At 72.4% G+C, this 56,694-nt stretch carries 54 protein-coding genes (2 of these 54 running past the window's edge); 36 read left to right on the plus strand and 18 right to left on the minus strand.

The annotated features are described in order from the left end of the window. Positions 1 to 638, plus strand: partial view of a thioesterase II family protein gene (locus ID554_RS27830; protein ID WP_117227793.1) — the 3' portion only. It extends 118 nt beyond the left edge of the window; 638 of the gene's 756 nt are visible here — the last part of the coding sequence; its start codon lies off the left edge, out of view; it ends in the stop codon at positions 636 to 638. On the opposite strand, the gene ID554_RS27835 is transcribed toward ID554_RS27830, so the two are convergent. The 5 genes from ID554_RS27835 to ID554_RS27855 are packed head-to-tail and all read right to left on the minus strand — an operon-like array spanning position 613 to position 6,892. Then, a complete protein-coding gene (locus ID554_RS27835) occupies positions 613 to 2,208 on the minus strand; it encodes an AMP-binding protein (RefSeq protein WP_117227792.1) in 1,596 nt (531 codons plus the stop codon). The genes ID554_RS27830 and ID554_RS27835 overlap by 26 nt on opposite strands. Next, positions 2,205 to 3,230, minus strand: coding sequence for a methyltransferase (locus tag ID554_RS27840; protein ID WP_117227791.1), 1,026 nt, complete (start codon positions 3,228 to 3,230; stop codon positions 2,205 to 2,207). The genes ID554_RS27835 and ID554_RS27840 overlap by 4 nt, the downstream gene beginning before the upstream one ends. A 46-nt stretch (positions 3,231 to 3,276) precedes the next feature. Continuing rightward, positions 3,277 to 4,359, minus strand: a complete 1,083-nt coding sequence (locus ID554_RS27845; RefSeq protein ID WP_117227790.1) for an acyl-CoA dehydrogenase family protein — start codon at positions 4,357 to 4,359, stop codon at positions 3,277 to 3,279. Between the two features lie 16 nt (positions 4,360 to 4,375). After that, on the minus strand, positions 4,376 to 5,512 hold the full coding sequence (locus ID554_RS27850; RefSeq protein WP_117227789.1) for an acyl-CoA dehydrogenase family protein: 1,137 nt from the start codon (positions 5,510 to 5,512) through the stop codon (positions 4,376 to 4,378). A 3-nt stretch (positions 5,513 to 5,515) separates the two neighbouring features. Beyond that, complete coding sequence (locus ID554_RS27855) at positions 5,516 to 6,892, minus strand: NtaA/DmoA family FMN-dependent monooxygenase (protein ID WP_117227788.1); 1,377 nt, start codon at positions 6,890 to 6,892, stop codon at positions 5,516 to 5,518. Positions 6,893 to 7,008: 116 nt separating this feature from the next. On the opposite strand from ID554_RS27855, the gene ID554_RS27860 reads away from it, so the two are divergent. Together ID554_RS27860 and ID554_RS27865 are read left to right on the plus strand one after the other, a co-directional pair. Beyond that, a complete protein-coding gene (locus ID554_RS27860; RefSeq protein ID WP_223884301.1) occupies positions 7,009 to 7,497 on the plus strand; it encodes a VOC family protein in 489 nt (162 codons plus the stop codon). Positions 7,498 to 7,580: 83 nt separating this feature from the next. Beyond that, the gene (locus ID554_RS27865; protein ID WP_117227884.1) at positions 7,581 to 9,029 is read left to right on the plus strand and encodes an NAD(P)/FAD-dependent oxidoreductase; all 1,449 of its coding nucleotides are present in this window, start codon (positions 7,581 to 7,583) and stop codon (positions 9,027 to 9,029) included. A gap of 88 nt (positions 9,030 to 9,117) precedes the next feature. Here the strand turns inward: ID554_RS27865 and ID554_RS27870 are convergent, their stop codons facing one another. Both ID554_RS27870 and ID554_RS27875 read right to left on the minus strand, forming a co-directional pair. Beyond that, positions 9,118 to 10,122: an MBL fold metallo-hydrolase gene (locus tag ID554_RS27870; protein ID WP_117227786.1), complete on the minus strand. Its 1,005-nt coding sequence runs from the start codon at positions 10,120 to 10,122 to the stop codon at positions 9,118 to 9,120. 57 nt (positions 10,123 to 10,179) lie between these two features. Beyond that, the gene (locus ID554_RS27875) at positions 10,180 to 11,007 is read right to left on the minus strand and encodes an SAM-dependent methyltransferase (protein WP_117227785.1); all 828 of its coding nucleotides are present in this window, start codon (positions 11,005 to 11,007) and stop codon (positions 10,180 to 10,182) included. A gap of 162 nt (positions 11,008 to 11,169) precedes the next feature. On the opposite strand from ID554_RS27875, the gene ID554_RS27880 reads away from it, so the two are divergent. Then, complete coding sequence (locus ID554_RS27880; protein WP_117227883.1) at positions 11,170 to 12,174, plus strand: acyl-CoA dehydrogenase family protein; 1,005 nt, start codon at positions 11,170 to 11,172, stop codon at positions 12,172 to 12,174. A 52-nt stretch (positions 12,175 to 12,226) separates the two neighbouring features. Here ID554_RS27880 and ID554_RS27885 read toward each other — a convergent pair whose 3' ends face one another. The 4 genes from ID554_RS27885 to ID554_RS27900 are packed head-to-tail and all read right to left on the minus strand — an operon-like array spanning position 12,227 to position 19,465. Further along, positions 12,227 to 16,183: a non-ribosomal peptide synthetase gene (locus ID554_RS27885; protein WP_117227784.1), complete on the minus strand. Its 3,957-nt coding sequence runs from the start codon at positions 16,181 to 16,183 to the stop codon at positions 12,227 to 12,229. A 27-nt stretch (positions 16,184 to 16,210) separates the two neighbouring features. Next, complete coding sequence (locus ID554_RS27890; protein ID WP_117227783.1) at positions 16,211 to 16,441, minus strand: acyl carrier protein; 231 nt, start codon at positions 16,439 to 16,441, stop codon at positions 16,211 to 16,213. Between the two features lie 43 nt (positions 16,442 to 16,484). After that, positions 16,485 to 17,873 carry an NAD(P)/FAD-dependent oxidoreductase gene (locus ID554_RS27895; RefSeq protein ID WP_117227782.1) on the minus strand — a complete coding sequence of 463 codons (1,389 nt, stop codon included), beginning with the start codon at positions 17,871 to 17,873 and terminating at the stop codon, positions 16,485 to 16,487. Beyond that, positions 17,870 to 19,465, minus strand: a complete 1,596-nt coding sequence (locus ID554_RS27900) for a (2,3-dihydroxybenzoyl)adenylate synthase (RefSeq protein WP_117227781.1) — start codon at positions 19,463 to 19,465, stop codon at positions 17,870 to 17,872. Before ID554_RS27900 ends, ID554_RS27895 begins: the two co-directional genes overlap by 4 nt. Positions 19,466 to 19,635: 170 nt before the next feature. Here ID554_RS27900 and ID554_RS27905 point away from each other — a divergent pair, with 170 nt between their 5' ends. The 17 genes from ID554_RS27905 to ID554_RS27990 all read left to right on the plus strand — a co-directional run bounded on the left by ID554_RS27905 (position 19,636) and on the right by ID554_RS27990 (position 35,444). Then, positions 19,636 to 19,830, plus strand: a complete 195-nt coding sequence (locus tag ID554_RS27905) for a ferredoxin (RefSeq protein ID WP_117227780.1) — start codon at positions 19,636 to 19,638, stop codon at positions 19,828 to 19,830. A gap of 5 nt (positions 19,831 to 19,835) precedes the next feature. Further along, positions 19,836 to 20,987 carry a steroid 3-ketoacyl-CoA thiolase gene (locus ID554_RS27910; RefSeq protein ID WP_117227882.1) on the plus strand — a complete coding sequence of 384 codons (1,152 nt, stop codon included), beginning with the start codon at positions 19,836 to 19,838 and terminating at the stop codon, positions 20,985 to 20,987. Positions 20,988 to 20,992: 5 nt separating this feature from the next. After that, on the plus strand, positions 20,993 to 22,228 hold the full coding sequence (locus tag ID554_RS27915) for a CaiB/BaiF CoA transferase family protein (protein ID WP_117227881.1): 1,236 nt from the start codon (positions 20,993 to 20,995) through the stop codon (positions 22,226 to 22,228). Positions 22,229 to 22,335: 107 nt separating this feature from the next. Continuing rightward, the gene (gene fabG, locus ID554_RS27920; protein WP_117227779.1) at positions 22,336 to 23,076 is read left to right on the plus strand and encodes a 3-oxoacyl-[acyl-carrier-protein] reductase; all 741 of its coding nucleotides are present in this window, start codon (positions 22,336 to 22,338) and stop codon (positions 23,074 to 23,076) included. Further along, positions 23,073 to 24,134, plus strand: coding sequence for a 3-hydroxyacyl-ACP dehydratase FabZ family protein (locus tag ID554_RS32125; protein WP_223884302.1), 1,062 nt, complete (start codon positions 23,073 to 23,075; stop codon positions 24,132 to 24,134). Before fabG ends, ID554_RS32125 begins: the two co-directional genes overlap by 4 nt. A gap of 6 nt (positions 24,135 to 24,140) precedes the next feature. Then, positions 24,141 to 24,395, plus strand: a complete 255-nt coding sequence (locus ID554_RS27935; protein ID WP_117227778.1) for an acyl carrier protein — start codon at positions 24,141 to 24,143, stop codon at positions 24,393 to 24,395. Positions 24,396 to 24,397: 2 nt separating this feature from the next. Then, complete coding sequence (locus ID554_RS27940; RefSeq protein ID WP_117227777.1) at positions 24,398 to 25,603, plus strand: beta-ketoacyl-[acyl-carrier-protein] synthase family protein; 1,206 nt, start codon at positions 24,398 to 24,400, stop codon at positions 25,601 to 25,603. Next, entirely contained in the window at positions 25,600 to 26,748 is a 1,149-nt protein-coding gene (locus ID554_RS27945; RefSeq protein ID WP_117227776.1) for a beta-ketoacyl synthase N-terminal-like domain-containing protein, read from the plus strand. The genes ID554_RS27940 and ID554_RS27945 overlap by 4 nt, the downstream gene beginning before the upstream one ends. After that, positions 26,726 to 27,841 (plus strand): beta-ketoacyl synthase N-terminal-like domain-containing protein, encoded by a 1,116-nt coding sequence (locus ID554_RS27950; protein ID WP_117227775.1) that lies wholly within the window; start codon positions 26,726 to 26,728, stop codon positions 27,839 to 27,841. The genes ID554_RS27945 and ID554_RS27950 overlap by 23 nt, the downstream gene beginning before the upstream one ends. Next, positions 27,838 to 28,779 carry a beta-ketoacyl synthase N-terminal-like domain-containing protein gene (locus ID554_RS27955; protein WP_117227774.1) on the plus strand — a complete coding sequence of 314 codons (942 nt, stop codon included), beginning with the start codon at positions 27,838 to 27,840 and terminating at the stop codon, positions 28,777 to 28,779. The genes ID554_RS27950 and ID554_RS27955 overlap by 4 nt, the downstream gene beginning before the upstream one ends. Then, positions 28,776 to 29,561 (plus strand): alpha/beta fold hydrolase, encoded by a 786-nt coding sequence (locus tag ID554_RS27960; RefSeq protein WP_117227773.1) that lies wholly within the window; start codon positions 28,776 to 28,778, stop codon positions 29,559 to 29,561. Before ID554_RS27955 ends, ID554_RS27960 begins: the two co-directional genes overlap by 4 nt. Before the next feature lie 17 nt (positions 29,562 to 29,578). After that, positions 29,579 to 30,517: a thioesterase family protein gene (locus ID554_RS27965; RefSeq protein WP_117227772.1), complete on the plus strand. Its 939-nt coding sequence runs from the start codon at positions 29,579 to 29,581 to the stop codon at positions 30,515 to 30,517. Further along, positions 30,514 to 31,215, plus strand: coding sequence for a 2-hydroxychromene-2-carboxylate isomerase (locus tag ID554_RS27970; RefSeq protein ID WP_117227771.1), 702 nt, complete (start codon positions 30,514 to 30,516; stop codon positions 31,213 to 31,215). The genes ID554_RS27965 and ID554_RS27970 overlap by 4 nt, the downstream gene beginning before the upstream one ends. Continuing rightward, positions 31,212 to 31,946 (plus strand): class II aldolase/adducin family protein, encoded by a 735-nt coding sequence (locus ID554_RS27975; protein WP_117227770.1) that lies wholly within the window; start codon positions 31,212 to 31,214, stop codon positions 31,944 to 31,946. The genes ID554_RS27970 and ID554_RS27975 overlap by 4 nt, the downstream gene beginning before the upstream one ends. Before the next feature lie 15 nt (positions 31,947 to 31,961). Beyond that, entirely contained in the window at positions 31,962 to 33,515 is a 1,554-nt protein-coding gene (locus tag ID554_RS27980; protein WP_117227769.1) for an AMP-binding protein, read from the plus strand. Beyond that, positions 33,512 to 34,804, plus strand: a complete 1,293-nt coding sequence (locus tag ID554_RS27985; protein ID WP_117227768.1) for a cytochrome P450 — start codon at positions 33,512 to 33,514, stop codon at positions 34,802 to 34,804. Before ID554_RS27980 ends, ID554_RS27985 begins: the two co-directional genes overlap by 4 nt. A gap of 133 nt (positions 34,805 to 34,937) precedes the next feature. After that, on the plus strand, positions 34,938 to 35,444 hold the full coding sequence (locus ID554_RS27990; RefSeq protein WP_117227767.1) for a hypothetical protein: 507 nt from the start codon (positions 34,938 to 34,940) through the stop codon (positions 35,442 to 35,444). Positions 35,445 to 35,540: 96 nt separating this feature from the next. On the opposite strand, the gene ID554_RS27995 is transcribed toward ID554_RS27990, so the two are convergent. The 3 genes from ID554_RS27995 to ID554_RS28005 all read right to left on the minus strand — a co-directional run bounded on the left by ID554_RS27995 (position 35,541) and on the right by ID554_RS28005 (position 37,010). Then, a complete protein-coding gene (locus tag ID554_RS27995) occupies positions 35,541 to 36,167 on the minus strand; it encodes an STAS domain-containing protein (RefSeq protein WP_117227766.1) in 627 nt (208 codons plus the stop codon). 86 nt (positions 36,168 to 36,253) lie between these two features. Continuing rightward, a complete protein-coding gene (locus ID554_RS28000; protein ID WP_117227765.1) occupies positions 36,254 to 36,523 on the minus strand; it encodes a GlsB/YeaQ/YmgE family stress response membrane protein in 270 nt (89 codons plus the stop codon). 43 nt (positions 36,524 to 36,566) lie between these two features. Next, entirely contained in the window at positions 36,567 to 37,010 is a 444-nt protein-coding gene (locus tag ID554_RS28005) for an STAS domain-containing protein (protein ID WP_117227764.1), read from the minus strand. A 153-nt stretch (positions 37,011 to 37,163) separates the two neighbouring features. Between ID554_RS28005 and ID554_RS28010 the strand changes: the two genes are divergently transcribed. The 6 genes from ID554_RS28010 (at position 37,164) to ID554_RS28035 (ending at position 43,397) form a co-directional block, all read left to right on the plus strand. Next, positions 37,164 to 37,847 carry a response regulator transcription factor gene (locus ID554_RS28010; protein ID WP_117227763.1) on the plus strand — a complete coding sequence of 228 codons (684 nt, stop codon included), beginning with the start codon at positions 37,164 to 37,166 and terminating at the stop codon, positions 37,845 to 37,847. Next, a complete protein-coding gene (locus ID554_RS28015; RefSeq protein WP_117227762.1) occupies positions 37,844 to 39,202 on the plus strand; it encodes a sensor histidine kinase in 1,359 nt (452 codons plus the stop codon). Before ID554_RS28010 ends, ID554_RS28015 begins: the two co-directional genes overlap by 4 nt. Continuing rightward, on the plus strand, positions 39,199 to 39,774 hold the full coding sequence (locus tag ID554_RS28020) for a GerMN domain-containing protein (RefSeq protein ID WP_117227761.1): 576 nt from the start codon (positions 39,199 to 39,201) through the stop codon (positions 39,772 to 39,774). Before ID554_RS28015 ends, ID554_RS28020 begins: the two co-directional genes overlap by 4 nt. 124 nt (positions 39,775 to 39,898) lie before the next feature. Continuing rightward, a complete protein-coding gene (locus ID554_RS28025) occupies positions 39,899 to 40,165 on the plus strand; it encodes a GlsB/YeaQ/YmgE family stress response membrane protein (protein ID WP_117227760.1) in 267 nt (88 codons plus the stop codon). A 145-nt stretch (positions 40,166 to 40,310) separates the two neighbouring features. After that, positions 40,311 to 42,227: a molecular chaperone HtpG gene (gene htpG, locus ID554_RS28030; RefSeq protein ID WP_117227759.1), complete on the plus strand. Its 1,917-nt coding sequence runs from the start codon at positions 40,311 to 40,313 to the stop codon at positions 42,225 to 42,227. 237 nt (positions 42,228 to 42,464) lie between these two features. Continuing rightward, positions 42,465 to 43,397, plus strand: coding sequence for a diacylglycerol/lipid kinase family protein (locus ID554_RS28035; RefSeq protein ID WP_117227758.1), 933 nt, complete (start codon positions 42,465 to 42,467; stop codon positions 43,395 to 43,397). A gap of 73 nt (positions 43,398 to 43,470) precedes the next feature. Here the strand turns inward: ID554_RS28035 and ID554_RS28040 are convergent, their stop codons facing one another. Then, positions 43,471 to 43,758, minus strand: coding sequence for a hypothetical protein (locus tag ID554_RS28040; RefSeq protein WP_223884303.1), 288 nt, complete (start codon positions 43,756 to 43,758; stop codon positions 43,471 to 43,473). Between the two features lie 298 nt (positions 43,759 to 44,056). Between ID554_RS28040 and ID554_RS28045 the strand changes: the two genes are divergently transcribed. The 7 genes from ID554_RS28045 to ID554_RS28075 all read left to right on the plus strand — a co-directional run bounded on the left by ID554_RS28045 (position 44,057) and on the right by ID554_RS28075 (position 51,526). Then, the gene (locus ID554_RS28045; protein WP_158573718.1) at positions 44,057 to 44,719 is read left to right on the plus strand and encodes a DUF3224 domain-containing protein; all 663 of its coding nucleotides are present in this window, start codon (positions 44,057 to 44,059) and stop codon (positions 44,717 to 44,719) included. 309 nt (positions 44,720 to 45,028) lie between these two features. After that, positions 45,029 to 47,791 carry a M14 family metallopeptidase gene (locus ID554_RS28050; RefSeq protein WP_191088643.1) on the plus strand — a complete coding sequence of 921 codons (2,763 nt, stop codon included), beginning with the start codon at positions 45,029 to 45,031 and terminating at the stop codon, positions 47,789 to 47,791. A 24-nt stretch (positions 47,792 to 47,815) separates the two neighbouring features. After that, positions 47,816 to 48,448 carry a hypothetical protein gene (locus tag ID554_RS28055; RefSeq protein WP_191088644.1) on the plus strand — a complete coding sequence of 211 codons (633 nt, stop codon included), beginning with the start codon at positions 47,816 to 47,818 and terminating at the stop codon, positions 48,446 to 48,448. Between the two features lie 117 nt (positions 48,449 to 48,565). After that, positions 48,566 to 49,417: a pyridoxal kinase PdxY gene (pdxY, locus tag ID554_RS28060; RefSeq protein ID WP_117230601.1), complete on the plus strand. Its 852-nt coding sequence runs from the start codon at positions 48,566 to 48,568 to the stop codon at positions 49,415 to 49,417. A 22-nt stretch (positions 49,418 to 49,439) separates the two neighbouring features. Next, the gene (locus tag ID554_RS28065; protein ID WP_117230602.1) at positions 49,440 to 49,904 is read left to right on the plus strand and encodes a helix-turn-helix transcriptional regulator; all 465 of its coding nucleotides are present in this window, start codon (positions 49,440 to 49,442) and stop codon (positions 49,902 to 49,904) included. Positions 49,905 to 49,943: 39 nt separating this feature from the next. Then, positions 49,944 to 50,375, plus strand: coding sequence for a VOC family protein (locus tag ID554_RS28070; RefSeq protein ID WP_117230603.1), 432 nt, complete (start codon positions 49,944 to 49,946; stop codon positions 50,373 to 50,375). Positions 50,376 to 50,416: 41 nt separating this feature from the next. After that, entirely contained in the window at positions 50,417 to 51,526 is a 1,110-nt protein-coding gene (locus ID554_RS28075) for a DegT/DnrJ/EryC1/StrS family aminotransferase (RefSeq protein ID WP_117230604.1), read from the plus strand. Positions 51,527 to 51,554: 28 nt separating this feature from the next. Here ID554_RS28075 and ID554_RS28080 read toward each other — a convergent pair whose 3' ends face one another. The 3 genes from ID554_RS28080 to ID554_RS28090 form a co-directional block, all read right to left on the minus strand. Beyond that, positions 51,555 to 52,271 carry a class I SAM-dependent DNA methyltransferase gene (locus ID554_RS28080; RefSeq protein ID WP_117230605.1) on the minus strand — a complete coding sequence of 239 codons (717 nt, stop codon included), beginning with the start codon at positions 52,269 to 52,271 and terminating at the stop codon, positions 51,555 to 51,557. Positions 52,272 to 52,495: 224 nt separating this feature from the next. Then, a complete protein-coding gene (locus ID554_RS28085; protein ID WP_117230606.1) occupies positions 52,496 to 52,861 on the minus strand; it encodes a VOC family protein in 366 nt (121 codons plus the stop codon). Positions 52,862 to 53,156: 295 nt separating this feature from the next. Continuing rightward, positions 53,157 to 53,822 (minus strand): hypothetical protein, encoded by a 666-nt coding sequence (locus ID554_RS28090; protein WP_191088645.1) that lies wholly within the window; start codon positions 53,820 to 53,822, stop codon positions 53,157 to 53,159. Positions 53,823 to 54,090: 268 nt separating this feature from the next. Here ID554_RS28090 and ID554_RS28095 point away from each other — a divergent pair, with 268 nt between their 5' ends. Further along, positions 54,091 to 55,299, plus strand: a complete 1,209-nt coding sequence (locus ID554_RS28095) for a class I SAM-dependent methyltransferase (RefSeq protein ID WP_117230608.1) — start codon at positions 54,091 to 54,093, stop codon at positions 55,297 to 55,299. After that, positions 55,292 to 56,694, plus strand: the 5' portion of a protein-coding gene (locus ID554_RS28100; RefSeq protein ID WP_158573824.1) for an NDP-hexose 2,3-dehydratase family protein. The gene runs 22 nt beyond the window's last position; 1,403 of the gene's 1,425 nt are visible here — the first part of the coding sequence; its start codon is at positions 55,292 to 55,294; its stop codon lies beyond the right edge, outside the window. The genes ID554_RS28095 and ID554_RS28100 overlap by 8 nt, the downstream gene beginning before the upstream one ends.

Consider the following 56,694-nt stretch of genomic DNA (forward strand, 5'->3'; position numbering starts at 1 on the left):
GCTGGGCCCGGGAGCTGCCGGACGACGTCGAGGTGCTGGCGGTGCAGTACCCGGGACGGCTGGACCGGATCGCCGAGCCCGCGCTGACCGCCATGCCGGTGCTGGCGGACATGGTCACCGACGTGCTCGCGCCCCGGCGTGACCTGCCGGTGGCCCTGTTCGGGCACAGCATGGGCGCCGCGGTGGCGTACGAGGTGGCACGCCGGCTGGAGCGGCGGCACGCCGCGCCGTTGGCGCACCTGTTCGTCTCGGGACGTCCCGCGCCGTGTCACCACCGGCCGGGCAGCAAACACCTCGGCCCCGACGACGACCTCTGGGACGAGTTGCGCCGGTTGGGCGGCACCGACCCGGCGGCGCTGGAGAACCCGCAGCTCCGGTCGGCGTTGCTGCCGACGCTGCGGGCGGACTACCGGCTGATCGAGAGCTACCGCCCGGTCGACGCCGAGCCGCTGGCCACGCCGATCTCGGCGTTGGTCGGCGACGTGGACACCGAGGCGGCGGTGGACGAGGTGGCGGCCTGGGCCGGCTACACCCGGGCCGCCTTCGACCTGACCGTCTTCGACGGCGACCACTTCTATCTGGTGCCGCACCGGACGAAGGTGCTGGCCGGCGTCATCCGGAGCCTCGGCCTGACGTGACCGGGCCCGCCGTCCCGCGCGGCGGGTGCGCGGATCCGTCCAGGTGACGCCGCCACAACTGACGCCGTCTCGGCTTGCCGCTGGTGGTACGCGGGATCGTGCCCGACGGCACCGGCACCACGTGCACGTCGGCCTCCGGCACCAGCGGCGCGACCAGGCCGGGGATCCGGGGCAGCCATTCCGGCCGGGGATGTTCCAGGTGGACCACCACGGTCGGGGCACCCGCCACCAGGCCGAGCACGGTGGCCAGCCGTCCGGGCGGCGCGTTCAGGGCCGTGCCGAGCACCGCGTCCACGTCCTCGGCGAAGACCGTCCGGCCGTGGACCTTGAGGCTGTCGCCGAGGCGGCCCAGCACGAACAGCTGCCCGTCCGCGAGGAAACCGGCGTCGCCGGTGCGGACCGTGCCGTCGAAGAGCGGGCCGCCCGCGTAGCCGTCGGCGACCGAGGCGCCGCCGACCACGATCTCGCCGACCACCCCGTCGCCGACCGGCCGGGCGTCGTCGTCCACCACCGTGATCCGGGCCCCGGCGACCGGTCCGCCGCAGCCCACCACGGGTACGCCGTCCGGGCCGGACACCTGCCGCCAGCCGGTACGCAGCGGCAGCCCGGTCACCGCCAGCGTCGCCTCGGCCAGCCCGTACGCGGGCAGCAACGCCTCCCGACGCAGTCCATGCGGGGCGAGCAGCGCGGCGAAGGCGTCCAGGGTGGCCGGTGGGATCCGTTCGGCACCGACGATGACCGCCCGCCACTGCCGGAAGTCCAGCCCATCCAACTGCTCGGGGCGGACCCGACGCAGCACGTGGGCCAGCCCGAAGCCGGGCATCGCGGTCAGCCGGGCCCCCGCGCGGCCGAAGCACTCCAGGTAGCGGCTGGGCCGGCGGACGAACTCCGCCGGGGTGAGCAGCCACAGGTCGGCGCCGGTGACGACCGGTGCCAGCAGGCACCCGACCAGGCCCATGTCGTGGTGCACCGGCAGCCACGAGGCGGTCGCGTCGTCGGGTGTCATCTCCAACCAGTCCCGCACGGCCGCGATGTTGGCCTCCAGGGCGGTCCGCGGCACCCGCACCCCGCGTACCGCGCCGGTGGTGCCGGAGGTGAACTGCAGCAGCGCCACCGTGGCCGGCGCGACCATCACCGGGGTCGCCGCCTCGGCGGGCAGGTCCGCGACGTCGACGGTGGACACCCCGGCGTCCGCCGCCGTCCGGGCCACCGAGGGCGCAGACGCGCCGTCGACCACCAGCAGCCGGGGCCGCATCGCCGCCAGGGCCGAGGCCAGGTGCTCGGCGTACCGGTCGGAGTCGCCGAAGGCCACGGCCGGGGCGAGCGGGGACACCGTCGCCCCGGCCAGCAGCGCGCCGAACAGGGTGCCGACGAATCCGGGCCCGGAGGGCAGCACCACCCCGACCAGGTCGCCGGGGCGTACGCCGCGCTCGGTCAGCCCGGCGGCGTGTCCGTGGGCCAGCCGGGCCAGTCGCGCGTACGACCACCGGTCCCAGTCGCCGTCCGGGCGGGAGAACCGGATGCCCCGGTCGGCGCGCGGCTGCGCCAGCCAGGACAGCAGACCGGTCATACCGGTCGGGCCTCGATCACCGGGAACATCGGGGTCTGCGTCGCCTCGACCAGTTCCAGCCCGGCCCCGGCCAGGATCGCGCGTTGCTCGTCCAGGCTGCGCGCGCCGCCCGCGCTCAAGGTCAGCATCAGCATGTCCATCCGGCGGGCCAGCGGGGTGCTCTCCGCCTCGGACTGCCGTCCGGCCTCGAGGATGAACACCCGGCCCTGCGGGGACATCGCGGCCCGGATGCGGCGCAGCACCCCGGTCGCCTCCTCGTCGCTCCAGCTGTAGAGGATCCGCTTGAGCACGTACGCGTCGCCACCGGACGGGATGTCGTCGGTGAGGAAGCTGCCCGGCACCACCCGTACCCGGTCGGTGACACCGGCCGAGGTGAACGTCTCCGGCGCGTTCGCCACCACGCCGGGCTTGTCGAACAGCACGCCGCGCATCCGGGGGAAGCGGCCCAACAGGTCGGCGAGGAAACGGCCGTTGCCGCCGCCGACGTCGACCACCGTGCCGAACCGGGACCAGTCCGAGGCGCGCAGGATGGCCATCAGCTCCATCCCGGTGACCCCGCTCATCACCTTGTCGAACGCCTCGCCGTCGGTGGGGTGCTGCCCGAAGTGGTCCCACATGCCGATGCCGTGCACCGCGTCGTAGGCGCCTTCGCCGGTACGCAGGGTGTGGTCCAGGCCCTCCATCGCCCGGGTGCACACCACAGGGGAGAGGAAGATGTCCCGGGCCGAGAAGGGGTGGTCGGCGCGCAGCAGGTCGGCCATCGGGGTCAGCCCGAACTCGCCCGGCGCGACCTCGGCGAACAGGTCCCGGGTGGCCAGGTACCGCAGCGCCTTGGTCAGCGAGGGCTCGTGGGCGTCGCAGGCGCGGGCCAGGTCGGCGGCGGCCATCGGCCCGTCGGCGAGCTGGTCGGCCACCCGCAGCAGGCAGACCGCCCGGATCGTGTACGGCAGCAGGTAGTCGCCCACCTCCATCAGCCGCAGGATGGCCGGTACGTCGATCCGGGGACGTCGTCTCGTCAGCATCGCTGCTCCTTGTCAGTCTCGGTCGGTGCGCCGTCGGCCGGTGGGGTCACGCGGCCGGCCGTGCCGGTTGCGCCCGCGGTTGCAGCAGGTGACCGGCGAGGGTGGCGAGGTGGTGGTCGGTGGGCGTGTCGAAGCTGTCCAGCCAGAGCGCGCGGCGGTACCACCAGTGCAGCGGGTACTCCCAGGTCGCGCCGAGCCCGCCGGTCACCTGGAGGGCGTCCTCGCAGGCGCGTACGGCAGCCCGGCGGGCGGCGACGACGGCTTCGGCGTACGCCTGGGTGATCTCGTCCGGCGCCGCGTCGTCCGGTCCGGCGCCGACCAGCCAGCAGGCCCGCAGGGCGAGCGAGGTGGCCAGTTCCAGGGCCACGTAGCCGTCGGCCAGCCGGTGCGCCACCGCCTGGTACGCCCCGATCGGCCGACCGAACTGCACCCGGTCCAGCGCGTGCCGACGGGCCAGGTCGAGGGCCCGGCGGGCGACCCCGACGGCCTCGCAGGCCAGCAACGTGCCGCCGTGCCGGCGCGCGTCGGCCAGCACCCGCTCGGCGTGCTCCGGCCCGATCAGCAGCTCAGCCGGGGTGTCGGCGAGGCGCAGAAGGGCGGCGCCGCGTAGCCGGTCCAGGGCGGGCTGCGGCGCGACGGTGAGCCCGTCGGCTGCGGGGCTCACCAGGAACAGGGCCAGGCCGGTGCCGGTGTCGGCGGCGACCACCAGCGCGGTGGCCGCCGGTGCGTCGGTGACCAGGCCGCGCCGGCCGGTCAACCGCCAGGTGTCGTGGTGCCGTTCGGCGCGGCAGCCGTCCCCGGTGTCCGGGTCGTTGTGCCAGGCCAGGGTGAGCGGGCCGGGGGGCAGCTCACGCCCGGCCGCCGCAAGCGCCGGATGGGCCAGGCCGACCGTGCTCCACCAGGCGGTGGCGGCCAGCGCATAGCCGGCCTCCTGGGCCAGCAGGCCCTTCTCCACCACCGGAAGCTCCGGGTCGCACCAGCCCTGCCGGCGCAGGTGCGGCCACCCGTCCGGGTCGGCGTCGCCCGCCTCGGCGAGCGCGGCGACCCGGTCGGTCGGGTACCGGTCGGCGAGCAGCCGGGCGGCGGCCTCGGCCAGGTCGCGCTGGTCGTCGGTGAGGGCGAAGTCCATGGTCATCCTCTCCGGGTCACCGGGTGCGGGGCAGGCCGAGCACGCGCTCGGCGATGATGCCGCGCAGGATCTCGGAGGTGCCGCCCTCGATCGAGTTGGCGCGGCTGCGCAGCCGCAGGCGCTGCCAGTGGCCGGCGACGTGGCTGTCCGGGCCGTCGAGCACGGCCGCCGGACCGAGCAGGCGCAGCGCGAACGCGGCCAGCCGCTGGTTGGTGACCGACCAATGCAGCTTGAGCACCGAGCTCTCCGGGCCGGGCTTGCCGGTCCGCGCCAGCGTGGCCATCGTCCGGTGGCCGGTCCAGCGCAGTCCCTGCAACTGCACGTGCAGCTCGGCCACCTCGGCACGGACCGCCGGGTCGTCGGCCAGCCCGAGGTCGCGTACGGTGCGCAGCAGCCGGTCGAACTCGACGGTCAGCCGGGCGGTGAGGGTGATGCCGAAGGTGCCGCGTTCGTGGGCGAGGGTGGTCATCGCGATCCGCCAGCCCTCGCCGACCGGCCCCAGCACGCAGTCGCGGGGCACCAGCACGTCGTCGAGCACGATCTGGTTGAAGTCGGCCTCACCGGTGCTCTGCCGCAGCGGCAGCACCTGCACCCCGGGGCTGCGCATGTCGACCAGCAGGCAGGTCAGGCCGGTGTGCGCGGTGGAGTCGGGCTGGCTACGGGCCAGCAGCAGGCACCAGTCGGCCTGGTGGGCGTAGGACGACCAGACCTTCTCGCCGGTGACCCGCCAGCCGTCGGCGGTGGCGGTCGCCCGGGTACGCACGGCGGCCAGGTCGCTGCCCGCGTCCGGCTCGGAGAAGCCCTGGCAGAAGACGTACGCGCCGGAGAGGATCGGTTCCAGGAAGCGTCTCTGCTGCTCGGGGCTGCCGTGCGAGACGATGGTCGGCCCCACCATGCCCAGGCCGATCACGTTGCTGTGGTCCGGCGCCTCGGCCAGGGCGCTCTCCTCGGCGTAGATGCCCTGGTAGGTCGGGGGCAGTCCGCGCCCGCCGTAGGCGGCCGGCCAGGTCAGTCCGGTGTAGCCGGCCGTGTGCAACGCCTTGGTCCAGTCACCGGGTGCGCCGTCGCTGCGGTGCCGGGGCACGTGCTCGGCCAGCCAGGCGCGCAGGTCACGGCGGAACGCGGCCTCCTGCGGGGTGTCGCGCAGGTGCATCGCTCAGCCCTCCCGCGCGGTCACGGCGCGGGCCGGGTCGCGGTAGGTGCTCACCCCGGCGCCGAAGTACCGCTCGCGCAGCGTGGTCTCCGCCGGGTCGTAGGCGGTCCGGAACAGGCCCCGCCGTTGCAGCTCCGGCACGAGCAGGTCGCAGATGTCGTCGATGCCGTCCGAGGGCGGGCAGGGGATCAGGTTGAAGCCGTCCACGTCGGCGACGGTCAGCCACTGCTCCATCCGGTCGGCGACCTGCTCGGCCGTGCCGAACAACGTCACCGGGGCGTCCACCCGGGGCCGGCGGGGGCGGGACACCAGATACTTCACGTCCCCGACCGTCCAGGTGCGGTCCGGGCTGAGCTTGCGCAGGAAGCCGAGGAAGGAGTGGCTGGCCTGGCTGCGGATCTGGTCGACTGGGGTCTCGTCGGGGAAGGCCGCGAGGTCGATGTCCATCCAGCCGCACCACTTGGCGAGCTGCCCCTCGCTGCTCCACAGCGTGTTGTACGCCTCGGCCTTCGCCTTCGCCTCGGCCCGGTCCCGCCCGATCATCACCATGCCGCCCTGCAACGCCTTGACCATGCCCGGGTCCCGGCCGTGCCGGGCCGCCGCCGCGCGCAGGGCCGCCACCGGCTCCGCGCCCGAGGCGGGGTCGGCCAGCGTCAGGAAGACCACCTCGGCGTGCCGGGCGGCGAACTCGATGCCCCGGGGCGAGGAACCGGCCTGGTAGAGCACCGGGGTGCGCTGCGGTGACGGCTCGCACTGGTGCGGGCCGCGAACGGTGAACCAGCGGCCCTCGTGGTCGATCTGGCGTACCCGGTCGGGGTCGGTGAAGATGTCGCGTTCGGCGTCGCGGACCACCGCGTCGGCGTCCCAGCTGTCCTCCCACAGGGCCCGGGCGACCTGGACGTACTCGTCGGCGCGCTCGTAGCGCTCGTCGTGGTCGAGGTACTCGCCGAGGCCGTTGGCGGTGGCCGAGCGCAGGTAGGAGGTGACGATGTTCCAGCCGACCCGGCCACCGGTGAGGTGGTCCAGCGAGGAGAACAGCCGGGCGCACTCGTAGGGGGAGTGGTAGGTGGTGGAGTAGGTGATGGCGAAGCCGAGGTGCCGGGTCGCCGCCGCGGCGGCCGACAGCAGCAGTGCCGGGTCGATCGAGGGGATCTGCACCGCGTGCCGCACCGCAGGTGCCCAGGAGCCCCGGTAGACGTCGTAGACGCCGTGGATGTCGGCGAAGAACAACGCGTCGACGCAGGCCGCCTCCAGTTGGCGGGCGCGGGAGATCCAGTACTCCAGTGACCGGTATCCGGTGGCCGTACGGTCGCCGGGGACCCGCCACATGCCCTTGAACTGCGGTGACGGCGAGCACTGGGTGAACACGTTCAGATGCATGCCCGGTTCCTCACATCCGTTCCGGCCCGGTACGGGCAGCGCGCTGCCAGGTGACGACACGCTACCGGTTGTCGGCGACAACACGCCACACCCAAGATACAAGTGAAGCATCTATGATGCGTCATGTGCCTAAACTCAATGGCAGGAACCACGTCAACCTGACCGTCCGCGACCTGGACCGCAGCACCGAGTGGTACTGCCGGGTCATGGACTTCACGCCGGTACGCGACGCGACGCCGGCCGAGTCCGGGTTCACCTTCCGCACGTTGGTGCACCGGGGCTCGCTCTCCTCGATCGTGCTCGGTCAGGCCGTCGAGCCCGATCCGGCCCCCTTCGACGAACGCCGGGTGGGCCTGCACCACCTGGGCTATCACGTGCCCGAACTGGCCGACCTGGACGAGTGGGCCGCGCACCTGGACGCCGTCGGCGCCGAGCACTCCGGCGTCCGCGAGCTGTTCCTGGAGGCCGGCTACGGCATCTGGCTGCGCGACCCGGACAACATCTGGCTGGAGTTCTACTGGCTCAACGCCGACTACTTCATGGACCGGCTGCGCCAGCAGCGCCGGGCCGAGCGGGCGGCGCGGGCGACCACCGACCGGCATTGACTGTCGGGTCTTGCCGAACACGACACACACTATGGATAGTGGGTGCGGACCACCGGCGGCTCCCGGCCGGAGCGCGTCGAGCGGTGTCCCGTACCGGCGCGGACTCCCCGCCCGACGACTTGGAGAACGACGTGGAAGAGACCCGGAACAGCGTCTACTGGCACGACACCGAGCCGGTCGAGGTCGGCGAGCCCCTCGATGGTGACGCGAGCTGCGACATCTGCATCGTCGGCGCCGGATACACCGGCCTGTGGGCGGCGCACTTCCTGGCCGAGGCCGAGCCCGCGGCCGACATCAAGGTGCTGGAGGCCGAGACGGTGGGCAGCGGCGCGTCCAGCGCCAACGGCGGTTTCGTCGGCCTGACCGCGGGCAAGGTGCTGCGGCGGCTGCTGTGGTACTACGGCCGGGAGAAGGCCGCCGGCGTCTACCGCAGCGGCGCCCGGTCGATCATCGACATCGGGCGGTTCTGCCGCCAGTACGGCATCGACGCCGACTTCGCGATGAACGGTGTTCTCCAGGTGGTCACCGACCGCAAACAACTGGCCCGGCTCGAACTCCAGGTCAAGCGCAGCGAACGCACCGGCCTGCGCGGGTCGTTCAAGCTGCTGGACCGCGACGAGGCGCAGCAGCGCATCGGCTCCCCGCAGGTGCTCGGCGCGTTGCGCACCACCGGCGCGCTGGTCAACCCGCACCGGCTGGTGCAGGGGCTGGCCCGGGTCGTCCGGGAACAGAGCGTCGACATCCACGAGCGGACCCCGGTCACCGAGGTCCGCAAGGTCGGCGGACGGTACCGGGTGACCACCCCCACCGGCACGGTCACCGCCAACGAGGTCGTCCTGGCGACCAACGCCTGGCAGCACAGCTTCGCCCAGACCCACACCAAGGTCATGCCGGTGTGGAACTACCTGATGGTGACCGAACCGCTGACCGACGCGCAGTTGTCCCGGGTCGCCTGGCCCGGCCGGGAGGGGGTCAGCAACTCGCTGTCCTTCGCCCACGCGGCCCGGCTCACCGCCGACAACCGGGTGGTCTGGTCCGGCGGCCGGTGGTACTACTACGACCAGCGGGACACCGACCGGTCGCACCTGCGCAACGACGCCGCCCACGCCGAGCTGCGGGAGTCCTTCGCCCGCTTCTTCCCGGCCTGGCGGGACGTGCGGTTCAGCCACGCCTTCGGCGGCCCGATCGGCTGGAGCCGCACCTTCATCCCGCAGTTCGGCCGCACCGACGACGGCCTGGTGTACGGGCACGGCTACACCGGCAACGGGATCGCGCCCAGCCACACCGGCGGCAAGATCCTGCGGGACCTGGTGCTGCGGCGGGACACCGAGTACACCGACCTGGCGTACGTGACGGTGAACCAGCCGAAGTTCGCCAAGGGCGCGATGGGCGACAAGGGCGCGCACCTGTTCATCTGGCGGCAGGAGACCGGTGACCGGCTGCCGTTGCTGCTGCCGCACCCGGCCGCGCTGGCGCCCCGGTCCTTCTTCGCCGGCCGCGCCGCGCGTCGGGCAGCCGGCGCCAACCGCTGACCCGTCGCACCGCGCAGCGGACCGGCCGACGGCCGGGAACCACAGCGGGCAGGCGGCCCGGCCGGCCACCACCGGCCGGGCCGCCTGCTCAGTTCGGGTCGCTGCTGCCGAAGAGGCGGCTCTGCCCGACCGCGAGGTCCCAGAGGGCGTCCGCCGGGCGGCCCGACTCGGCCCACGCCTTGCGCGCCAGCTCGACCGGGGCCAGCACCGGCTCGGCGGAGAGCGCGAACGTGCCCCAGTGGATGGTGACCATCCGTTCCGCGCCCAGGTCGCCGCAGGCACGGACCGCCTCGGCCGGGTCCATGTGCAGCGGCTTCATGAACCAGCGCGGACGGAACGCGCCGACCGGCAGCAACGCCACGTCGATGCCGGGGAAACGCGCGCCGATCTCGGCGAAGGCCGGCCCGTACGCCGAGTCACCGGCGAAGAAGACCCGGTGGGCCGGGGTGTCCTCCGAGGTCATCAACCACCCGCCCCACAGGCTCTGGCAGGTGTCGAAGAGACCCCGACGGCTCCAGTGGTGCGCCGGGGTGAAGTCGAACCGTACGCCGCCGACCGTGGTCGACTCCCACCAGTCCAGCTCGACCACCCGGCGGAAACCGCGCGTCTGGAACCACCAGGCCAGCCCGGCCGGCACCAGCACCGGCGTGTCCCGGGGCAGCCGGCGCACGGTGGGCTCGTCGAGGTGGTCGAAGTGGTTGTGGCTGATCACCACCACGTCGATCGGCGGCAGCGACTCCCAGCGCACGCCGGGTGGGGTGTACCGGCGCGGCGTACCCGGGATCTTGTCGGCGAAGACCGGATCGGTCAGGACCACCCGGCCGCCGAGCTGGACCAGGCAGGTGGCGTGACCGATCCAGGTCACCGCGGCCTGCCCGGCACCGACCCGGGGCGCCGCCTCGTCCACCACCGGCACCCGGCCACCGGTCGCGCCGACCGGGCGGGTGCCGCGCTCGCGCATCAGCCGCAGCACCGCCGCCGGGCCGGGCACCGGGTGGGTGAGCCGGTCGGTGAAGCCACCGGGCCAGGTGCGCCCGCGGGGCGCCCCGGTGAGCCGGGCCAGAGCACGGTGCACGGCGCGTGGTCGGTACACGGGTTCCTCCTCGGGTAGTGGGGTCGGCACCGGACGCCGGGCCAGGGCATGCCGGTGTCACCCTGGCTTGTGCGCGGTGAGCAGTAGGTAACCCAGGCAGGACTCGGCGACCGCCTGGAGGTCCAGGACCGCTTCGCTGACCTGGCGCAGCACCCGGGGCCCGTACGTGCCGGCGAGGCGCTCGCGTTCGCGCGCCACCGCCTCCCGGGTGGCCTGGTGGGAGCGGCGTACGTGGGGCCCGGCGTCGACGACGTCGACCACCTCGAAACCGGCCGTGCGGACCAGCTCGACGTAGGCCGGCGCGGCCGGCGGCGTCGACATCGGCATCGTCGACCAGATCCGCGCCTGCGCGTCGTCCATCGGCCGGACCAGGGTGAGCTCGGCGAGGACGAGCCGCCCGCCGGGGCGCAGTACCCGGTGCACCTGGTCCAGCGCGGCGGCCTTGTCCGGCACGTGTACCAGCACCTCCAGCGCCAGCGCCGCGTCGAAGCACCGGTCCGGGTACGGCAGGGCGGTGGCGTCGGCCCGGGCGAAGCGGACCCGGTCGGCCAGACCTTCCTTCACCGCGAGCTCTCCGGCGCGCTCGACCTGCCGGCCGCTGAGCGAGACGCCGCTGACCTCGGCGCCGGTCACCCGGGCGACGTGGCGGGTCGGTCCGCCCGTGCCGCAGCCGACGTCCAGGACGTGGTCGCCGGGCCCGACCGCGAGCCGACCGGCGAGTTCGTCGTTGAGTCGTGTCTGTGCCTGCGCGAGGGTGGCCGGGTCGTGCTCGTCGGACCAGTACCCGTAGTGCAGGTTGTCGCCGTAGACGGCGTCGAGGAACGTGCCCATCAGGTCGTAGAACATGGCGACCCGTTCGGCCCGAGTTGCTGGATCTTCGGTCACCTGCGATCTCCCCCGTGGGTTGGCGTTTCTCAGCATAGTGTCGGTCGGTCGCCGCAAACACAACACTGTCTTCATGTAGCTTCTAGGCTGTCGGTGACGTCTTCGTTAGGCTGTGCGCAGAACCCACACCGACTGACGACGGAACGGACGGTGGACCGACTGATGAGCAACTCTGCCAAGGTGCTGGATCGCGCGGAGCGCATCGCCGAGGAGGTGCTGTTCCCGGTGGCGGAGGAGGTCGACGCCGCCGACACTGTCCCGGGCACCCACCTCGACCTGCTCGCCGCCGAAGGCTTCTACGGCCTGGCCGGCCCGCCGCAGTTCAGCGAGATGGCCGCAGAGGAGACCGCCACCGCGGCCCGCGCGTTGGAGATCATCGCCAGCGGATGCCTCACCACGGCGTTCGTCTGGGCACAACACCACAGCGCGGTGATGGCGGCGACGCACAGCCAGCGGCCGGGCATCACCGACCAGTGGCTGGAGCCGCTGTGCCGGGGCGAGCGGCGTGCCGGGCTGGCCATCCTCTCCGCCACCCGGCCCGGCCCCCCGGCGGTCCGCGCCGAGGCGGTCGACGGCGGCTGGCTGCTGCACGGCGCCACCTCCTGGGTGACCGGTTGGGGCCTGGTCGACACGCTGTTCACCGCGGCCCGGGACGCCTCGGACACGCTGGTCTGGTCGTTGCTGGACGCCACCGAGAGCGACACCCTCAGCGTCACGCCGGTCGACATGGTCGCGGTGGCGGCGAGCCGCACCGTGCAGGTCACCTTCACCGGCCACTTCGTGCCCGAGCAGCGGGTCACCGGCACCGTCCCGCACGAGGTCTACCTGCAACGCGACCCGGCGACCCTGCGGTTCAACGGGTCGTTGCCGCTGGGTGTGGCGACCCGCTGCGCCCGGCTGATCGGGCCGAGCCCGCTGGACGCGGCGATCGACGAGTGCCGGGCCACCCTCGACGCCGCCGGCCCGGACGAACTGCCCTCGGCCCGGGGCGCGGCCGCCGCCCTCGCCCTGCGCGCCGCCGGACTGCTGGCCACCACCACGGGCAGCGCGGCTGTGCTGCGGCATCGCCCGGCCGAGCGGCTGATGCGCGAGGCGCTGTTCCTGCTCGTCTTCGGCACCCGCCCGGGCATCCGCGCCGACCTGATCGACCGGCTGCACCGGGGCTGAGCCACCCGCCGACCACGGGCCCGGGGTACGCGTACCCCGGGCCCGTGGTCGGTCAGGGTGCGATGAGGACGTCGGTCACCACGGCGGCGGTCGGTGCCACCGCCGCCGGATCGGTCACCGCGAAGTGGTCGCCGGACACCTGCCGGCGGGTGGTCACGGCACCGTCGGGCAGCCGCTCGCCCAGCGGCACCAGATAGCCGCCGGCCGCCCCGCCCAGCGTGGTCCGGGCCTCCAACAGGTGCACGGTGAGGCCGGGCGCCGCCGGGACCGGATAGCGCACCAGCGCCCGGGTGTGCGCGGCGAAGACCTCGAACAACCGCTCGGCCGAGTCCAGGCCCAGCGACGCCAGCTCGGGCCGGGCGGCGGCCACCCGCGGCCAGGCCGCCCGCAACGCCTCCACCCCGGAGGCGTCCGCGCCCACCGGCGTGTCGTCGGACACCTCGCCCCGGGTCACGTCGGTCAGGAACGCCCGGACCAGTTCGACCGCGCTCGGCTCGGCGGTCGTCCCGGGCGGGCCGACCCAGGGGTCGATCAGCACCGCCGTGCAGGTGCGCCCCGCCTCGGTCAACTGCCGACCCAGCTCGTAGGCCAGCACCGCGCCGAGGGACCAGCCGACCAGGCGTACCGGGGCGTCCGCCGGCAGTGCGGCGGTCACCTCGTCGCGGTAGTGGCGGGCCAGCTCGGTCAGGGTCGGCGGCACGGGGGCCGTGCCGTCCAGCGCGGGCGACGCGATCCCCAGCACCGGCCAGCCGTCCGGCAGCCGCGCGACCAGTTCGCGGTAGCAGAGCAGGTCGCCGCCGACCGGGTGGATCAGCACGACCGGGGCACCGTCGCCGGGCGCCAGCGACTGCACCACCGACGTGCCGGCGGCCCCGTCCCGCTCGTCCAACAGGCGGGCCAGTTCGGCGACCGTACGGTGCTGGTAGAGGGCGGCCAGCGGGAGCCGGCTGCCGAACTCCCGCTCGACCCGGTTCATCAGCTGCGCCGCCTGCAACGAGCTGCCACCGAGGGCGAAGAACGGGTCGTCTACGCCGACCGAGGGCAGGTCGAGCAGGTCCGACCAGAGCGTGGCCAGCCGCCGCTGGGTGGCCGTGTGCGGGGCGCGGAACCGCCCGCCGCTCGGGGCCAGAGCGGCCGCGGCCGCGACCAGGGCGGCCCGGTCCACCTTGCCGTTGCCGGTCAGCGGCAACGTCTCCCGCACCTCGATCACCGGCGGCACCAGGTACCCGGGCAGCGTCGCGCCGAGCGCCGCCCGCACCTCGTCGGCGAAGTCCGGCTTCGCCGCCTCGGCGGCCACGAAGGCGACCAGTGACGCACCCTGCTCGCCCCGGCGGGCGACCACCACCGCGTCGGTCACCCCCGGCTGCCCGACCAGCGCCGCCTCGATCTCGCCCAGCTCCACCCGGAAGCCGTTTATCTTCACCTGCGGGTCGTCGCGGCCGAGGAACTCGATCACCCCGTCCGGGCGGTACCGGCCCAGGTCGCCGGTGCGGTAGAGCCGCTCACCGGTGACCGGGTGGGTGACGAACGCGGCGGCGGTGAGTTCCGGCGCGTGCAGGTACCCGTCGGCCAGCCCCCGCCCGGCGATGTACAGGTCCCCGGGCACCCAGTCGGGCCGGTGGGCGAGCCGCGAGTCGAGGACGTGGAAGCGCTGGTTCCGCAGCGGCCAGCCGTACGGCACGCTGGTCCACTCCGGGGGCACCCGGGCGGGGACGTCGAACCAGTTCGACCAGATCGACGCCTCGGTGGCCCCGCCGAGCGCCACGCACCGCGCCCTCGGGGCGATCTCGGCCAGCTCGCGGCCGAGCGACAACGGCACCCAGTCGCCGCTGACCATCGCCACCCGCAGCGCCGCCGGGCGCTCCCGGTCCGCCGCCGCCCGGACGTAGTCGACGAACATCGCCAGGTAGGCCGGCACCGAGTTCCACACCGTCACGCCCGCCCGGACGGCCAGCTCGTGCAGGTGCACCACCTCGCGGGCCTGACCCGGATCGGGGACGACCACGGCGCCGCCGACGGCCAGCAGGCCGAAGACGTCGTACACGGACAGGTCGAAGGTGAACTCCGAGACGGCCAGCACCCGGTCGTCGGCCCCGACACCGAAGCGGGTGTTCACGTCCACGATGGTGTTGGCCGCGCTCTGGTGGCGGATCGTCACGCCCTTCGGCGTACCGGTGGTGCCGGACGTGAAGATCACGTACGCCAGCGCCTCCGCCTCGTCGGCGACCTCGGCGTCGGGCAGGTCGCCCGGTGGCAGGTCCGCCAACCGCCAGCGGACCGCGTCGGACGGCGCCCCGTCGAGATCGTCGTCGGTCTCGCCGAGCACCGCACGGACACCCGCTCCGGCGAGGATCTGCGCGCGGCGCGGCAGCGGCCAGGCCGGCGCCACCGGCACGTAGGCCGCGCCGCTCATCAGCACCCCGAGCAGCGCGGCGATCTGGTCCACGCCCCGGTCGGCGACGACCGCGACCAGGTCACCCGGGCCGCGTCCGGCGGCCCGCAGCGCGGCGGCCACCGCACCGGCCCGCGCCCGTAGCTGTCCATAGGTCACGGTGCCGGCGGAGGTGACCACCGCGTCGGCGTCCGGGGTGCGACGGGCCCGGGCCAGGAAACCGCCGTGCAGGGTCTGCGTGGCCACCTCGCCGGCGGTGTCGTTGGCCTGCGTCCGGACCGCGAGCTGTCGCTCGGGGGTCAGCCGGTCGCCCCGCGCCGCCGACCAGGCCGCGTCGTCGCCGGCCAGGTCGGCCAGCAGGGCCCGGTACGCGGCGAACATGTCGTCGATCATGCCGGGCGGGTAGAGCCCGTCGGCGGTGTCCCAGCTGAACACCATCTCGCCGGAGCGCATGAACACCTGGTGGTCGAAGGCGACCTGCGGGGTCCGGACCAGCGACTCGCGGCGCTGCCAGCCGAGCAGTTCCAGGAAGACCGGGTCGGTGTCGGAGCCGAGCCCGAGCATGCTGGTGAACACCACCGGCATCCGGGCACCCGAGACCGTCCCGGAACGCCGGTTCAACTCCCGGATGACCGACACCCCGCTGAACGCGCCGTGCGCCATGTCGCGCAGCATCCGGCCGCGCAGCGCGGCGGCGTCGGCGGCGAAGTCGCTCTCCCCACCGGCCGGCGAGCACTCCAGCAGCAGGGTGCTGGCGAAGCTGCCGATCAGCTGGGACACGTCCGGGTGCAGGTTGAGCCGCTCGCCGTACATGATGTTGACGGTGAACCGGTCCTGGCGGCCCCAGTGCCGCAGCACCCGGGCGAACGCGGCGGCGACGGCCATCGTCGGGGTGAGCCGGCGTCGGCGCAGCGCGGCGCTGAACGCGTCGGTCGCCGCGACCGGCAACGTGAAGACGCGCCGTACCAGCGGGCCGTCGTGCCGCCCGCCCCGGCGCAGTGGCAGCTCCGGCGCGCCGGGCAGGTCGTCGAGCCGGTCGGACCAGTACCGGCGGGCCGCCGCGTACTCCGGGCCGTCCCGGCGCTGGTCCAGCTCCCGGCGGTACCGCTCGTAGGTGAAGTCCAGCGGCGCGAGGTCCCCACCGGCGAGCAGGGTGCGCAGCTCCTGGGCGAAGACCTCGCCGGACTGGCCGTCGAAGACGATCAGCCGTCCGGCCATCTGGACCAGGTACTCCCCGTCGTCGCACCAGACGAGGATCCGGAAGGCCGCCGGTCCGGTCAGCGGCGGTCCGTCGCCGGAGAGTTCCCGGCGGCCGGCGGCCAGCAGTTCGGCGCGGCGGTGGGCGGGTTCACCGCGCAGCGAGCGGACGGCCAGCGGCGAGGGCGGGTCGTCCAGGATCCGCACCTGGCCGTCCTCGCCGACCGCGCAGCGCAGCATGGGATGCCGGGCGACCAGGGTGTGCACGGCCGCGGCGAACGCGTCGGTGTCGAAGGGTGGTGCGGCGTACTCCTCGTAGAACAGCGCGGGGCCGCCGAGCTGGAAGTCGCCCAACTCGCCGATCAGGTACGCCTGCTGGAGGTCGCTGAGTCCGAACCCGGTTGCCGTGAGCTGGTCCATCGTGCTCCTCGCTGGGGTGGCCGGCGCTCAGCCGACCGTGAGCTGTTCCCGTACGGCCACGAGCAGTTCCGCGGGCGTCGGGCGGTCGAACACCTCGAACAGGGGCAGCGAGACACCGAATTCCTCGGCGACGTGGTGCACGAGGGCGGCGGCGGCCATCGAGTCGCCGTCGAGGTCGGTGAAGAAGTCGGCGTCGTCGGTGACCGACTGCTGGAAGATGAACTCCCAGACCTTGCGCATTCTCTGCAGGTCGTCCATGCCAGGCTCCTCGTCGCTGGTCGGGGGCACAACTGGCCGGGGCTCACACGATGGCGCGTAGCGCGAGCCGGGCCAGGGGCGCCGTCCGGTCGGTACGGTGCTCGTAGTGGTCGGCTCCGGTGGCGACCGCGCTCACACCCCGGACGCCGACGAACCGCAGCGGTTCCGGCTCCCACCGGCGGGACGCGTTGTCCACCCAGCACAGCCGGGTCTCCGGGCGGCTGACCCCGGCCACCAGCGCGGCCAGCGATCGGGCGGCCAGGTTGCTCAGCGCGATGCCCTCGCCGCCGTAGCCGCCCGCGTGCCCGAGCCCGGTGTCCCGGTCGTAGACCACCTCGGGCTCGGTGTGCCGGTGCAGCCCGTACACGCCGTTCCAGCGGTGTGACACCGGCACGTCGGCGAGGTCGGGCAGCAGCTCGCCCAGGGTGCGGCGGAGCCGGTCGTGGGCCCGGCGGTCGGCGGCCCGGCCACGGTCGGTGGCCGACCCGAACCGGTAGTAGGCGCCCCGACCACCGAGCACCAGCCGGTCGTCGAGGGTGCGTTGCAGGTAGCCGAACTGGTAGCGGCCGTCGGCGACGGTCCGGTGGTCGGTCAGGCCCAGCCGCTGCCAGGTCGCGTCGTCCAACGGTTCGGTGGCCAGCACGTACGAGTGCAGCGGCAGCACCCGGCGGGCGTGTCCGGGCAGCCGACCGGTGTAGCCCTCGGTGGCGCAGAGCACCGACCGGGCGCGCACCGTGCCGGAGTCGGTGACCAGCAGGCCCGGGGCGATCCGCAGGGCCCGGGTCCGTTCGGCGACGCGGACCCCGCGACGTTCGACGGCGGCGAGCAGCCCGCGTGCGATGCGGGCCGGCTGCACGGCGGCGCAGTGCGGCGTGTACGCGGTGGCGCGTACCCCGGTCAGTCCGATCTGCTCGGCGGCCGACGGCCCGACGGTGAGCGTGAGGCCGGTGATGCCGAGCTTGTCCCGTACCTCCTGCCAGCCGCGCAGCCGGTCGACCTGCGGCGCGCTGCGGGCGACGTAGAGCGAGCCGCCGTGCCGCCAGTGCGCGTCGATGTCCTCCGCGGCGAACACCCGGCGTAGCTCGTCGAGGGTGCGTTGACCGGCCCGGTACAGCCGCATCGCGGCCATCGGCCCGTGCCGGCGGATCAGGCCGGGCAGCAGCGCCGGCATCTCGGCGGTGCACCAGCCCCCGTTGCGCCCGGAGGCCCCGAACCCGGCCCGGCCGGAGTCGACCACCACGATGGACAGCTCGGGACGGTGCACGCTGAGGTAGTAGGCGGTCCACAGGCCGGTGTAGCCGGCGCCGGCGATCGCCACGTCAGCGGTGGTGTCGCCGTCCAGCGGCGGTCGGGGAGCGAGCTGGTCGGCGGGGAGCCCGTCGAGCCAGAGCACCCGGTCGGCGGTGCCGGTGACCGACGGTGGGCGGGTCACGCCGCCGCCACCTCGCGGGCCAGCGCCCGCCGGTCGATCTTCCCGACCGGCGTGTACGGCAGCGCGGGCGCGATGTGCAGCCGGTCGGGCAGCTTGAAGTCGGCCAGTCCGCGCTCACGGAGGAAGTCGTGCAGGTCCCCGAGGCCGGGCGGGGTGTCCCGGGCGACGATCACCGCGCAGGTCTTCTCGCCGAGGCGGGCATCCGGCACCGGCACCACGGCGGCGGTGCGGACCGCCGGATGCGCGATCAGGTGGGCCTCGACCTCGTCGACGGAGATCTTCTCGCCACCCCGGTTCACCACGTCCTTGATCCGACCGGTCACCACCAGCCGCCCGGCGGCGTCGCGGCGGACCAGGTCACCGGTGCGCAGGAACCCGTCGGCGGTGAAGACCGTGCGGTTGTGCTCGGGCACCGCGTAGTAGCCGCGCAGCGTGCACGGACCTCGGGCGAGCAGTTCGCCGACCTCGCCGTCGGGCACGTCGCGGTCGGCCTCGTCCACCACGCGCAGCTCGTCGGCGGGGCTCAGCGGGGTGCCCTGGCTGGTGGCGGCGGCCTCGTCGCCCTCGTCCGGCCGGGTGAAGCAGAGCACCCCCTCGGCCATCCCGAACCAGTGCGTCAGCGTGGCGCCGGTGGCCGGGCGCACCCGGCGGGCCACCTCCGGGCTGAGCGTGGCGCCACCCACCTCGATGACCAGCTTCGACAGGTCGGCGCCGAAGATCCCGGCCGTCTCCGTCCACACCGGCAGCAGCGCCGGCATCAGCGTGGTCAGCGTGACCTGCTCGGCTGCGACCAGCGGGAACACCTCGTCCGGGGCCGGGCTGGCGGCGAGCACGGCCCGTCCGCCGGCCCGCAGCGCCCCCAGCACCCCGGGGCAGCCGAGCGCGGCGTTGTGCGCCACCGGCAGCGCGGCCAGGTACGCGCCGTGCTCGTCGAAGCACATCGCCTCGGCGGTGGCGCGCAGTTGGAACGCGTAGTCGTCGTGGGTGCGCGGGATCAGCTTGGGCAGCCCGGTGGTGCCGCCGGAGAGGAGGAAGAACGCCACGTCCGACGGGTCGGGTGCGGGCAGGTCCACCGGCTCGGCGTCGACGTCGCGCAGCGCGGTCAACTCCTGCGCCTCACCGGCCACCAGGACGTGCCGGACCGACGGCACCGCCTGACGGACCGCCCGGGCCAGGTCCCGGTGGTCGGTGCCGGCCACCACGTCGGGCACCACGAGCGCCACCGCGTCGGCGTACTCGGCGAGGTAGACCAACTCGGCCCGGCGGTGCGCGGGCAGCGCCAACACCGGCAGCGCGCCGAGGCGAAAAAGCGCCACACACGTCACCACGAAGTCGGGGGTGTTCGGCAGTTGCAAGACCACCCGGTCACCGGGCCCGACGCCGAGCGCGACCAGCCCGGCGGCCAGCCGGTCGGCCCGGGTGTCCAGTTCGCGGTACGTGTGCCGGCCGTGCCGGGTGACCACCGCGATCCGGTCCGGGTCCCGGGCGGACCAGGGTCGCAGCAGGTCACCCAGCACTTCGCCACGCCAGATGCCGTCCCGGCGGTAGCGCTGGGCGAACTCGTCGGGCCAGGGTACGCATCCGGTCAGCATGCTCGGCCTCCAGGACGTGCCATCGGGGAAGCTACCCGCCGCAGCGGACCGCCCGACGCTATGCGACGTTTCTTCTCTCGCGCAAGTGTCTGTTGTTTCTGGTCGGCGAATCCTACATGCGTCATCTATCGTGGGCGTGCCCCGGCAAACCCGAAGCGTGGGAGAAGACGATGTGGATAGTCGTGGACTACGACCGCTGTGACAGCTACGGGGTCTGCGCCGACAGCGCCCCGGAGGTGTTCGAGATCCGGGACGACGACCTGATGTACGTGCTGGCCGAGCAGCCGTCGGCGGAGCAGTTGCCGCAGGTGGAGACGGCGGTACGCGGCTGCCCGAAGCTCGCCCTGTCGTTGCGCGGGGAGTGAGCGTCGTGGCGGAGGCGGTGATCGTCGCGGCGGCGCGTACCCCGATCGGCCGGCGGGACGGGTGGCTGCGCGGGCTCAAGGCGGTCGAGCTGCTGCGTACCGTGCAGCGGGAGGTGCTGGACCGGGCCGGTCTGCCGGCCTCGGCGGTGGACCAGATCATCGGTGGCTGTGTCACCCAGGTCGGCGAGCAGAGTCTCAACGTCACCCGCAACGCCTGGCTGAGCACCGGGCTGGACCCGGAGGTCGCCTGTACCACCGTGGACGTCTCCTGCGGCTCGGCGCAGCAGGCCAACCATCTGATCGCCGCGCTGATCAGCGCCGGGGCGATCGACGTGGGGATCGCCTGCGGAGTGGAGTCGATGTCCCGGGTGCCGGTGGGCACCAACCTCTACCAGGGCCCCGGCCACTACAAGACCGACGACTACCCGTGGGACGACCCGCCGAAGGCACAGTTCGGCGGCGCGGAGCGGATCGCCGCGAAGTACGGCGTCGACCGGGCCGGCGCCGACGCGTACGGGCTGCGGTCGCAGCGGCGCGCGGCGGCGGCCTGGGCGCAGGGACGCTTCGACACCGAGGTGGTCGCGGTGCGTGCCCCCACGCCCGGGGGCGGCACCGTCGAGGTGACCCGGGACCAGGGGCTGCGCGAGAGCACCCCGGACGGGTTGGCCGGGTTGAAACCCACCGTCGAGGGCGGCGTACACACCGCGGGCACCACCTCGCAGATCTCCGACGGCGCGGCGGCGATCCTGTGGATGTCGGCCGAGCGGGCCGCCGCGCTCGGGCTGCGGCCCCGGGCTAGGCTGTTGCACCAGGTGGTGACCGGCTCCGATCCGGCGCTGCTGCTGGAGGGGCCGGTGGTGGCCACCCGCAAGATCCTCGACCGGGCCGGGATGCGGCTGTCCGACATCGATGTCGCCGAGGTCAACGAGGCGTTCGCGGCCGTCGTGCTCGCCTGGATGGCGTCCCACGACGCGGATCCGGAGCGGGTCAACGTCAACGGTGGCGCCATCGCGCTGGGCCACCCGCTGGGCGCCTCCGGCACCCGACTGCTGGTCAGCGCCCTGCACGAGCTGGAACGCACCGACCGGGAACTGGCTCTGGTCACGATGTGCTGCGGCGGGGCGCTGGGCACCGCCTCGATCCTGCAGAGGATGTGATCGCGGTGCACGGGTCCTACCGCGACGCCGGGGACTTCTACCGCGAGGCCCGCGATGACCTGGCCGGCCCGCTGGACGGCATCCGGGTGCTGGACGTGACGAAGGTCTGGTCCGGTCCGCTGACCAGCGCGATCCTCGCGGACATGGGCGCCGACGTGATCCGGGTGGAGTTGCCGCACGGACGCGACGGCGAGGTGCCGCCCCGGATCCCGGGCACCGGCCTGTCCTGGTTCCGACAGACGGTCAACCGCAACAAACGCAGCGCCGGGCTGGACCTGCGGGAGCCGGCCGGGCGGGAGACCTTCCTGCGGCTGGTCAGCACGGCCGACGTGGTGGTGGAGAACTACCGCCCCGGCACGCTCGACGGGTGGGGGGTGGGCTGGGCGCAGTGCCGGGCCGTCCGCCCCGACCTGGTCTTCGTCTCGATCTCCGGCTGGGGCCAGTACGGCGACCGGCGTACCGAGGCGGCCTACGACCCGATCGTGCAGGCGGCCAGCGGTTGGATGTCGCTCAACGGCCCGCCGGGGGCCGGTCCGGTCCGGGCGCCGACGTTCCTCGCCGACGAGCTGGCCGGGCTGCACGGGGCGATCGGCGCGCTGGCCGCTCTCTGGCACCGGGCGCGTACCGGTGAGGGACAGCACGTGGACGTGGCGATGTTCGACGCCATGCTCGCCGGCAGCGCCGGCCTGCACACCCTCGCGGCGGCCGGACGTCCGCCCGACAGGTGGGGCAACCAGACCGACTTCGTGGTGCCGGCCAACGTCTACGACTGCGCCGACGGGCAGGTCTACCTCGCCGTCGCGCTGGACCGGCACTGGCGGGAGTTGGCCGAGGCGATGGGCCGCCCGGAGCTGGCCCGTGCCCCCGGGCTCGGGCGCGCGGCCGACCGGCTGGCCAACCGGGTCGAGGTGGACGCGGCGGTGGCCGGCTGGTGCCGGGGACGGACGGCGGACGCCGTGGTCGCCGAGCTGGTCGGGCGGGGTCTGACCGTCTCCCGGGTACGCACCGTGGCCGAGGTGGCCGCCGATCCGTACCTGGCGCAGCGGGCGATGCTGCAACCCACCGTGCTCAGCGACGGCAGCACCGCCCCGATCGTCGGTCCGGCGGCGAAGTTCTCCCGCACCCCGACGCGGGTGCGGCATGGTGCGCCGGCCCCCGGGCAGCACACCGCGCAGGTGCTCGACGAGCTCGGTCTGGTGCCCGTCGAGGTGGCAAAAAAAACATACGACACCACTTGCTGACCCCGTCGCCGGTGGGTCAGTATGTTGGCGCGGAACAGATACAACATACGCGTCAGTGGAGTGTTGTATCGCGTTCGGTCGGCAGTCGTCCGACAGGGGAGGTTGGCTTGACCACTCAGCTTCGAGCTCTGGTGACCGGCGTCTCGCGGGGAATCGGGCGTGCGACGGCGCTACGGCTCGCCGAACAGGGCTACGCGGTGGCCGGTTGCTACAGCAGCGCCAGTGAGGCGGCGGCCAAGACCCGGGCCGAGGTCGCGGCGTTCGGCGTGCCGGTGTACTTCGCGCCCTGCGACGTGACCGACCTGGCCGCGGTGGAGGCGTTCGTCGGCGCCGCCGAGGAGGCGGTGGGCCCGATCGACTGTCTGGTCAACAACGCCGGCATCACCCGGGACAGCCCCCTGGTGCTCTCCACCGAGGCGGACTGGTCGGCGGTGATCTCGACCAACCTCACCGGCACCTGGAACTTCTGCCGCGCGATGACCTTCCGCTTCATGAAGCGTCGGGCCGGCGTGGTGGTCAACATGTCCTCGGTGGCCGGCGTGTACGGCAACACCGGCCAGACCGCGTACGCCGCCAGCAAGGCCGGCATCATCGGGCTGAGCCGCTCGCTGGCCAAGGAGGTGGCCCGGTACGACATCCGGGTCAACGTGGTCGCCCCGGGCTTCATCGAGACCGACATGACCGACGCGCTCTCCGGCAAGCTGCGCGAGCAGGCCCTCGGACAGATCGCCCTGCGCCGCTTCGGCCGCGCCGAGGACGTCGCCGACCTGGTCGAATTTCTCTGCTCGCCGCGCGCCGGGTACATCACCGGCCAGGTGTTCCAGGTCGACGGGGGGATTACGTTGTGAGCGCCCCCACCGTCACCACCCGCCGCTGCCCGCCCGGCGCCGCACCGCTGGCCGCCGTCGACGACCTCCAGGTCACCGCCGTGGGCGAGCGCGTCGAGGTGATCGCCGCGGTGCCGGTCCGCCCGGACGACCCGAACCTGTGCGGCCACTTCCCCGGCTTCCCGGTCTTCCCGGGCGTGTTCGTCATCGAGGCCCTCGCGCAGGCGGTCGACATCGCGTTGCGGGGCACCGGCCGACCCCGGCTGCGTCTGTGCGCGGTGGAGGCCGTGCGCTTCCTGGCGCCGCTGCTGCCACCGGACCGGTTGACCCTGGACATCGTGGCCACCGCCGACGGGCCCGACCGCTGGGCGGTGGTCGCCTCGGGTCGCCGCGACGACGGCACCGTGACCGTGACGATGCGGGCCCGCTTCGACGGCGCCGACCTCGTCGACGCGACCGGCACCGCGTCCGACCCGTCGGGCTCGCCCACCGTCACCGGGGGAGGGCTGGGGCACCACCAGGTCCGGGCCATCCTGCCGCAGCGTTACCCGCTGCTGCTGGTCGACCGGGTGCGGGGACTCGCGCCCGGCGATCGGATCGAGGCGGTCAAGACGGTCACCGCCACCGAGCCCTGCTACCGGGCCCTGACCGACGACGCGCCGCCCGGCGACTACGCGTACCCGGCGTCGCTGCTGGTGGAGTCGCTCGGGCAGACCGCCGCCCTGCTCTGGCTCGCCGGGTCGGACAGCCCGGTCGGCGACGAGCACGTGCTGATGTTCGTCGGCGCACGGAACTTCTCCTTCGACGGCGTCGCCTACCCCGGCGACGTGCTGCGTCACGTAGTCCACCTGGAACGGGTGATCGCCGACACCGCCTTCGCCACCGGCGAGACGTACGTCGGCGACCGCCGCATCGCCCGCGTCGGGACGCTGATGGCGGCCCGACGCCCGCGTACGGCGCTCACGGCCACGGCCGGCGCCGAGACCGCCACCTCGGGAACCGTCGGCGTCCCCACCAGCCGGGACTCGTCCCGGCCTGGGGTGCCGCCGGCTTCGTCAAACCTCCGCTGGAAAGGCTGACCTGTCATGACGCAGACCGACCCCCGCATGGCCGAACTCCGCGAGATCGTGGCGGAGGTGCTGGAGCTCGAGCCGGAGGAGCTCACCGAGACCGGCGACTTCGCCGAGGACTACGAGGCCGACTCGCTGCGGGCGATCGAGATCCTGGCGCGGATCGACAAGAAGTTCAAGATCGAGATCCCGCAGTCGGAGTTGCCGCAGCTCAACAACCTCAAAGCGGTCTACGACGCGGTGGTGCGTCACTCAGCCGACCAGGCCTGAGCATGAACCGGGTCGTGGTGACCGGGCTCGGCCCGGTGTCCAGCATCGGGATCGGCGTCTCCGCGTTCACCGACGGCCTGCGTGAAGGCCGATCCGGCATCTCACCGATCCGCAGCTTCGACGCCAGCGGCTTCCCCCACCGCAACGCCGGTGAGGTGCCCGGGTTCCGCCCGGAGGCGCTGCTGGATCGGATCGACGTGGCGTGCTGGGGGCGGTCCGCGCAGTTCGCGGCCGCCGCCGCCCGGCTGGCCCTGGCCGACTCCGGTCTCGACCCGGCGGCGGTCGCGCCGGAGCGTGCCGGCGTGGTCGTCGGCACCACCAGCGGCGAGTCGGTGGTGGTCGAGGCGGTAACCGCCCAACAGGTCGAGTCCGGCTTCGGCGGGATGGATCCGGACCTGCTCCGGCAGGTGCCGGCGGGTCGGCTCGCCCACGCGGTGAGCACCGAACTGGACCTGGCGGGGGAGTCGCTGACCCTGGCCACCGCCTGTTCGGCCAGCAACTACGCGATCGGCTACGCGTACGACATGCTGGCCACCGGTGAGGCGGAGGTGATGTTCGCCGGCGGCGCCGACTCGGTCTGCCGCTGGGCCCACGCCGGCTTCTACCGGCTGGGGGCGCTCACCGCCGACGCCTGTTCCCCGTTCGACCGGGACCGCTCCGGCATCCTCACCGGCGAGGGCGGCGCCATCCTGATGTTGGAGACCCTCGACCACGCCCGCGCCCGAGGGGCGCGCGTCTACGCCGAGGTCCTCGGGTACGGCGTCAACTGCGACGCCAACCACCCCGTCGCGCCGGACCGGGGCAGCATCGCCGCCTGCATGCGTGCCGCCCACCGCAACGCCTCGGTCAAGCCGGCCGACGTGGACTACATCTGCGCCCACGGCACCGGCACCCCGGCCAACGACTCGGTGGAGGCCCAGGCCATCTTTGACGTCTTCGGTGACCGGGTGCCCCCGGTCAGCTCGATCAAGTCGATGATGGGGCACACCATGGGCGCGGCGAGCGGCTTCGGCGCGATCGCCGGGACCCTCGCCATCGCGCACGGGTTCCTGCCGCCGACGATCAACTGGGCCAATCCGGATCCGGCCCTGTCCGGGCTGGACCCGGTGCCGAACACCGCCCGGCAGGCGCGTGTCCGGGTGGTGCAGAACAACGGGTTCGCCTTCGGCGGCAACAACGCCATCGTCCTGATCGGAGCCGTCGAATGAGCGGAGTCGTGATCACCGGATGGAGCACGGTCAGCCCGGCCGGGGTGGGCCGTACCGCGCTGGCCGAGCGACTGGCTGCGGTCGCGCCGGGCGTCCGCGCCGGCGCATCGGGCCCGGTCGAACCGCCCCGGGCCGAGCCGGTCGACGTGGCCGCGCTGAGCGACGAGCCGCTGCCCACGCCGACCGGACACGCGCTGGTCGACTTCGACGTCCGCAGCCACCTGGGCCGCAAGGGCACCAGCTTCTACGACCGGGCCACCGCGCTGTCGGTGGTGGCCTGCGGCGACGCGCTGCGCGACGCGGGTGTCGACCTGGACGACACCAACCGCGCCCGGCTCGGCCTGGTGCTGGGCACCTCGCTGGGCAGCTTCCGCTCCACCAGCGACTACACCCGGGAGACGCTGGTCCAGGACAAGCCGTACCTGGTCAACCCGGTGCTGTTTCCCAACACCGTGATGAACTGCGCGGCCGGTCAGGCCGCGATCCGGCACGGCCTGCGCGGGGTCAACGCCACGGTGGCGACCGGCTCGCTGGCCTTCCTCGACGCGCTGCGCTACGGCAGCAACGCCATCGCCCGGGGCTACGTCGACGCGATGCTGGTCGGCGCGGTGGAGGAGTTCAGCCCGCACCGGGCCTGGACCACCTGGCTGACCGGGCGCCCCGACCAGCCGGTGCCGACCGGGGAGGCCGCCGTGGTCTTCGTGCTCACCCGTGCCGAACAGCCCGCCTGGGCCGGCGTACGCCGGGAGGCGGAGGTGCTCGCGCTGGCCACCGCGTACGGCCCGGGTGGCGGTCCGGCCGCCGACCGTGCGCTGACCGGATGCGTCGTGCGGGCGGTCCGCCGGGCCGGCGTCGATCCGGCCGAGGTGGACTGCGTCCTGACCGGCGAGACCGGCGAGGACGACACCGACGAGTTCGACCCCGCCTGCGCGGCGCTCGGCCAGGTGCCGACCCGGATCCGGGCCAGCCGGTTGTTCGGGCGCTGCGACGCCGCCACCGGCGGACTCGCGCTGGCCACCTTCCTCGCCTCGGCGCCGGCCGGCGACACGCCGCGACTGGCGCTGATCACCTCGCGCAGCCCGGAAGGCGGCACCGCTGCCGCCATCGTCAGGGGGTGGCCGGGTGCCGGCGCGTCTGACCGCTAGCGAGCTGCGCACCTGCCTCGGCGACGGGGACCGGACCTTCGCCGGCCTGCTGGCCGGGGCCAGCGGGATCGGTCCGCTGCGGCACGGCGACCCGACCGCCCTCAACGTCGCCCACGGCTACCACATCGACGACGGCGCGGACCGGGCCTTCGCGGCCAGCCGCTGGGTGGCCGACTGCGCCGCCCGGGCGGTCGCCGCCGGTGGGTTGGACCCCCGGCGTCGCCGCGTGATCGCCCTGGTCGGCACCGGCCTGCGGGAGTTGGCGGCGGTGGAGGCGTACGCCACCGGCGGTGACGCGTTCGGCGCCCACCGGCTGCACTTCGGCGACGCGGTGCACGCGGCCGTACCCGGCCTGCGGGAGGTGGTGACCGTCAGCAACGCGTGCAGCGCCGGCGGACACGTCCTGGCCCTCGCCGAGGACCTGCTCATGCTCGCCGACGCCGACGCCGTGCTGGTCTGCGGCGTCGACGCGACCACCGAGTCGATGCTGGCGATGATCGGCCGGGTCGTCGACCATCCCACCGAGGCGGTCCGGCCGTTCGACGCCGACCGGCAGGGTGTGCTGCTCGGCGACGGTGCCGCCGCGGCGGTGCTGGTACCCGACGACGACACCCGTCCCGCCCTGGCCCGGGTCGTGGCCACCGGCCTGTCCTGCGACGCCCACCACGAGACCGCCCCGTCGGTGGCCGGGATCACCCGGGCGATGCGGGACGCGCTGGCCCGCGCCGGCCGGGAACCGGCCGAGGTCGACCTGGTCGTGGCACACGGCACCGGCACCGCGCTCAACGACCCCGCCGAGTGTGAGGCGCTGCGCCAGGTGCTGGTGGCCGGCGGAGCGGACCCGCTGGTGACCGCCGTGAAGGGCGCCACCGGGCACACCTCCGGGGCGGCCGCGCTGGTCAACCTCGACGTGGCACGGCGCTGCCTGAGCCAGCGCCGGGTGCCGCCGGTGGTGGGGCTTCGCCAGCCGCTGCCCGAGGGCACCGGACTGCGGTTCCCCACCGTGGCGACCGGGCACACGGCCCGGCTGGTCCAGTCCGACGCGTTCGGCTTCGGCGGCGTCAACGCCGTCACCCTGGTGGAGGCCCCGTGACCAGCCCACTGACCGCCCCCGGCCCGACCCGGTCCACGGGCACCACCGCCCCGGTGACGGTGCGGGTGGCCGGGTGGAGCCTGCACCTGCCCGAGGCGGACGGTCTCGCCGCCGACCTGGCCGCGTGGTCCGACACGTCGGCGTCGCGGCTGACCGCCACCTTGGCCGACGCGGTGCCCGCCGACCGCGCCCACCAGGTGCTCGGCCGCAAGGGCCTGTTGTACAAGGAACCCGCCACCCGGCTCGCGCTCTGCGCGGTGCATCGCGCGCTCGGCCTGCCGCCCGGCCGCCACCTGCCCGACGGCGTCGACCCCCGGACCGCGGTGGTGGTCGCCGGCAACCTCGGCAACGTCGCCACCGTCGCCGACCTGGCCCGCACCGTGCACGCTGAGGGCGGTCGCGCGGTCAGCCCGCTGGCCGCCCCGAACGCGTCCAGCAACGTGGTGGCCAGCACCGTGGCGCTCTGGTTCGGTCTCGGCGCGGCGAACCTGATGGTCTGCTCCGGCGCCACCGCCGGCCTGGACGCGGTCCGCGCGGCGATGCTGCTGCTGCGCGCCGGACGGGCCGATCGGGTGCTGGTGGTGGGCGCCGAACCGGCCGACGAGGTGGCCACTGAACTGCACCAGGCGGGTCGCCCGGCTTTCCCGCTGCGCGCCGGTGCCGCCTGCCTGGTGCTCACCACCACCGCCGTACCCGGCACGGGACCCGTGCTCGGGCCGTCCGACGGGCGGGCCGCGTACCGCCGGATCGGGCCGGGCGGCTTCGACCCGGCGGCCCGCTGGGGGGACTGCTACGGTGCGGCCGGCGTGGTGAACCTGGCGCTGGCCGCGACGCTGCTGGACGCCGGACTGCCCGGCCCGGTCGCGGTCGCCTGCGGCGACGACACCGACGGTCGGCGCGAACTGCTCCTCGACGCCGCCCCCGGAGCTGGACGATGATCACGGCCCCGACGGTGCACGAGCTGACCCCCGGAGCGCCCGGGGGAGACCTGGTGGTGCTCGCCCACGGCCTGGAGGACTCCTGGGAGTCGTGGCGTCCCCTCGCCCGGGCCTTCGACCCCCGCTGGCACGTGGTCGCCCTGGACCTGCCGTGGCGGGCCGGCAACGACTACCGGTGGCGTCGCCAGGGCAGCCCGGCGCAGTGGCTGGCCGCCGGGCTGGCCGGGCTGCCCCGACCGGCGGACACCGTCGTCGCGCACTCCTTCGGCGCGAACGCGACGCTGGAGCTGCTGGCCGGCGGCCAGCCGGCGGCCCGCGCGACGGTGCTGATCTGCCCGCTGTACTGCCCGCCCGAGCAGCCGATCACCTGGCAGGTCTTCGACCGGGCACGGCGTACCTTCGACCGGCACGTCCGCGACGGGCTGCGGCTGCGCGTCGGCGCGCGGCTGCGCAAGCTGGACGCCGCGTTGCTGGACGCGATGTTCGCCAAGGCCATCGACCGGATCGGGCCGGCCGGCTTCCTCACCGTCTTCGACCAGTTCGTCAGCAGCGGCGGGCTGGCGCTGACCACGGTGGACATCCCGACGTTGATCCTCGCCGGCGGGGCCGACCCGACCCTGTCCCCGGCCGCCGCCGCCACGCTGGGCCGGGACATGCCCCGGGCCACCCTGCTGGTGCACGAGCACTACGACCACTTCTGCCACGTCCGCCACGCCGACGAGGTCGCGGAGCAGGCCGCCCGGTTCGTCGGTGAGGCGAACCGGGTGACGGTACGTCCCTGACGACAGGAGCAGCCACCATGACCAGTGCGCCCACCGCCCCGCTGACCGTCCTGGTCGGGCGGCCCCGGTACGAGGGGGCCAACATCCGCACCTGGATCGGTTTCAAGCACTTCATCTACCTCGTCGAGGAGGCGGTGCTGCAGTGGCTGCGGGACCGTGGCCCCGGTGCCCGCGACCTCTTCCACTCCCACGGCCTGGGCGTCGAGATCGTCGACTGCTCGGTGCAGTTGCCGGCGGTCCTGGAGGTCGACGACGAGGTGCGGGTGGAGGTGGACGGGGAGTCCGCCGGTCGGCTGACGGTGCGGATGACGGTGTTCCGCGACGGCCGCGAGCAGGTGGTGCTGCGCGGCAAGGTCCGGGTGGCGCTGGTCGTGGAGCCCGCCGCCACCACCTCCGCGCCCGCCCCCGCGCACCTGGCGGACCTGGTGGTGCCCACCCTCGGCGCCGCCGCGACGGTGGCCCGCCCCGACCACCGGCCGATCCGCCCCGGCGAGACCGTCGCGGACGTGCTCACCCCGGTCGGATCCCGGTCCTTTCTGTGGACCTGGCGGGCGCCCTACTTCTACTGCCACTTCTCCGACCGGGTGCAGCACTCCGGCTACGTCCGCGCGCTGGAGGAGGTGGTGGACCGGTTCCTGGCCGCCCGGGGCATCTCGGTGGGCCGGCTGGTCCGTGAGCGCTCCTGGATCCCGGTGGTCTCCCGGGCCCGGGTCCGGATGGTCGAGGCGGCGCGGATGGAGGAGGACGTGCACACCGTCCTGACCGTCACCGACGTGCTGCGCGGGGTCATGTTCGACGCGCGGATGGACTGCTACGTCCGGCGCGGCGAGCGGCTCGTGCACACCGCCACCGCGAGCATCCTGCACGGGTACGCGATCAGCGCCGGCCCGCAGGCCGGCGAGCTGGCCGAGTTCGACGACGAGGTGTTGCGTGCGCTCGCCGGTGGTGTGGCATGAAGCGACGGCCCCGGCTGTACTTCTCCTTCCGCAGCCCGTACAGCTGGCTGGCGGTGCACCGGCTGCGCACCGAGGTGCCGGACCTGTTCGCCCACGTCGACTGGTACCCGTACTGGGACCCGGACGAGAAGACCAACGCGGCACTGGCCGAGCGGGGCGCCGAGCTGCACTACGTGCAGATGAGTCGGGCCAAGCACCGCTACCTGCTGGTGGACACCAAGCGGCTGGCGCAGCGCGCCGGTCTGCCGATGGCCTGGCCGATCGACGTGGACCCGTGGTGGGACCTGCCGCACCTGGCCTGGCTGCTGGCCCGCCGCGCCGGTCGGGCGGTGCCCTTCTACGACGCGCTGGTGGCGGCCCGCTGGGAGCGTGGCGAGGACATCTGCACCCCGGAGGTCATCGCCCGGGCCGCCGCCGAGGCGGGCATCGACCCGGTGGCCGCACAGAGCGCCCCGCAGGACGAGACGCTGCGCGCGGAGGGGGTCGACTGCCTGGCCGCCGCGTACGACGACGACATCTTCGGCATCCCGTACCTGCGCTTCGGCCGGCACCGCTTCTGGGGTCTGGACCGGGTGGACCACTTCCTGGCCGCGTGGCGACCGGAGACCGCGCCCACGGCGGACCCGAGTCCCGCCGTACCGGCGGCGGTGCTGGCGGGTGCCGCCTTCGACACCGACACCGCGGGAGGTTGCGGATGACCGGACGTACGCCGGCCGAGGAGCGTCTGCGTCGGCAGCGGCAACTGGCGGCGACCTGTCGGCTCTTCGCCCGGTACGGGTTCGACGAGGGAGCCGGGGGCCACGTCACGGCCCGCGACCCGGAGGACCCGGACCGGTTCTGGATCAACCCGTTCGGCATGCACTTCGGACACGTCCGGGTCAGCGACCTGCTGCTGGTGGACGCGGGCGGGGAGGTGCTGGAGGGCACCGGGCGGATCAACCCGGCCGGGTACGTCATCCACTCGCACGTGCACGCCGCGCGTCCCGACGTGGTCGCCGCCGCGCACACCCACTCCACCCACGGGCGGGCCTGGTCGGCGCTGGGCCGTCCGCTGGACCCGATCACCCAGGACGCCTGCGCCTTCTACCAGGACCACACCGTGTTCGCCGACTACACCGGGGTGGTGCTCGCCGACGAGGAGGGCAAGCGGATCGCCGACGCCCTCGGCGACACCAAGGCGGTGGTGCTGCGCAACCACGGCCTGCTGACCGTCGGCGGTTCGGTGGCGGAGGCGGCCTGGTGGTTCATCGCCATGGACCGCAGCGCCCAGGTGCAGCTGCTGGCCGAGGCGGCGGGCCGGCCGATCCTGATCGGCCCGGACGAGGCCGCCGAGACCCGGCGCGTCATCGGCACCCCGGGGATCGCCCGGCTGAACTTCCGGCCGCTGTACGCCGACATCGTGCGGGCCCAGCCGGACCTGCTGGACTGAGCCGGAGGGAACGGGATGGCCGTACTGCTGAGGGACCTGGCCGGGGCCTCCGGTGCGCCGGCACTGTCCGACGCCGACGGTGAGCTCGACTGGACCGACCTCGACGCGCGGGTCAACCGGTGGATCCGGTTGCTGCGCGCCGAGGGGCTGCGGGTCGGCGACACCATGGCGGTGGTCTGCGGCAACCGGCGGGAGACGTTCGAGGCGCTGCTCGCCGCCCTGCACACCGGGGTGACGGTGGTACCGGTCAACTGGCACCTGACCGCGCCGGAGATCGCGTACCTGCTGGCGGACTCGGAGAGCCGGCTGGTGCTGACCGAGCCGGCCTACGCGCCGGTGGTCGACGAGGCGGTGCGGACCGCCGTGGTGCGGGTGCGGCAGCTCGTGACGGGGGAGCGTGACGTCGGCGACGCGGTCGCGGTCGAGCCGCTGCTGTCCGGTCTGCCCGCCGACGAGCCGCCGGAGCAGGTCTGCGGTTCCACCATGCTCTACACCTCGGGCACCACCGGAGCGCCCAAGGGCGTACGCAACGGGCTGTTCCGCACCGGCGCGCCGTTCGGGCGGGTGGAACGGCTGCTGGCGTACGCCGGGCACGTCCTGTCCGTGCCGGCGCGGGGCGCGGTGCTGCTGGTCGGTCCGTGGTACCACTCCGCGCAGCTGTTCTTCGCGCTGTTGCCGCTGCTGCGCGGCAGCCGGCTGGTGCTGCACGAGCGTTTCGATCCGCAGGTGTTCCTGGCTGCGGTGGCCGCGCACCGGATCACCGCCTGCCACCTGGTGCCGACCCAGTTCGTGCGGCTGCTGCGGCTGGACGACGCCGTCCGGGCCGCCGCCGACGTGCGGAGCCTGCGGGTGGTGTGGCACGGCGGTGGGCCCTGCCCGGTCGAGGTGAAACGACAGATGATCGAGTGGTGGGGACCGGTGGTGGTCGAGTACTACGCGGCCACCGAGGCGGGGGTGGTCACGCTGATCGGGGCCGAGGACTGGCTGCGGCGGCCGGGCAGTGTCGGTCGGGCGGTACCCCCCAACGAGGTGGTCATCGTCGATCCGGACGGCGCGGCGCTGCCGCCCGGCCGGCCGGGTCGGGTCTTCGTGCGCCGGGCCGGGAAGACGTTCGAATACCACAACGCCCCGGAGAAGACCCGCGACGCGCATCTGGGTCCGGGTGTCTTCACTTACGGCGAGACCGGCCATCTGGACGAGGAGGGTTACCTCTATCTGACCGGACGGGCCCGTGACCTGATCATCTCCGGCGGGGTGAACATCTACCCGGTTGAGGTGCAGGCGGTCCTGCAGGAGCACCCGGCGGTGCGGGACGTGGCGGTGACCGGGGAACCCGACGACGAGTACGGCGAGCGGGTGGTGGCCGTCGTCGAGCTCGATCCGCACCGGCTCGACCCGGCCGCCGCCCCGCAGGTGCTGGAGGCGTTCTGCCGGCGCTCGCTGGCCGGGTTCAAGGTGCCGCGACGGTGGCGGTTCGTCGCCGAGCTGCCGCGTGACGGCACCGGCAAGCTCCGTCACGACGTGCTGCGCGAGCTGCTGCGTCCGCAGACCACGGTGGGGCGTTCGTGAGCCCGGTGGCGCAGCGTCCGGACGTGGCGCACCCGGCCACGTACGGCGCGGGGGTGCCGCACGTCGAGTTCGCCCGGATGCGCCGCGAGGCGCCGGTGTCCTGGGTGCCCGAGCCGGCGCTGTGGCGACGGGGCGGCGGCGGCCGGATGCTCAGCCAGGGATCGGGCTTCTGGGCGGCCACCAGTCACGAGGCGGTGGTCGCCGCGTCCCGGCAGCCGGAGTTGTTCTCCTCCGGGCGCAAGGGCGCGTTCCTGCCCGATCCGCGTACCTCCGCCGACCTGGAGCAGGCCCGGCAGCTACTGGTCAACATGGACGCCCCGCAGCACTCGCGGATCCGCCGGCTGGTGACCTCGGTGTTCACCCCACGGGCGGTCCGGGAGCTGCACGACAGCGTCGCCGCCCACGCCCACGAACTGGTGCGGCGGGCGGTCCGGCTGGAGGAGTGCGACGTGGTCGCCGATCTCGCCGCCGAACTGCCCCTGCTGGTCCTCGCCGACCTGCTCGGGCTGCCCCGCGAGGACCGGCATCTGCTCTACCGGTGGAGCAACAACCTGGTCGGCTTCGACGACCCGGAGTACGGCGGCGGCGACGTGGAGGCGTACCGCACGACCTTCGTGGAGGCGTTCCAGTACGCGCTCACCGTGGCCGGAGAGCGTCGTCGCTCACCCCGGGACGACCTGATGACCCTGTTGGCGACGAGCGAGGTGGACGGCCGTCGCCTGACCGACCGTGAGTTCTGTAGCTTCTGGCTGTTGCTCGTGGTGGCCGGCAACGAGACGACCCGACACCTCATCTCCGGTGGCGTGTCGGCGTTGCTGGCCGAGCCGGCTCAGCGGGACCGGCTGGCGGGCGACATGTCGCTGTTGCCCACGGCGACGGAGGAGCTGTTGCGGTGGGTGACTCCGATCATGCAATTCCGGCGTACCGCCACTGAGGACACCGAGTTGTGCGGCCAGGCCGTCGCCGAGGGCGACAAGGTGGTGCTGTGGTACGTCTCGGCCAACCGCGACGGCGCCGTCTTCGCAGACCCGGACGTGCTGCGTCTGGACCGGAATCCGAACCCGCACCTGTCGTTCGGCATGGGGCCGCATTTCTGTCTGGGGGCGCACCTGGCGAGGCTGGAGGCGCAGGCGATGCTGCGGGAACTGGTGCCGCATCTGGCTCGCTTCGAGGTGACCGGACCGGTCGTACGGTTGGAAAGCAACTTCGTGAACGGGCTCAAGTCATTGCCCGGGCGCTTCAATCCGGACCGCGCCGCGGGACCTGACGGAGCGTGGAGCAGTTGTTAACTACCGACGGTGATATCGTCATATGCCGGGTCGCTTCTGTGAGTAGGACGCTCAATCCGCTAATCTGGTGTGAAGCGTTCAACCACCACACCGCCGGAGTGCAGTGTGATGTGACGAACAGCGGAGGGTGGCGATGAGTGACTACACAATCACGATCCGGGCCGAGGGCGCCGACACGGAAACCGTTATCTGTGTCGACATCGACGATTCCACGCCGCGCGTGGTCGAACTCGTGATGCGCGCCGGCAGCGGCATCTCGGCGCCGACACTTCCCTCCTTCGACCTGAATCTCTTACTCCGCGCGTTGTTCCCGTCCGGCGACGCGCCGGTGACTCCCGCTTCCGCCGTCGAGTCGCCCACCGAGGTCTCCGCCACCGAGCAGTCCTTCACCCCGGCCACCGGCAACCGGTCCGTGCGCTCCGGCGCCAACCGCTCCGGCTCCGGCACGGCGCGACGCCGGACCGAGGCCGCGGTGCCCAAGGGCCGCGTCTACCGGCGCATGCCGGAGGACGTCGTCGAGGTCTTCAACCGCACCGGCACGGTCACGGCGGTGGCCGAGCACTACGGTGTGCCCCGGCACACCGCGCAGGGCTGGATCGGTCGGCTGCGTCGCCGGGGCGGCTTCTCCGCCGCCTCCTGACACGTCGGTTCCCGGTGGCCGCCAGGCCACCGGGACGACCTCGCCCGGCGCGACGCGGCCCGTGTCGTGCCGTCGACCTGTGCCGGGTGTGCGGTGTCAGACCGTGACGTGTCCGGCGGGACGACGCTCCACCAGCGACGCCGCCACCTCGGCGTCCGCCATTGGAAGGGCGGCCTGCCGCAACTGCGCCACGGCCTCGTCGAGGCTTTCGAAGATCGGGAAGACCCCGTCGAGCTTCATGGTGTGCAGCACCGTGCGGATGAACCTCGACGGCGCGGCCAGGCACAGCCGGCCGTCCCGCTCGCGTACCTCGCGGTGGGCCCGTACCAGCAGGCCGAGTCCGGCGGAGTCGATGACGTGCACGCCGTCCAGGTTCACCACGACCGTCCCGTGCACGTCGACCGCCTGCCGTAGCGCGACGCGCAGCGCGTCCTCGGGGCCGGTGGTGGCCTCGCCGCCGACGCCGACCACGGGCGGTTCGTCGGCGCCGCCGACACCGGTCGGCGTACGCTCGCCGCCGCGCGGAGCCGGGCCGGCGGGCAGGGCACTGCACCTCGGGCAGCGGTGCGGACCGGTGGCGAACGGCGAACCGCTCCACCCGTGATCGGACACCAGCGTCCAGACCACCTCCGCATCGGGCAGCACGCAGGCGGTGCCCGTGGTGGTGTCGCCGCAGACATCGCAGATCAGGGTCATCAGGTTGTCGTCCGGTACGACGGTCATTCTGCTTCCTCTCCGGTGGCGCAGCGGTGCGGCCGGGGACACGGACTCGGGGCGTCGGTGTGGTGCGCCGTCGCCGTACGGACTTCTCAGAGGGAGTCGGAGCGTTCCTTGCCGGCGGTGGCGACCACGATCACCACGCCGACCGCGGCGAGACCGGCCTGCGCGACCAGCCCCAACAGGCTGAATCCTCGGAGACCGGCGAGCCAGGCACTGATCGCGCCGAGCAGCGCGATGACCGCGCCGATGGTCATCGTGAGCCACAGCGGCACGGCGGGACGGCCGGGGACGACGAGCCGGCCCACGGCACCGACGACGAGACCGACGACTAGGGCCGCGGCGATCCCGGCGATGGTCATGCTGCTCCTCGTACTCGCGTGTCGATGCGTCGGCGGCGGTGTGTCAGGTGCGTACGGTCACGGCCGCCCGGCCGTACGCGGCCGGCTGCGGTGACGCGGGCTGCCGGGGCGGCACCGGACCGGGACCGGGTGCGGCCGATGTCCCGGCGTCCCCCGCCGGCTCCGGCACGGCCCCGGCAGTGCCGTGCACCGGCAGGATCTGGTCCAGTCGGGCGGTCTGCAGGATGCGGGTGATCCGGGGGTTGGGGTTGCGTACCGCCAGCACCCCGTCGAGGCGCACCATCCGTCGGTGCACGTCGAGCAGCAGGCCGATGGCCGCCGCGTCGATGTGCCGGCAGCCGGCCAGGTCGATCACGACCTGCTGGGGCCGCAGGGCCAGCAACTGGTCGAAGACCGCGCCGGTCTCCGGCAGGCAGGCCAGGTCGAACTCGGTGATGGAGACCTCGACCAGGGGCACCGCGCATTCGGAGCGTCGTGGCGTGGTCACGTCGAGGGCTCCCTTCCTGGTAACCCGAGGTCGGTTCTCACCCTGCCCAGCGGGATTGGCGGGCACTGCGCGGACGTATGACAGTTGCGTGACAATAGCCCCGTACGTGGGTGCTGGTTGGCCGCCCGGCCAGGGCTTGGGGATGATGCCGGTATGACAGCGGTACTGGTGATCGAGGACGACGACCGGATCCGGTTGGCGCTGCTGCTCGCCCTGGAGGACGAGGGCTACGAGGCCCGGGGCGCGGCCACCGCCGAGGAGGGCCTGCGGTCGCAGCGCCGTGATCCGGCCGACTACGTCCTGGTCGACCTGATGCTGCCCGGCATCGACGGCTTCGAGGGCATCCGCCAGCTCCGCCGCGACGACGACGTGCCGATCGTGGTGGTCAGCGCCCGCGACGACACCCACGACATCGTTGCCGCGCTGGAGGCGGGTGCCGACGACTACGTGGTCAAGCCGGTGGCGATCAAGGAGCTGACCGCCCGGCTGCGTGCCCTGCGGCGTCGGGCCCGCACGGTGGCCCCGATGGAGGCGTCGGTGCCGGTGCTCGCCTTCGGCGAGCTGGAGGTCAGCCCGGAGGCGGGGGAGGTACGCCGGTCCGGCACGCCGGTCGCGGTCACCCGCACCGAGTTCCGACTGCTCTGCGAGCTGGCCGAACACGCCGGGCGGGTGCTCTCCCGCCAGCAGTTGCTCAGCCGGGTGTGGGGGTACGACACCGGCGACGAGCGGCTCGTCGACGTGCACGTGGGCCGGCTCCGCCAGAAGATCGAGACTGACCCGGCCAACCCCCGGCATCTGGTGACGCTGCGCGGGCTCGGCTACAAGCTGCAGAGATGAGACGACGCCTCGGACTGCGTGCCCGGGTCACCGCCGCGTTCGCCGTCGGCGCGCTGTCGCTGTCCGCCTCGATGGCCCTGGTGTCGTACGAGCTGACCCGCCGTACCCTGCTCGACGAGCGGGAACGCACCGTGCTGCGGGCGGCGTACTACGACGCGGCGGTGGTCCGGGCGGGCCTGGCCACCGACGAGCCGGACGTGGCGGAGGCGCTGCGGGCGCTGGACACCGGCACCAGCCGGCGCGCGGTGCTGTACCTCAACGGCGAGTGGTACGGCCGCCGGGCCGACACCGGCACGACCCCCGTCATCCCGGTGCGGTTGCAGGACATGGTCATGGCCGGCGAGCCCGCCGTGCAGCGGGTCCGCGTCGCCGACCAGCCGGTGATGCTGGTCGGTGTGCCGTTGTCCGACTCGGCGGCCTTCTACGAGATCGTCTCCCTGCAGGAGCTGGACCAGACCTTCCAGGTGCTCGCCCTGGCGCTCACCGCCGTCGCGATCGTGGTGGCCGGGTCCGGGGCGGCGCTCGGCTGGTACGCCACCCGGCACGGGCTGCGGCCGCTCACCGCCGTCGCCGACGCGGCCGAGCGGATCGCCGCCGGTGACTTCACCACCCGGCTCGCGCCGGACACCGACCCGGATCTGACCAGGCTCTCCACCTCGTTCAACCGGATGGTCGACGAGTTGGCCCGCCGCATCGACCGGGACCGGCGGTTCGCCGCCGACGTCAGCCACGAGCTGCGGTCGCCGTTGCAGACACTCGCCGCCGCCGCCAGCGTGCTGAGCAAGCGGCGGGACAACCAGTACGAGCGGACCACCACGGCGGCCCGGCTGGTGGCCGACGAGATCGCCCGGTTCCAGCAGCTGGTCAACGACCTGCTGGACCTGGCCCGCAGCGATCAGCCGACGCACCGGGAGCCGGTCGACGTCGGCGCGCTGGCCCGGCAGGCGTGCCGGGACCGGGATCTGCCCGAGTCGATGGTGCACCTGGATCCGCACACCCCGGCCACCTGGCAGGTGGACCGGCGACGCGTCGCGCAGGTGTTGACCAACCTGCTCGACAACGCCGAGCGCTACGGCGCCGGCCCGGTGGCGGTGTGGCTGTCCCGCGACGGTGACACCGGCGTGGTGGAGGTCGACGACGAGGGACCGGGGGTTCCGGTGAAGGACCGGAAAGCGATCTTCGACCGCTTCGTACGCGGCCGGGCGGCCAACTTCCGGGGGGGTGGCGACGGCACCGGGCTCGGGCTCGCGCTGGTGGCCCAGCACGCCGCCGCGCACGGCGGCGACGCCTCGGTCAGCGACCGGCCCGAGGGCGGCGCGCGGTTCCGGATCACTCTCCCGGGCAGCGTCGGATGAGGCGCGTCGCCGGGCGGGTGTCGGCCGCCCTCCTGCTGACCCTGGTCGCGGCGTGCGGCGTGCCCGCCGAGGACCAGCCACGAACGGTGACCCCGCCGCCCGGCCCGTTCCCGTACACCGCGACGGCCGCCCCCACCGCGGCGGAGACCGGAGCACTGACCGAGCTGCTCTATTTCTCGCGCGACGACCGGTTGGTGCCGGTGACCCGCCGGGTCGACCAGGTGCCCTCGCCGGACGCGCAGCTACGGGACCTGTTGGCCGGGCCGACACCGGGTGAGCGGGACGACGGCGTCGGCAGCGCCCTGCCCGGTGCGCTGAGCACCGCCGTGGTCGAACTGGCCGATGGACAGGCCCGGGTGACGGTCACCCCGGCAGGCGCGGACACCGGCCGCAGCGACGAACTGCTCGCGTACGGGCAGATCGTCTCCACCCTCAGCGCCCGGCCCGACGTGTCGGCGGTGATCTTCCTGGACGCTGACGGCACCCCGTTGCGGGTGCCCCGGGCGGACGGTTCGCTCTCGGCGGATCCGCTCACCTCCGCCGACTACGCGGTGCTCGTCAGCCCTCGATGACGGGGTCTCCACAGCCTCGTGACGGTTGTGTGACAAACGCCTCTGCTGCCGGGTGGCGGTGTTTGGCCGTTGCGGCGGCAGGGGCACCAGTCCGGCACACCCACCGCGCGAAGGGACGGCTCTCGTGGAAATCTCCGGCTTCTTCATGGCCATCGTCATCGGTCTGGTCATCGGCGCGCTCGGCCGGCTCGTGGCGCCGGGCCGGCAGCGGATCCCGATCCTGCTGACGATCCTGATCGGTATCGTCGCCGCGATCCTCGGCACGCTGGTGGCCGGGCTGCTGGGCGTGGACGACACCGCCGGCATCGACTGGATCGAGCTGTTCATCCAGGTGGCCTTCGCCGCGGTCGGTGTGTCGATCGTCGCCGGGGCGTACGGTCGCCGCCGCTGACCCGTCCCGCTGCCGTCGGCCCGCCCCGGGTGCAACCAGGGCGGGCCGACGGCGTCCGGCGGTTCGGGTGGCCACCGGACGCGCGTACGTCATGACGGCTCGTATCCTTTGTGTGACCCGACATGCCACCGAGAGAGGACCTGGCGTGAACGACCGGACCGAGACCTTGGAGTTTCAGGCCGAGGCGCGTCAACTGCTCCAGTTGATGGTCCACTCGATCTACTCGAACAAGGACGTGTTCCTGCGCGAGTTGATCTCCAACGCCTCTGACGCGCTGGACAAGCTGCGCCTGGCGTCGATGGTCGACAAGGACCTCGACGCCGACACCGGCGACCTGCACATCGCCCTCGACGTCGACCGGGACGCCCGCACCCTGACCGTCCGCGACAACGGCATCGGCATGACCCGTGACGAGGTCGTCTCCGTGATCGGGACGATCGCCAAGTCCGGCACCGCCGAGCTGCTGCGCCAGTTGCGGGAGAGCAAGGACGCCGGGGCGTCGCAGGACCTGATCGGCCAGTTCGGCGTGGGCTTCTACGCCGCCTTCATGGTCGCCGAGAAGGTCGAGCTGGTCACCCGGCGGGCCGGCGAGAGCGGCGGCACGCGTTGGGAGTCCGACGGCGGTGGCACGTACACGGTCGCCGCGCTCGACGACGCGCCCCAGGGCACGGCGGTGACGCTGCACCTCAAGGCCGCCGACACCGAGGACAACCTGCACGACTACACCGCCGAGTGGACCGTCCGCGAGATCGTCAAGCGGTACTCCGACTTCATCGCCCACCCGATCCGGATGATCGTCGAGCGGCCCGGCGTGGACGACGCCCCCGCCACCATCGAGACGGTCACGCTGAACTCGATGAAGGCGCTGTGGGCCCGCCCCCGCACCGAGGTCGAGCCGGCCGAGTACCACGAGTTCTACAAGCACGTCGGCCACGACTGGGCGGACCCCCTCGAGACCATCCACATGCGGGGCGAGGGCACCTTCGAGTACGACGCGCTGCTGTTCATCCCGTCGCACGCGCCGATGGACCTCTTCGCCGCGCAGGGCCGCCGGGGCGTGCAGCTCTATGTGAAGCGCGTCTTCATCATGGACGACTGCGACGCGCTCATGCCCAACTACCTGCGCTTCGTCAAGGGTGTGGTGGACGCGCACGACCTGAGCCTGAACATCTCCCGGGAGATCCTCCAGCAGGACCGCCAGATCCGGGCGGTGCGCCGCCGCCTGGTCAAGAAGGTGCTGGCCACCGTCAAGGACCTCAAGAGCGGGCAGCCCGAGCGGTACCGCACCTTCTGGACCGAATTCGGCACCGTGGTCAAGGAGGGCCTGGTCGACGACACCGACAACCGGGACACCCTGCTGGAGATCCTCTCAGTCGCGTCCACTCACGACGCGGACGAGCAGACCGACCTGGCCGGGTACGTGAGCCGGATGAAGGACGGCCAGACCGACATCTACTACGCCACCGGCGAGCACCGGGCCACCATCGAGAACTCCCCGCACATGGAGGCGTTCCGGGCCAAGGGCTACGAGGTGCTGCTGCTCACCGATCCGGTCGACGAGGTCTGGGTGGAGCGGGTCGGCAGCTACAACGGCAGGACGCTGCGCTCGGTCGCCAAGGGCCAGGTCGACCTGGACACCGAGGAGGAGCGCACCGAGGCCGAGGCCGAGCGGGAGCGGCAGCGCACCGAGTACGCCGCCCTGCTCGACTGGATGGGCGGGGTGCTGACCGACTCGGTGAAGGAGGTGCGGCTGTCCTCACGGCTGACCACCTCCCCGGCCTGCGTGGTCGGTGACGCCCAGGACCTCACCCCGACGCTGGAGAAGATGTACCGGGCGATGGGCCACGAGGTGCCGAAGGTCAAGCGCATCCTGGAGCTGAACCCCGGACACCCGCTCGTCACCGGCCTGCGCAAGGCCCACGAGCAGGGCGACGCGGAGACCTCCCTGGCCGAGACCGCCGAGCTGCTGTACGGCACGGCCCTGCTCGCCGAGGGAGGCGACCTGGCAGACCCGTCCCGGTTCGCCCGGATCCTCGCCGACCGCCTCGCCCGTACCCTCTGATCGATCACCGGACTGCGGGCCGTGCCGTCCGGGCGCGGCCCGCGTTCCCGCTGTTCCGGTCCTGTCGGGTCCCGCTCACAGATCTTGGTGCGAAACAGCCCTTCGGAGGGCGTTCTCGTACCAAGATCCGGCGCGTCACCACATCTGCGGCGGCCCGCCACCGAGGTGGGACTGAACGGCGTCGGCGGACAGTCGCACCAGGCGTGGAGTTCCGGGCGGCGGGGTATTGCGGCGGTCATGAGCGCGAGTGTGGTGGTGGACCCGGACCGGCCTCCGTCGCCCGACCTGGCGGTCGGCACCGTGGCGGTCGTGGCCCATCGGAAGAAGACGCTGGGCGGTGGCCTGGACGAGTTGCGCGCCGCGCTGGTCGGCGCGGGGGTGCGGGACCTGCTCTGGTACGAGGTGCCCAAGAGCCGCAAGGCGCCGAAGAAGGTGCGCAAGGCTCTCGACCGGGGTGCCGAGCTGGTCTTCGTCTGGGGTGGCGACGGGATGGTGCAGCGGTGCGCCGACACCCTCGCCGGCACGGACGCACCGATGGCCATCCTGCCGGCCGGCACCGCCAACCTCTTCGCCGGCAACCTCGACATCCCGGAGGACCTGTCGGAGGCGGTCCGGATCGGCCTGCACGGCCGGCGTACCCGTCTGGACCTGGGCAGACTCAACGGGGAACACTTCGCGGTGATGGCCGGCGCCGGGTTTGACGGCGACCTCATCCGGGAGGCGGACCGGGACATGAAGGGTCGCCTCGGCCGGCTCGCCTACGTGTGGACCGGCCTGCGGCACGTCCGCGGGGAACTGACCCGGACCCGGATCACCGTCGACGGCGATCTCTGGTTCGAGGGCGACGCGAGCTGCGTGCTGTTCGGCAACGTCGGCACCATCACCGGCGGCATACCCGCGTTCGACGACGCCCGACCGGACAACGGTTCGCTGGAGGTCGGTGTCTCCACCGCCGGTGGTGCCGTCGACTGGGCGCGTACGCTGGGCAAGATGGCCACCGGCCGCTCCGAGGACTCGAAGTTCGTCCGGATCACCCGGGGCCGCAAGATCAAAGTCCGCTTCGCCGAGGCGAAGACGTACGAGCTGGACGGGGGCGCCCGGTCGCGGACGAAGCGGCTGAAGGTCCGGGCCGTGCCCGCCGCCCTGACCGTCTGCCGCCCCGACGCGTAGGCGGTCGCCGCGTACCGTGAGGTGGCGCGGGGGAGCGGGTGGCGTCAGCGGGCGAGCCGGCCTGACTCTCTGCTCAGGCGGCGGAATCGCGGCGCCCATGCTCCGTCGCCCGACTCGGCAGTGCCGGCGACGTCGACCATCCGGTCTGCCGCGCGGGTGCCTGTGGCGCGTCCGCCGAGCCACCCCGGGCCAGGCTGAGCGCGCGTTGGGCCTGCTGCCACGGCGCACACGGCCACTCCTGGCCGGCGCAGAGCAGGTGGGCACAGCCGCCGTCCTCGGCCGGCGCGTGTGCGTCGGCGATGTCCAGACCGAGCCGCCACAGCAATGGGTCTGTGACGTCGTCAGGGCGGTCTCTGTGCAAGTCCGCACCTTGAGAGGATTGACACACGTCGCTTGTCAGGTGAAAGTTGTGCGCAATCGATTACCCTCCACATTCGCGGTGTGACGCTGCGCAATCGGTGACGCGGGCGGCGTCCACTCCGGACGCTCCGTGCTGGCCGCTGCCAGCGAGCCGAAGCGGTCGAGGCGCGGTGCGAAGCCCACCCCCATCACCTGCCGCGCGCCGAGAAGGGGCCATAAGCCTCATGTCCGAGTTCCGTACCCGTTCCCCGTGGCGACGCCGGATTTCCGTCTCCGCCGTATTGGCAGCCGGCGCGGCGGTGCTGCTGGTCAGCCCGGCCGCAGCCATCGTGCCGCAGGCCGCCGCGCCGGCCGCCAGGACCGCCGACACGGCCAGGGTGGCCACGTCGTCTGTGCCGCCTGTGTTGCAGTTGCGCTTTGCTGATGGTGGCGCCACGTCGTCGGAGGCGGCGCGGTCGACATCCGCGGCTGCGCGCGAGCGACTCGTCCGGCCTGTTCCCACGGTCCCGCCGGGATCGCCCGGCGCGTACAAGGTGGTGACCGGCGACCTGTATCCGCGCCACGTGGCCTTCGAGCCGGTCAAGGTCACGCCGGCGGGGCATTCGGTGTGGCGTGTCATGTACGGCATGAAGTATGTGGGCGGACTCGTGGGTGAGACCGAGGACATCGAGTTCCAGATCCTCGACCGGGAGGGTAACGGCAGCATCGACAGTGCCGGAGCCTTCGCCGGCACGCTGGACGGCCTGGAGGGCGGCTTCATCTTCGAGTCGGAGGGCAAGCAGAGCGCCGACGGCACGTTCACGATGAACTTCGACATCACGCCGGGCACGGGTTACGGCAAGCTCACGGGTGTGACCGGTAGCTTTACGGTGGTGGCGACGCGCGCCCACTGCGATCCGAGGGACACCCCGGAAACGTGCGAGACGTTGGTCTCGTACACCCTCGCCTACCGCCTTCCGTAATCCGGAAGCCGGCAGGATGCCGCGTTCGGCCCTCCCGCAACGGTGGGTCGAGCGCGGCGGCCCTGCTCGGCCGGGGTGATGCGGGGCTGCCGTCCATACTTCGGGACGATTGACAGGTGACCTTCGTCAGGTGAGAGTGGTCCGCAACCTGAACACTCCTACCTCTCGATGTGTGGCGCCGCGTAATCGGCGATGCGGGCGGTGTCCACATCAGACGCCCTTGTCCGATGCCACGGGGAGCTGAGGCATCCGGGGCGAGGTGCTAACCCCCACACCCCCACCGCACGCCGAGAAGGGGCCACGAGCCTCATGTCGGAACTCCGTACCCGTTCCCGATGGCGACACCGGATACCCTTCCCCACCGTGCTGGCCGCCGGTACGGCCGTGCTGCTGCTGGTCAGCCCGGCCTCGGCCGTGGTGCTGCAGACCGCCGCGCCGAGCGCCGAGACCCCCGCCGACCTCGGCCGGCTGGCCGACGAGCAGACCAGCGTGATCGAGATGGTGGTGGCCGACACCACCGAGCTGGACGCCCTGCTGGCCACCGGCGTCGATCTCGACCACCACATCCACCACACCGCCGACGGCATCGTGGTGCACGCCGTGGTGAGCGGCAACGAGGCAGCCACGCTGACCCGGGCCGGCTTCACCTTCGGCAAGGTGCTGCACACCGAGGAGGACGCGCAGGACCGGATCGCCGAGCGGGAGGCGACCATCGCCGCACACCTGGCCGACAACCGGGAGTTCTCCGGTGCCGCGGTCGCCGCCCGGTCCGTCGCCTCGGATGTCAAGATCATCCGCGCCGACTACTACACCTCGGGCACCACGCAGGTGCTGTCGGTGGAGGCGAAATGGGCCCAGGGGCAGAACGCCGCCACCGCGCTGACCGTCGAGCGGGACAGCGGGCCGGGCACCGAGTTCGGCTCCGGCGGCACCCAGAACATCACCCGGTTCGTCGACGCCGGGGTGTACCTCTACCACCGGGGTGCGGCGCAGGTGACCAGCCGCCCCGACTACGTACGGATCACCAGCCCGACCGGTGACACGGCGGTGGCCAAGGTGCACGAGTGGCTGCCCGTCCCGGACACCGACCCGGAGGGGCCGGGCTATCAGAAGGACTTCGTCACCAGCTACCTGACCCCCACCGAGCTCTACGACCGGATCAGGTCCGTGTCCGCGCAGTACCCGGAGATCTCCGAGATCGTCGAGCTGCCGCACAAGACCAACGGCTACCGGCGCAAGGCGCAGGCCGTGCTCGGCACCGCCAACGCCAGCCGGGTCGGCGTCGACTCGGCGGCCTGGGGACACCAGGGCGGCAACGACATCACCGTCGAACTGGCCGACCCGGGCACCACCGGTGCGTCGCTGACGGTGACCGTGACCGGCAACCAGGTCCGCGTCGGCCTCGCCACCGACGCCGCAGGTACCGTCACCAGCACCGCCGCCGAGGTCGCCGCCGCACTCAACGCCCAGGCGGGAACGCTGCTCACCGCGTACACCTACCGGGGCAACGCGGGCGCCGGCGTGGTCGCGCCGGCCGCGCCGACCGCGCTCTCCGACGGCCTGTCCGCGCCGGAGACGGTCTCCCGTGACCCGCACGCGGTGTACGCCATCCGTATCGGCAAGCACCGCGACGGCTCCAAGATGGGCGTGCTCGCCTACGCCCAGGAACACGCGCGGGAATGGGTGCCCCCGTTGGTGACCATCGAGACCGCCGAGCGGTTGCTGCGCAACTACGCGCACGACGCCGACACCCGCGAGCTGGTGGACAACCTCGACATCTGGATCGCGCCCTCGATCAACCCGGACGGCGGGCACTACTCGTTCTACGACTTCAACTCGCAACGCAAGAACATGACCAACCACTGCACGCCGGAGACCTCCGGGGACTTCCTCGGCCGGACCTCCTGGGGTGTGGACAACAACCGTAACTACACCGAGTACAGCCTCTTCGACGGCTACTCGGGCGCGTCGACGAACTGCACCAGCGGCACGTACGCCGGGCCTGACGAGCTGTCCGAGCCGGAGAGCCGCAACGTGGACTGGCTGGCCTCCCGGCCGAACGTCAAGTTCTCGATGAACCTGCACTCCTCGGGCAACTACTTCATGTGGTCGCCCGGCTCGTACGCCACCCCGGGCCGGGTCTCCGCCCCGCGTCCGACGCTGGCCGAGGAGTCGCTGTTCTGGGGTGCGTCGTCACGGATCCTGACCGCCATCAAGCGGCACCGTAACCTGGCCGTCACCCCGGCCCGCACCGGCCCGATCGCTGACGTGCTCTACTCGGCGGCCGGCAACTCCGGTGACATGCTCTGGTACAAGTACGGCATCTACGCCTGGAACTTCGAGGTGGGCACCTCCTTCCAACCGGCCTGGAGTTCGGCCCGTGAGGAGACGATGGAGTTCTCCAACGGCCTGGTCGAGATGCTGCGGGTGGCCCGTGACCTCGACACCGACGAGCAGGCCCCGGCCAGCTCCGTCGAGGTGGCCACCAGCGCCACCGAGGGCTCGGTCGACGTGACGTTCTCCACCAGCGAACCGGCGGCGGTGTTCTACACCCTCGACGGCAGCCGGCCCACGTTCGAGTCCACCCTCTACGGCTCGGCGGGCATCCGGGAGGGCGGCGAGACGCTGACCGTCCCGGTCGGCACGACCGTGCACTGGTTCTCGGTGGACGCGGCGGGCAACGTGGAGCGCGGCTACCAGCCCGACGGTCAGGACGACAACCACAACCGCAAGCGGCTGACCGACCCGAACGCCGCACCCGAGGTGCCGGTGACCGTCAGCGTGCAGGCGCGGTGCGTGGCTGGTAGGGCGTACGTGGCGGTGCAGGCGCGTAACGACCATGACGGTCCGGTGGATGTGGTGTTGGAGAGCGCGTACGGGCAGCGGTCGGTGTCGGCCGTGGCGCCGGGTGCGAGTGCGTTCCAGCAGTTCACCACGCGGGCCGCGTCGGCCCCGTCGGGTACCGCCACGGTCCGGGCCACCGGCTCGGTCGACGGTGAGAGCGTCACCACCGTCGTGACCCGGGACCACTCCGGCGCCAACTGTGCCGCAGACCCCCGTCAAGCCCAGTAACCACGAGAGACAACGGAGAAGCAGATGAGGACAGGTAGTCGGAAGCGTTTGTTGGCGGCGGGTGCCGCCGGGGCGTTGCTGGTCGGGTCGGTGGCGGTGGCCGCGCCGGTGTCGGCCGATCCGGGTGACGGTGGTGACGTGACCGTGACGGTCGACATCGAGGAGTTGGTCGAGCCGGGTGTGTTGGCGATGTCGGTCGCTGGTGATTCGGTGGTGTTGACCGAGGAGGGGTCGTCGTTGTTGGTGCGTCAGTTCGTGGGTGGTCTGCCGACGGTGACGGTGACGGACACGCGTACTGCTGACGAGGTGCCTGAGGGTGCGGCGTGGGCGGTGTTGGGTAGTGCCACGGATTTCACCGGTGGTGCGGGTCAGGAGCCGATCGGTGCCGGGCACCTGGGGTGGAAGCCGCGTCTGGTCGATGGTGACGACAGTGGTCTGGTCAGTGAGGGTGAAGAGGTCGTGACGGTGTTGGACGAGCCGACGCAGCCGGGTAACAACGTGGGTCTGGTCGACCAGGAGTTGCTGGTGTCGACGTTCGACTCGGGTGCGGTCGCGGGTGGGGCGTACTCGGTGGACGCGGACCTGTTCCTGCGGACCCCGGCGGACGTGGCCGCGGGTGAGTACACCTCGACCCTGACCCTGTCCCTGTTCGAGTAGGACCGGCCGGACGGGGGTCGCCGCACGGCGGCCCCCCGCCCGGTGCCACGGCCGTGACCTGGCCGAAGGCCACCCCCCTGCGGCGTCCCGGGGGACGGTAGGCGCGATGATGGACGGGTGAAGATCCTGTCCATCCAGTCCTCGGTCGCCTACGGCCACGTCGGCAACTCCGCTGCCGTCTTCCCCCTGCAACGGCTCGGGCACGAGGTCTGGCCGGTGCTGACGGTGCACTTCTCCAACCACACCGGGTACGGCTCCTGGCGCGGGCCGCTGCTCGCGCCCGCCGACGTCGCCGAGGTGATCGCCGGCATCGCCGACCGTGGGGTGCTGGGCGACGCCGACGCGATCCTCTCCGGCTACCAGGGCGACCCGGCGATGGGCGCGGTGATCCTCGACGCGGTGGCCCTGGTGAAGACCGCCAACCCGGACGCCGTCTACTGCTGCGACCCGGTGATGGGCGACGTCGGCCGGGGCATGTTCGTCCGGCCGGGCATCCCGGAGTACCTGCGCGACGTGGTGGTGCCCCGGGCCGACATCGTCACCCCGAACCAGTTCGAGCTGGAGTTCCTCGCCGGCCGGTCGACGGACTCGCTCGACGAGGTGCTGCGCGCAGCCGACGTGGTTCGCGCCACCGGACCCCGACACGTCCTGGTCACCAGCGTGCTGCACGGCGACGCGCCGGCCGACTCGCTGGAGGTGGTGGCCGTCTCCGACGGGGGTGCCTGGGCGGTGACCACGCCGCTGCTGCCGATCAGCCCGAACGGCGGCGGCGATGTCACGGCCGCGTTGTACCTGGCGCACCTGCGCAGCACCGGCTCGCCCGCGACGGCGCTGGAACGCACCACCGCCTCGATCTTCGCGGTGCTGGAGGCGACGCTGGCGGCCGGCACCCGCGAACTGCAACTGATCGCCGCCCAGGAGGCGATCGCCGACCCGCCGTCCCGTTTCCCCGCCCGCCGGTTGCGGTGACGGAAGCCCAGGCTCGGTGACGATGAGTGCCCCTGTCCGTCGCGTTCCGGGCGACCTGCTGGTCCACCTGCGCCGGGCCCGCGATCACATGGACCGCCACTACACCGAGCCACTGGACCTGGCAGCCGTGGCCGAGGTGGCCGGTTTCAGCAAGTTCCACTTCCAGCGTCTGTTCACCGCCACGTACGGCGTCTCGCCGGCGGCCCACCTGTCCGGTCGGCGCATCGAGCGGGCCCAGGATCTGCTGCGGGCCACCAACCTCACGGTGACCGAGGTATGCCACGCTGTGGGGTTCGCCAGCCTCGGCTCCTTCAGCAGCCGCTTCCGTGAGGTCGTCGGTGAGACACCGAGCGAGTTCCAGTCCCGCTGGGCGCGCGCCGGGGCGCCGCGCATCCCGGGCTGCTTCGTGTTCATGTGGGGGCTCGCGGAGCGGCGTAGTGTCACCGCGCAGGATCCGCCACCCGGCCTGGGCGACACCGCAAGGTAGGAGAAGGCACGGGGCCCGGACCCGTCCTAGCCTGGTCCCATGATTACCAACGTGTCGCTGACCAGCGTATTCGTCAAGGACATCGACGAGGCGAAGGCTTTCTACATCGACGTCCTGGGGTTCGTCGAAAAGATTGATCTCACTCTCAGTGAGGGCTTCCGGTGGTGCACCGTCGCGCATCCGAGCCAGCCCGAGTTGCAGGTGCACCTGACCGTGCCCGGTCCGCCGTTCTCGCCGGAGGTGGCCGAGTTGTTCCGTCGGGCGCGGGACGAGGGCAGCCTGTTCGGCATCGGCCTGGATGTCGACGACTGTCGCAAGACCTTCGACGACCTGCGCGCCAAGGGGGTGGAGTTCCTCCAGGAGCCGGAGGAGCGCCCGTACGGGGTGGAGGCCGTCGCCCGGGACAACTCCGGCAATTGGCTGGTGCTGGTGGAGCCACGGGAGTTCACGCCCTCCGACCAGCCGGTGTGAACCCTCCACCGTGACCGGTCGCGGCACTAGCCTTACCAGCTATGAGCATCAACGTGTGGAGCTACCTCACCGAGTACGAGGCGGAACGCGAAGACCTGCTCGAGGCTGTCGACAAGGTGTTCGGATCGGGTCAACTGATGCTCGGGGCGAGCGTGCGGTCGTTCGAGACGGCGTTCGCCGCGATGCATCACCGGAGTCACTGCGTCGGCGTCGACAACGGCACGAACGCGCTGGTGTTGGCGCTGCGCAGCCTCGGTGTCGGGCAGGGAGACGAGGTGATCACGGTATCGAACACGGCCGCGCCCACGGTCGTCGCGATCGACGCCGTCGGTGCGACCCCGACCTTCGTCGACGTACGGCCCGAGACGCAACTGATGGACGTGGCACAGCTGGCCGACGCCGTCACCGAGCGCACTCGCTGCATCCTGCCCGTGCACCTGTACGGGCAGGCGGTCGACATGATGACGGTGCGCCAGGTCGCCCACGACTCCGGGCTCGCGGTCCTCGAAGACTGCGCCCAGGCGCACGGGGCCCGTCAGGAGGGCCGGATCGTCGGCTCGTTCGGTGACGCGGCCGCGTTCTCGTTCTATCCCACCAAGGTGCTCGGCGCCTACGGCGACGGCGGCGCCGTGATCGCCGACGACGAACAGGTGGCCGCCACTCTACGGCGACTTCGGTACTACGGCATGGAGGACCGCTACTACGTCGTCGAGACGCCCGGTTTCAACAGTCGCCTCGACGAGGTGCAGGCCGAGATCCTGTTCCGGAAGCTCTCGCGGCTGGAGCAGTACATCTCGGCCCGCCGCGCGATCGCGGCCACCTACGATGCGGCGTTCGCCGGAACGGACCTCGGACTGCCGACCGTGGTGCCCGGAAACGAGCACGTCTACTACCTGTACGTCGTGCGGCACCCCGCCCGCGACGAGATCATCCGGCAGATGAAGGCCGTCGGGATCGGCCTGAACATCAGCTATCCGTGGCCGGTGCACACCATGAGCGGGTTCGCGCATCTGGGACAGGACATCGGCTCACTCCCGGTCACCGAACGCCTGGCGAACGAGGTCTTCTCGTTGCCGATGTATCCGACCCTGTCGGCGTCGGACCAGGCGCGAGTGATCGACGAGCTGCTCGCCGTCCTGACCCGTCTGTGAACCACCGCCTCATCGAGGCGAAATCGACTCAGCCGTCCGACCTCTCGAAGACCGAGATGACGAGCGGGCTGTCGGACTCGACCGGGGTCCGCTCCCAGTCGCACCACCGCTCGCGCAACCGCAGCCCGGCAAGACGCGCCATCAGGTCGAGCTCGGCCGGCGACACTCCACGGCCGTCGAACGGAACGACATGCGTCAGGTCCTTGCCATAGATGATCTCGCGGATGTGGAACTGCTGCGACAGCGGATCCACCTGGTAGGCCCAGAGCACGGTGGCGTTCTCACCGATGTGAGCGGGCATCACCCCGAAATCGCCGGGTGCGCGGGCGAAGGTCTCGACCACCAGCACGCCGTCGTCGGTCAGGAGTTGCGCGGCGTTCATGACGCATTCTGTTTGCGCGTCCTGTGTGGTCAGCAGCAGGAAGGTGTTGTCGAGGCACGCGACGAGCCGGTACCGGCCGTCCACCGCGATCTGCGGCAGTTCGCTGACGGCGGTCTGCACCGTGTCGCCGCCGGGCTTGCCGGCCAGGGCGCTGAGCATCGAGGTCGAGCTGTCGACGCCGGTCACCGTGAGGCCGCGAGCGGCGAGGGGAATCGCGACCCGACCGGTGCCGACGCCGAGTTCGAGTACGGGACCGTCCTCGGCCAGGTCGGCGAGTGCCGCCACCATCGATTCGGGCGCCTCGGCGCCGTAGACGAAGTCGAAGAGTTCGGCGTAGCCCTCTCCGTACGTTTCTGCTGCCATGTCGGCTCCTGCCAGTGAGGGGTGGGGTTCGAATGCCCCACATGCTCACATCAGCACACCGACGGACCCGCCACAAGAGGCGGACGCGGATCGTCCGGGACGACGCGGGGCACCCGTCGGCTGATCCGTCACGCGATCAGCTTCGGGGTGCCCCGACCTGGTCCAACTGCCGGACTCGACGTCCGGCGCATTTACGGTCGTCGACTGCTGTTGGCCTGCTGGGCCTACTCGGCCGGCGGCTCGTACTTCGGGTTCTCCCACACGAAGTTGACCTTGTTGCCTGCCGGGTCCACGATGTCCGTCAGCTTGATGAAGTCGAAGTCCTGAATCTCACCGGTGGGCACGCCCGCGCTCTGGAGGCTGGCGACATGGGCGTCAATGTCGTCGACACCGATCACGATATTGGTCTTGCCGGAGGTCTCCGGGTCCAGGGAGACCTGGATCCACGCGTTGTCGGCGATCTGCCACTCGGCGACGCCCTCCTGGGGCTCGACGTCGGGGTCGCGCCCGATCCACTGCTTGTGCCAGGCGACAGCAGCGGCGTGGTCGGTGACGGGCAGAACCGCCGTGACACTCTTCAGGTTCGGCACGTTGGGCTGTCCCTTCAGGTTGGTTGCATGTCATTTCCTGCGCCGCGAAAGGCGGTAGGCGAAGGTGTACGATAGCAGCGTTTCATACATTTCGGTCTGTCGTCCGGTCGACAGTGGTCGCGTGTCGCCACCTTCGGTAAAGCAACCCGTCGCGTCGGCGGGATCGTCCTGACCGGCGTCCCGCGCGCGATGACAAGCTTCATTGCGTACGCGTTCCGGCGGGCAACCGCGAGCGCCGCCGCACCCGACGTGTGGGTGCGGCGGCAGCGCGAGCGAGCCTCTGCCCGGTGTCGGGTCAGTCCGTGACCACCCGGCGCAGGGCGGTCTCGGTGAACACCTTGATGGCGACGACCTCGTTGTCGGCGTTCGCCATCGGAACGAGGCCCTCCTGGAAGTAGGAGAAGCCGATCGGCGGGACCTTGTTGACCGTCGCGAACATGTGCGCCGCGTCCGGGTTGTGCAGCGTACCGATCGGCGTCTCGACGGCCAGGAAGATCATCTGGTGGCTGCGCACCGTGTCACCGGCGGCGAAGTCGATCCCGAGCGGGATCTCCAGACGGCCGACCGACGGCGGCAGGTTGACGTCGAACGACCGCCCGACGCCGAGGGCCACCTTCTGCCCGGGGAACAGCACCTGACTGGTTGCCTCGGCCCGGTAGGACTTGATCTCGAGGTCGAGCCGGAGGGCGCCGTTGAGCGTGAGCACCGGGTCGTGGAGCTGGATGACGCAGGGCGACTCCGGGAACTCGAAACGCTCCCGGGGCATCGTCGTGTCGTTGGGGTCCTTGCCGGCGACGACCTCGATCGTGGTCTGTGCGATCGCGTGGTAGCCGCGGCTGCCGTCGGCGAAGGTGCGCCGAGGCGTCATCACCTCGAGCACCTGGCCGGCGCGGCCCCGCAGGGCGGCGGCCGGGTCGGCGATCTCGCTGGGGAGATCGCGGTCGAGCTCTTCGAGGAGCATGTCACCGATTTTGATCATCTCACTTGACCTTTCGTGCGAGTCGTCTTGACCGTGGGATTGCTTTTGGCTCAGCCGGAGGTTCGCTCGTAATCGCAACCCTAGGAGCGCGGTGCGGAACTGGGCGCCGGCGAATCACGCCAGTCGATACGAGAGTCACGCCAGAAAACCTGGCGCACCTACGACGCCGACCGACACGGCCACGACGCTGTCCGCGTGATCCACGCCGGACGGCAGGCTGCGGCGGTGGTGAGCGCCTAGCATCCGCTACATGCCTTGCAGAGCCTGTGGCGACGCGGTGACGCAGTTCCTGGATCTGGGCCGGCAACCGCTGTCCGACGCATTCCGAAGTCCCGACGATGTCTCCGATGAGTTCTGGCTTCACCTGAAGGCCGTGGTGTGCCACGGGTGCCACGTCGTCCAGCTCGCCGACCCCGTGCCGGTCGAGCGGATGTTCCACGAGGAGTATCCGTTTCGCACCTCGTCGTCGAGGCGGATGTCCTCCCATTTCGCCGCGACTGCCGAACGCCTCGTCGCCGGGTTGGCCGCACCGGATCCCTTCGTCGTCGAGATCGGCAGCAACGACGGCACCATGCTCGCCACGATCGCCGATCGCGGCATTCGACACCTCGGCATCGATCCGGCGGCCAACATGGTGGGTGAGGCGCTGGCCCGGAAGGTCAATGCCCGTGCGGAGTGGTTCGACGCCGTCACCGCCGACCGGGTCCGGGATGAATTCGGCCCGGCCGACGTGGTCTATGCGGCGAACACGATGTGTCACATCCCGGATCTACCCGGCGTCTTCACCGGTCTGGAGACGTTGTTGGCCGACGACGGCATCGTCGTCTTCGAGGATCCCTATCTCGGCGACGTGCTTCGGCTCGGCTCGTTCGACCAGATCTACGACGAGCACTTCTATCTGTTCTCGGCCACCTCGGTCGCGCGCATCGCCGAGCTGCACGGGTTCGCTCTGGTGGACGTCGAACATCTTGAGGTCCACGGTGGAGAGCTGCGGTACACCCTCGCCCGTGACGGGCGGACCCCCTCGCCCGCCGTCGGCGCGCTGATCGCTCAGGAGGGCAGGGAGAGGACACACGAGCTGCCTCGGCTGGCGGCGTTCGCGGCCGAGGTCGCCGACCGCCGAGACCGGCTGCGAGACGTGCTCGACGGGGAGCGCGCAGCAGGTCGAAGCGTCGCGGGATACGCCGCGACCGCGAAGAGCGCCACCGTCCTGAACTACTGCGGCATCGGGCCGGAACTGCTCCCCGTCGTCTACGACACCACACCCGAGAAGCAGGGCCGACTGACTCCCGGTTCCCACATCCCCGTCGAGCCGTTCCCGCAGGATCTCGCCGACTACCCGGACACCTTCCTGCTCTTCGCCTGGAATCACGCCGAGGAGATCCTCGCCAAGGAGCAGCAGTTCGTCGACCGGGGCGGCCGGTGGATCCGTTACGTGCCGGATGTGCGGCTTGGCTAGCCGCAGCGTGGCCGCCCCGTCGCACCTCATCAAGTCGCGTGCTGACCAGTCGCTGCTCGACGAGATCCGACGGTGGCGTGAGGGGATGGTCCGCACCCGGTACGCGCGTCCGTCCAGGCTGCCACTCGATGCCGTACCGGGCTGGAACACCGGTGTCGCGGAACCCGCCTTCACGCACGGCAGCGGCAGGTTCTTCGCCGTCCGAGGGCACAGCGTGCGCACCGAGGACGGCCGACGCGCGTGGATGCAGCCCATGGTCGACCAGCCGGAGATCGGCCTGCTGGCGATCGCGGTGACACCCTCCGACCGAGGCTACGCGGCACTCGTCCAGGCCAAGGCCGAGCCCGGCAACATCAACGGCATCCAACTGTCGCCGACCGTGCAGGCGACCCGGAGCAACCGGGAGCGGGTGCACGGCGGCCGGCCGGTCCCGTATCTCGACCTCTTCGACCCCGCGACGGCCGACGTCATCGTCGACTCGCGGCAGTCCGAGCACGGTGGCGTCTTCTGGCAGAAGCGGAATCGCGTGATGATCGTGCGCACGCCACGGTTCGAGCCGGATGTGGGCTTCCGCTGGATCGAACTCGCCGACCTGCTGGCGTTGCTCCACGACGACGACCTCGTGCACGCCGACACGCGTGCCGTGCTCGGGTGCGCACCATGGACGCTGCCCAGCGGTTTCGCGGCGGCCGGGGCTCGGATACCGATCCTGCCCCGAACCCTGTCCGGTGCCGCCCGGTGCGACGTCAGGCCGCTCGCGCGCTGGCTCTCGGCGGAACGCGCCAGGCAGTCGTCCGTGTCCGTCAGCGTCGCCCTGCCGGACCTGGCGGGCTGGGGCCGGAGCGCCGATGCGCTCAGACGCGACGACGGCACCGGCTTCGAAGTCGTCGCCGTCAGTGTGGACGCGGCGGGGCGCGAGGTCGACACGTGGTGTCAGCCCATGGTCCGTCCGGTCGGTCTGGGCGTGGTGGGCCTCGCCGTCTGCGACCGCGGCGGTCAGCTCAACCTGCTCATGCAGGCATGTCCCGAGCCCGGGCTCGTCGACGACGTGGAGTTGGGGCCGACCGTGCAGATAGCGGGCGGTGAGGCGCCCCGGTCCGGGGCGGAAGCGGACCTGCTGGCCCTCCTGCTCGACCGCCCGATGGAGGCGGTCCTGTTCGACGCGGTGCTGTCCGACGAGGGCGGTCGTTTCCTCCACAGTCGCTGCCGGCACCTTGTCGTGCTGGTCGACGACTGCGACGCGCCGGTGGGCTTCCGGTGGTGTCCGGTCAGCGAGGTGATCGCCATGCTCGTGCACAGTCACCAGGTCAACATGCAGGCGCGTAGCGCGCTGGTGTGCCTGGTGGGCGCGGTGGCCGGCGAGCCGCTGTCGCGATCGGAACCGGTGCCACGGCC

It is taken from the genome of Micromonospora craniellae (assembly GCF_014764405.1).
In the GTDB taxonomy this organism is placed as follows: Bacteria; Actinomycetota; Actinomycetes; order Mycobacteriales; family Micromonosporaceae; genus Micromonospora; species Micromonospora craniellae.

Excerpts from the sequence above, each read along its gene's own strand:
- ID554_RS27835 (WP_117227792.1), bottom strand. The coding sequence starts at position 2,208 with ATGACCGGTCTGCTGTCCTGGCTGGCGCAGCCGCGCGCCGACCGGGGC.
- ID554_RS27840 (WP_117227791.1), bottom strand. The coding sequence starts at position 3,230 with ATGCTGACGAGACGACGTCCCCGGATCGACGTACCGGCCATCCTGCGG.
- ID554_RS27845 (WP_117227790.1), bottom strand. The coding sequence starts at position 4,359 with ATGGACTTCGCCCTCACCGACGACCAGCGCGACCTGGCCGAGGCCGCC.
- ID554_RS27850 (WP_117227789.1), bottom strand. The coding sequence starts at position 5,512 with ATGCACCTGCGCGACACCCCGCAGGAGGCCGCGTTCCGCCGTGACCTG.
- ID554_RS27855 (WP_117227788.1), bottom strand. The coding sequence starts at position 6,892 with ATGCATCTGAACGTGTTCACCCAGTGCTCGCCGTCACCGCAGTTCAAG.
- ID554_RS27860 (WP_223884301.1), top strand. The coding sequence starts at position 7,009 with ATGCGTCATGTGCCTAAACTCAATGGCAGGAACCACGTCAACCTGACC.
- ID554_RS27880 (WP_117227883.1), top strand. The coding sequence starts at position 11,170 with ATGAGCAACTCTGCCAAGGTGCTGGATCGCGCGGAGCGCATCGCCGAG.
- ID554_RS27885 (WP_117227784.1), bottom strand. The coding sequence starts at position 16,183 with ATGGACCAGCTCACGGCAACCGGGTTCGGACTCAGCGACCTCCAGCAG.
- ID554_RS27890 (WP_117227783.1), bottom strand. The coding sequence starts at position 16,441 with ATGGACGACCTGCAGAGAATGCGCAAGGTCTGGGAGTTCATCTTCCAG.
- ID554_RS27900 (WP_117227781.1), bottom strand. The coding sequence starts at position 19,465 with ATGCTGACCGGATGCGTACCCTGGCCCGACGAGTTCGCCCAGCGCTAC.
- ID554_RS27905 (WP_117227780.1), top strand. The coding sequence starts at position 19,636 with ATGTGGATAGTCGTGGACTACGACCGCTGTGACAGCTACGGGGTCTGC.
- ID554_RS27935 (WP_117227778.1), top strand. The coding sequence starts at position 24,141 with ATGACGCAGACCGACCCCCGCATGGCCGAACTCCGCGAGATCGTGGCG.
- ID554_RS27940 (WP_117227777.1), top strand. The coding sequence starts at position 24,398 with ATGAACCGGGTCGTGGTGACCGGGCTCGGCCCGGTGTCCAGCATCGGG.
- ID554_RS27945 (WP_117227776.1), top strand. The coding sequence starts at position 25,600 with ATGAGCGGAGTCGTGATCACCGGATGGAGCACGGTCAGCCCGGCCGGG.
- ID554_RS27960 (WP_117227773.1), top strand. The coding sequence starts at position 28,776 with ATGATCACGGCCCCGACGGTGCACGAGCTGACCCCCGGAGCGCCCGGG.
- ID554_RS27965 (WP_117227772.1), top strand. The coding sequence starts at position 29,579 with ATGACCAGTGCGCCCACCGCCCCGCTGACCGTCCTGGTCGGGCGGCCC.
- ID554_RS27970 (WP_117227771.1), top strand. The coding sequence starts at position 30,514 with ATGAAGCGACGGCCCCGGCTGTACTTCTCCTTCCGCAGCCCGTACAGC.
- ID554_RS27975 (WP_117227770.1), top strand. The coding sequence starts at position 31,212 with ATGACCGGACGTACGCCGGCCGAGGAGCGTCTGCGTCGGCAGCGGCAA.
- ID554_RS27980 (WP_117227769.1), top strand. The coding sequence starts at position 31,962 with ATGGCCGTACTGCTGAGGGACCTGGCCGGGGCCTCCGGTGCGCCGGCA.
- ID554_RS27990 (WP_117227767.1), top strand. The coding sequence starts at position 34,938 with ATGAGTGACTACACAATCACGATCCGGGCCGAGGGCGCCGACACGGAA.
- ID554_RS27995 (WP_117227766.1), bottom strand. The coding sequence starts at position 36,167 with ATGACCGTCGTACCGGACGACAACCTGATGACCCTGATCTGCGATGTC.
- ID554_RS28000 (WP_117227765.1), bottom strand. The coding sequence starts at position 36,523 with ATGACCATCGCCGGGATCGCCGCGGCCCTAGTCGTCGGTCTCGTCGTC.
- ID554_RS28010 (WP_117227763.1), top strand. The coding sequence starts at position 37,164 with ATGACAGCGGTACTGGTGATCGAGGACGACGACCGGATCCGGTTGGCG.
- ID554_RS28015 (WP_117227762.1), top strand. The coding sequence starts at position 37,844 with ATGAGACGACGCCTCGGACTGCGTGCCCGGGTCACCGCCGCGTTCGCC.
- ID554_RS28020 (WP_117227761.1), top strand. The coding sequence starts at position 39,199 with ATGAGGCGCGTCGCCGGGCGGGTGTCGGCCGCCCTCCTGCTGACCCTG.
- ID554_RS28035 (WP_117227758.1), top strand. The coding sequence starts at position 42,465 with ATGAGCGCGAGTGTGGTGGTGGACCCGGACCGGCCTCCGTCGCCCGAC.
- ID554_RS28050 (WP_191088643.1), top strand. The coding sequence starts at position 45,029 with ATGTCGGAACTCCGTACCCGTTCCCGATGGCGACACCGGATACCCTTC.
- ID554_RS28055 (WP_191088644.1), top strand. The coding sequence starts at position 47,816 with ATGAGGACAGGTAGTCGGAAGCGTTTGTTGGCGGCGGGTGCCGCCGGG.
- ID554_RS28065 (WP_117230602.1), top strand. The coding sequence starts at position 49,440 with ATGAGTGCCCCTGTCCGTCGCGTTCCGGGCGACCTGCTGGTCCACCTG.
- ID554_RS28070 (WP_117230603.1), top strand. The coding sequence starts at position 49,944 with ATGATTACCAACGTGTCGCTGACCAGCGTATTCGTCAAGGACATCGAC.
- ID554_RS28075 (WP_117230604.1), top strand. The coding sequence starts at position 50,417 with ATGAGCATCAACGTGTGGAGCTACCTCACCGAGTACGAGGCGGAACGC.
- ID554_RS28080 (WP_117230605.1), bottom strand. The coding sequence starts at position 52,271 with ATGGCAGCAGAAACGTACGGAGAGGGCTACGCCGAACTCTTCGACTTC.
- ID554_RS28090 (WP_191088645.1), bottom strand. The coding sequence starts at position 53,822 with ATGCTCCTCGAAGAGCTCGACCGCGATCTCCCCAGCGAGATCGCCGAC.
- ID554_RS28095 (WP_117230608.1), top strand. The coding sequence starts at position 54,091 with ATGCCTTGCAGAGCCTGTGGCGACGCGGTGACGCAGTTCCTGGATCTG.